A 57,671-nucleotide genomic window follows, 5' to 3' on the forward strand; every position below is an offset into this window, starting at 1 on the left:
GAACGCGACGATGAAGACGGTGTGGCCACTCGGGAACGAGGCGTCGGTCTGCACGGGCGAGAAGGCGTGCGGCATGAGCGCCGCATCGGGCCGGGGCCGGTGGACGAGGAGCTTGACGACGGCCGACGGCAGCCAGGTCACCGCGACGAGGCCACCGAACGCGATCGCGGTGCGCAGGCTCTTGCCGACCAGCCAGATCAGCGCACAGATCACCGCCGTGATGATGATCGCCGGCACGGGGCTGATGATGTGGTAGATCGCCGAGGTGAGACTGCCGAAGGCCCCGGAATGCAGGCTGTTCATTGCCTTGGCGAGTGGCAGGTCCACGGGGTGCGACTTCAGCAGGAATCCCAGACCGGTGATCAGCAGGATCGCCACCACCGCCACCAGGATGAGCGTCAGGGGATAGTCCGACCGGCGGAAGATGCCGTTCTCGTTCTCCTCCTGGAGAGCTCGCCGCGGGGTGGAGGGCAGATGATCCGGGACAGTCATGACAGGTTTCGCGCTTTCTCTCACTCGTCGGACAGGGGACGTACCGCTGTGCCGTCATCATCCAACCAGACGGGGCAACACCAGCACCGATCCCGGGCCGTTCCTGAGCGATGGATTAAAGCCTGAAGCGTCTCAGCAGTTTCTGAGAAGACCAGCGCCTAGCCTGGGCGGATCAGTCCCAGGGAGCCCCTGCCGCCCGACCAGCCAGGAGAAGCATGATCAGGTCCGACCGGGCATCCCAACTGCCCCCTGCCCGCCGCGCCGCGCCCGTCGCCGATGGCCGGCCGCGCCGCGTCTGGCGCCGCCTCGGAATCGGCGCCGTGGCCCTCGTGGTCGCCGTCGTCCTGGCCCTCGGGGTCTTCCTGTTCTCGGTCTACCAGGGGGTGCACCGGTCATCGGCCCTCGGCGCCGACGCCCAGGTGAGCATGAACGGGCCGGTCGACATGCTCATCATGGGTCTCGACAGCCGGCTCGACGAGAACGGCAAGCCGCTACCGGAAGACATCTACAACGCGTTGCATGCCGGTGAGGCCTCGACGGGCGGTCTGAACTCGAACGTCCTGATGTACGTCCATATCCCCGCCGACGGGTCAGCCGCCAGCGTCTTCTCCATCCCCCGCGACGACTATGTCGACATCCCCGGCTGCCCGGACGGTGTCTGCAAGGCGAAGATCAAGGAGGCGTACGGTCTCGCCTTCGACGCCTCCCAGCGCGCCCTGGCCCGTCAGGGCAAGACCGGTGACGACGCCTACCAGAAGTCCCGCGACGCCGGGCGTTCCGCCGAGATCGCCACGGTGAACCAGTTCCTCGGGGTCAGGATCAACCATTTCACCGAAGTGACGATGGTGGCGTTCTTCCAGATCGCCCAGGTCGTCCAGCCCGTCACGGTGTGCGTGAAGCAGGACACCCAGGACTCCTACTCCGGCGCGAACTTCCACGCCGGCAAGCAGCAGATCAACGCCCAGCAGGCAGTCGCGTTCGTCCGACAGCGGCGGGACAACGTCCATCCGCAGCTGGAGTTCACCGACCTCGACCGGTCCCGGCGCCAGCAGGCGTTCCTGGTGTCGCTGTTCAACCAGCTCAAGCAGGCCAACACCTTCCTGAACCCTGCGAAGCTCTCCGGGATCATCGGCGTGGCCAAGCAGAACCTCGTCATCGACTCCGGTCTGAACCCGCTCTCCCTGGCCCCGATCGCCGCAAACCTCTCCGGCACCAAGCTGCACTTCTACACCCTGCCGGTGGAGCGCTTCGGCACTGATCCCTCAGGCCAGTCGGTCAACATCGTGGACCCGACAGCGGTGCGCCAGACGGTGCAACGGCTGCTCAACCCTCCGCCGCCGAGCACCCCGACGCCCACGCCGACGCCCAGCCCGACCTCGTCGGCCTCCCGGACGACGACCAAGAAGCACCCCACCACCCCGACCCCTTCCGCGGTGGCGCCCACGCCCGTGGACGCCACCGGCGGCGGGACGGCGGGGCCGGCCCCGACAGCCCTGACGGATCTTTCCGGCGCCGGAGTGGCCTGCGTGAAGTAGTGGGTCACGACCCCCGGGGGCCGTGACCGTTGCCGGTACCTAGGCTCGTGGTGTGCGTACGACGACCGAGACACTGCCGGGCCTGACCCTCACCACCCTGACCCTCGACGCGCCCCTCGACCATGCGGATCCCCGGGCGGGCACCCTCGAGGTCTTCGCGCGGGTGGTGACCGGTGAGGACGGCGCCGGCAAGCCCTATCTGGTCTTCCTGCAGGGCGGGCCGGGTAACGAGGCGCCGCGCCCTACCCTGTCCCCGGCGGCACCGTCGTGGTTGCCCCGGGCGCTGGCGGATTTCCAGGTGGTCATGGTCGACCAGCGGGGGACGGGGCGCTCGACCCCCATCTCCACCACCGTGGTGACGCGTGACGGTCGGCCGGAGGCCAGTGTCACTCCCCCGCTCGCAGGCCTGAGCGTCCCAGACGCGGCCGCCTATCTGACGCATCTGCGCGCCGACGAGATCGTCAACGACTGCGAGCTGGTGCGGGAGGCCCTCGGAATCCGCACCTGGACGGTGCTCGGGCAGTCCTTCGGCGGCTTCACCACCCTGCGGTACCTCTCCGCGCATCCGGAGTCTCTGGAGGGGGCCATCCTCACTGGTGGGCTCAGCGCGGTCGGCCGTCCGATCGACGACATCTACTCGACCACGTGGCAGATCATGACCAGGAAGTCAGAGGAGCACTACCGCCGCTTCCCCGGGGACCGCGATCGGGTGCGTACGCTCAGCAGGCTGTGCGCCGAGGGCCGGATCAGCCTGCCCAACGGCGACCTCGTCTCGCCGGACCGGTTCCGCACGGTCGGCGTGCGCCTCGGCATGCAGGGAGGCCCTGAGCAGTTGCACTATCTGCTCGGCCTCGACCCCGGGTCGTCGGCTTTCGCCCATGACCTCGCCGCCGCGTTGCCCTTCGGTGGACGCAACCCGCTCTACGCCGTCCTCCATGAGTCCTGCTACGCGGATGGTGTGGCGACCCGCTGGTCGGCCGACCGGACGATGCCCGACCGGGTGCGCGAGGACGTGACGCTGCTCGGTGGGGAGCACCTGCACCGCACCCTCTTCACCGAGGACACCGAGTTGGCGCCGTTCGCCGAGGTGGCCGACCTGCTCGCCGAGCACGAGTGGAGCCCGCTCTACGACCCGAGCGGCTCGCGGCGGCCGACGTGCCGGTCGCCGCGGCCGTCTACCACCACGACGCGTACGTGCCGGTGGACTACTCGCTGGAGACGGCGGCCCTGCTCCCTGACTGCCGCACCTGGGTGACCAGTGAGTACGAGCACAACGGGCTGCGGATGGACTCCGCCGTCCTCGATCACCTGATCGGACTGCTGCGGGGACGCCGCTGGCTCTAGCCACGGGCAGTTCAGGCGTCAAGAGGATAGCCTTACTTCACCGGCGGCCCGCCCTGGCAGGAGGGCATCCCGAGGTACGAGCCAGCCCGCAGACCACCGACGAGAGGACGACTCCATGCCGCAATACCTGCTGTCCGTACACCACGGCGACGAGGACGCGATGGGCCAGGGCGCTCCGGCCGAACAGATCCTCGCCGACGTCGCCGCCTTCAACAACGCCCTCCTGGCCGACGACCGGATGGTCTTCGCCGGCGGCCTGCTGCCCGCGTCGGAGGCCAGGGTCGTCGATGCGACCGGCCCCAAGGTCGAGATGCGCCGCGGCACGTTCCTACCGGGGGCCCTGCAACTCGGCGGCTTCTGGGTCGTCCGTGCCGCCGATGCCACCGAGGCGCTCGAGCTGGCGGAGCGTGCCTCCGCCGCGTGTCGCCTGGCCGTCGAGGTGCGGCCGTTCCAGGAAGAGAGCTGAACCGGCTGGTCCTACCTGCTCACATTTCCAGCGTGACCAGCTCCACGGGGTCGATGCCCGACTCGCGCAAGGTGGTGGCGTACGGGTCGGTGGCGAAGGCGAACCCGCCACCGCCTACTTCCTCCAGGCGTCGGACACCGAGGTGTGCGCCGCCGAGGTCGAGAGTGAGCCGCCCCTCGGCACGGGACAACATCCCACTGCCATCGGGTGCCGGGATCCGACCCGGGTCACGTGGGTCGAGCGCCCCCAGGGCCAGCACGCCGTCGGCACACTCGCCGGCACGGACCGGCTCCGCGAAGGACACACCGGCGTCGGTGCTCTCGAACGGGAGGACCCACTGGCCACTGCCGCGCGCGGCGTCCGTGAGGTCGACGACGAGGACATCGGCCACCACCCCCTCCGCCGCATCGGGCCGGGTCCGATAGGCGGCGGCCGCCCCTGCTTGCCACTCCAGACCCGTGTCGGGGTCCGCTTCGACCAGGGGCATCACCGCGGCGCGCACCAGACCGACCCAGCGCGGCCCCAAGCCCTCGACGAGGGCCGGAGCGGGAACCACGCTCCAGTCTGCCGCGACCTGCAGGACGAGGCCGAAATCCTCGCGGGCCAGGACGAGCGCCTGGCCGCTCGCCTCCAGGGCGCGACGCAACACGAGCTCCTGGCAGAACGTCTCGAACCACGAATCCATGCCCCTATCCTGCCCTGTCGGCTCCTGGCACTGCCGCCGCACCGGCCGCGCGAGCCGCACGAGCCACGCTGGCCTCGCCCGACCCCGCATGAGCGACAGCGCTGAGGCTGCGCGGCATCCCAGGCACCCTCGTGGCGACCGGCCACTGGACCTCCGCGCTGATCACGTACCGATGCAGATCACCCACCTCGCGGCACCCCGTGAGCGCTGCGGGCGCCTCGGCCGCCACCTGCCGGCGTGCAGCGGGGCACGGTGGATAGCCGGAGGCGTAAGCCACAGCACCGGCCAGGGCTGCGCGATCAGCAGCGCCTCGGACGCGGTGCAGCGCGATCGCGTAGGCCCCGCCGACGGCACCGACCCAGGTGAGCACGAGCAGGATCACTCCCACACCGCAGAGCAGCAGCGTCCCCGATCCTCTCTGCTCCTTCACGACGCGCTCCCCGGCTCACGCAGCACCCGTGCTTCGGCGACGAGCACCACCCGCTCCGGACGCCCCGCGGGTCCGCTGGGCAGCTCACCACGGACGCGGACCACGCCGCTCTCCTGGGTGACGGTGAGCCGGGTGCCGGCGGGAGCGTCGGCCCGCGCATCAACGACGCCCATCCGGTCCCCACGGGCTGACTGCCGGGCTACTTCCGCGACGGTGTCCTCCAACAGGAGCTGACGCGTGAACAGGTGCAGACCCCAGCCGAAGACCAGGGTCATCAGGACGATGACGACGGTGCCGAGGGCCAACTCGGCGGTCACCATGCCACGGTCCGATCGGACCTCACGACGCTGCACGGCACAGCCTCCTCCATCGGTGGGATAGAACGCGGCCCGCACGCGGTGGTGATCCCACGGTCGGGGACCACCACCGGTACGGAGGGCCTCAGACTCCGAGGCCCTTGGAGGCCATCACGGCCCGGAAGATCGCCATCACGAGCTGGAGCAGCATGTCGAGGAACTCGGGGTTGCGGAAGACGTTAATCAGGCCGGTCACGAGGGCGACGGCGGCGACGGTGCCGACGGCGTACTCGGCGGTGGCCATGCCCCGCTCGTCGGCGTGGCGCGCGCGCCGGGGACGGCCCTGCTGGACCGTCACCGGCGCCGTCGTCCCGCACTCGCCGGAGTCGTCGGTGTCGTCGAGTTCGTCGTCCAGGTCGTCATCGAAGCGATCGTCGAGGTCGAACTCGTCGTCGTCGGCGGCGTTGATGGGCTCGGTGGTGATGATGTGGCTCATGGCTTCCCTTTCAGTGCCCGGCACCCCTGCGGCCCGGGCTCGACGGGAGCGTGGGACACGGTGGGGCTGCGGGGTCATCGGCCCGATTCCCTGTGGATCGAGCCCGGTGAGGGGGTTGCCCTGTGGACGGATCAGCCGAGGAGGTGGGGAAGAGTGCCGGCGATGACGGGAACCACCCCCACCAGTAGGAAGGCGGGCAGGTAGCAGGCCATCAATGGCAGCACACTGCGGACTCCGACCGTGCGGGCCCTCGCCAGGACGTCTGCGTGCCGCTCGTGGCGCGCCCGATCGGCGTGGGCCTGCAACAACTCGACGAGGGCGGAGCCGCTCTCCACCGACCGGGCGAGGTCACGCGCCACCATCGACCAGACCGGATCGTCGACGAGGCGACGCCAGGCCCGTGCTTCGGCGTCGCCGATGGCCACTTGGCCGAGTACACCCCCGATGTCATCGGCCAGCGGTCCTCCGAATGCTCCGGCGACGGCTGCCGCGGCTCCCCTGACCGGCAGGCCCGCCGCCAGGCAGGATGCCATCAGCTCCAGTGCCCCTGGTAGGTCGGCCGCCAGGCGTCGCCGCCGCCGGCGTTCCGCCGGGGAGACAACCCGCCCGCTGGCCACGTACGCCCCAGCAGCCACGGCCATGACGATCAGGGGCGCGAACCACCCCGCTGCGGTGGACAGGACCACCACCCCCGCGGCGCCTCCGGCGCTCATCGCCACCCGTGCCCGGGTCTCGGGATCCGGCGCCCCCGGGACCGGCCGCGCGAGCCGTTCCCACGCCCTGACCGGCCACGAAGCGGCCCGCTCGCCCAGCAACCGACGCGGGCCGCGGGGTGGAGCCGGCACGACCAGCCCCACGACACCCGCGGCCAGCGCCGCGACCACGGTCGCGAGGGCGCTCCCCGGATCCATTTCAGTCCTCCCGTCCGGGTGAACGCGCCAGGGCCCTGGTCCACAGGGCCCCGATGCTCGCCAGCACGACCGCGGCGACGCTGCAGGCCAGCCCCACCGTTGTGTGCAGCAGGAAGTCGACCGGCCGGCCCCCGATCGAGTACCCGAGGCCGATCCCGACGACGGGCAGGACCGCCATCAGCTGTCCGGTTGCCTGGGCCGAGGCGAGTTCGGCGCGGACCAGGCGGGACACTTCGGCATCCCGCTCCAGCGCACCGGCCACCTGGTCGAGGGAGGGCCCCATCGGTGCCCCGCAGGCCTGGGAGACCTCCCAGGCCCGGGCGAGGTCGAGGAGGCCGGCACAGCCAGGCTCCAACGCCTGTGCGCGCCAGGTCCGCACCACATCGTCGCCGACGAGCAAGGCCGCTGCAGCCCGGGCGAGGACGGGGCAGTCCCCCGCCACCAGGCCGACCGCCGCTTCCGCTGCCCGCCCTGCGCGCACCTCGGCCGCGACCATGCCGCAGGCTCGGGCGACCTCGGTCTCCGCCCTGGTCCGGGCAGAGCGTTTCCTCCGAGAGCGGGCGAGCGACACCACGGTCGCGACCGGCACGATCACCAGCACGATGTACGCGGCCGCCCTGGGACCCTGCACCAGCCAAGCCACGACCAGCACCAGGGCTGCCACCGGTATCCAGAGCAGGGGCCCACGGAGTCGCCGTGGCCTGCGCGCAGCGGCCGGGTGCGGGCCTGCCGCCGAGCCCTGATCCAACCGCGACACAGCTCGGCGTCGGGTGCCCCGAGGATGAGCACGACAGCGGTCGCCGCACACAGCGCCACGACAGCGGCACTCATCGCGCGACCCGTGCCAGGAACTCCTCCGCGGCAGGCCCGTGGTGCACTGTGCCGTCCGCGCCGAAACTGACTGCCTCGCGGACAGCCAGGCCTGCTGCGGCGTCCCGTCCGAACATCCCGATCTGGGCCACCCGGCGACGCCCGTCCTCGTCGCGGCGCAGGTGCACGACGACGTGCAGAGCCGCCAGTGCTTGGGCCTGCGTCGCCTCCCGTCCCATGCCACCCAGGGCGGCCAGCGCCTCGAGGCGGGCCGGGACATCGGCCGGGGAGTTCGCATGGACGGTCCCGCATCCTCCCTCGTGCCCGGTGTTCAGCGCGGCGAGGAGGTCGCACAGTTCAGCGCCGCGGACCTCCCCCACGACGACGCGGTCGGGTCGCATCCGCAGCGCCTGTCTCACGAGGGTGGCCAGACCGAGGGCACCGCTGCCCTCCGCGTTCGGGGGACGACCCTCGAGACGTATGCAATGAGGATGCGGTGGATCCAGCTCACGGGAGTCCTCCACCACGACGAGGCGCTGGTCGGTGGGCACCAGGCCGAGCAGGGTGCCGAGCACAGTGGTCTTGCCGCTGCCAGTTCCCCCGGAGACCAGGAACGCGAGCCGGCGCTCCACCAGGCCCTCGAGCAGCGGCACGCCGACCGGCGGCAGCGTGCCCCGGTCCACCAGGTCCGCGAGGGTGAATCGCTTGCGCGAGGGGATGCGCAGCGAGATACAGGTGCCCGGATCGGCAACGGACCCGAGAACGGCGTGCACCCGGGTCCCGTCCGGCAGGCGCGCATCGACATAGGGAGCGGCATCATCCAGGCGTCGACCCACGCGAGCCGCGAGGCGCAACGCCAACCGTCGCACCTCCTCGTCGCTGCCGAAGACGAGCGGCGTGCGCTCCAAACCGTGCCCCCGGTCGATCCACACCTGGTCCGGCCCGTTGACCAGGACATCGGTCACTCCCGGCAGGGTCAGCAACGGCTCGAGGACGCCTGCCCCATACGACTCGCGGTGCAGCCGCTCGACCGCGTCGTAGAGCAGGGCGTCGGTCACCACGAGTCCCTCGGCCCGCATGGCCGCCGCGATGTCCCCGGTCGTCGGTGGGTGACCAAGACCGGCGAGGGCCGGCCGGAGCCGGTCGAGGTCGACCAGACCGGTCATCGTCGCCGGTCCCGTCCCGCGCCGCCCTGTCGGGTCCCGGTGCCGGCTGTGGCCGGCATGGCATCGAGGCTGGTCAGCAGGCCGGCGCAGGCCGTCACCCACGACCGGCGGGCCACGCGCCAGGGCGGGTCGCCACGCTCGGCCGCCACGGGTAGGCGGGGATCGTGCGGCAGGACTCCGGCGACCGGGACGCCGACGGTCTCCGCCACCACGGCAGGATCGGTCCCCCGTCCTGGCTCGTGGTCGCTGCGACGCGCGGCGATCCAGGGGTCCATCCCCTCGGCGGCGCAGTGCATCGCCACCTGACGGGCCGAGGCGAGGTGTCGGACGCCCGGCCCTGCCACGACGAGGACGCTGCCGGCGCGCGCCAGGTGTCGTCCCCAAGGAGGGCTCAGGGCGACGTCCAGCACGACGAGGTCGTACGTCACGCGGGCCGCCCCGAGGACGCTCTCGACGGCCGCGTCGTCGGGGAGCAAACCCTCGGCCGAACGCCCCATCGCCAGGACGTCGACGCCGTCACCGCCGGGCAGTCGCCCGGCGAGTGATCCCAGGGCACCGCGCGCTCGCGCTAGGTCGTCCCACCGCCACCCGGGTGAACGTTCAAGGCCGACCAGCAGGTCGATCCCACCGGCCCACGGGTCCAGGTCCACCAGGACGGGATGGCGCCCGGCGAGGGCTGCCGCGCCGGCCAGTCCCGCCGCGGTCGTCGACGCCCCGGCGCCGCCGCCACCGGAGACGACGGCGAGCGTTCTGGCTCCTTCACCGGGCGGAGTACCGCCCAGTGCCCGGCCCAGCACTGCCGTGTCCCGGGGGACGACCACGAGACTGGCCCCCAGGGGCGCCGACCACCGGCACAGGTCTGCGGCGTCGGTCTCCTCACCGAGCAGGTGCACCCCGTCGCGCCGAGGCAGGCCGAGCTCGGCGACGGCCGGCGCGGCGTCGACCAGGACCAGGACGGTGCCGGCGGCGGCCCAGCGCGCCGGCAGGAGGGGTGGTTCGAGCAGGATCGGCGCCGTGGCGCCGAGTGCAGTGGTGACCGATTCCACGGCGCGGAGGAGATCGGTCCGGGTGCCGACGAGCACGGTCGTGGATCGCGGGACGGACCGCGACGGCGTGGGCAGGCGCCGGGACCCACCCAGGCCCCCGATCGACGATTCGGTGGGCAGTGCCTCGGAGCGGGCATGACGCGGCAGCACATCCATGGCCCGAGGATGGGTCGCGGGACCGGCCGACAGCCCGACACCACAAGATCTGTGGACAACCCGCACCGTCAGGCCCACCTGTGGAGAATCGGCCGGCAGCCGTGAGTCGAATCACAACGTAACCCTTTCGCGACCACCGGCACCACTGGTATGAATTGAGCAAGGGTCACACCCCGCACAGCAGCCAGGCACCCACGCAGCGATCGACCGTCTTCGAGGGCGTAGCAGCCGGCCTCACGCCGACTGGCACGACACGGCAGTGCGCCTGATCACCTGGTCTGAGGTGTCCTGAGGGACCCGCCCCTGGGCGGGTCCCTCAGCATGTCGGGGCTGCTCTGACCCGCCCCCCGTAGAGTGGGGCCCATGCCTTCCCCTCGCACCAATCACCCGGGTGCGGCCATGGCCTGGCTGCTGCCGGATGCCGGTGCCCAGGTCCTCGACCTGTGCACCGGGACGGGCGCGTTCACCGCTGATCTGGTGCGCTGCGGACACCGTGTCTTCGGTATCACCGCGGACGCCCGCGTCGCCCAGCAGGTCGCCGCACGCGCGACGGGTGCGACAGTCATCCGGGCGAGTGCCGACCGGTTGCCGTTCCGCCCGCGGTGGTTCGACGTGGTGACGATCGCCGGACAGCGGGCCCGCTCGGCGGAGGCCTTCCCCGAAGCCGTGCGGGTGCTGCGGCCCGGCGGCCATCTCGGCGTCCTCCGGACGACACGGGACGACACGGTGCCCTGGGTACGCAGATTGGCCAAGCTCTTGCAGTCGTACGACCCCACGGCGATGACGACCGCGACCTCAGGTCCGTCCCAGGAGGAGGTGCTCTCCGGCGGCTGGTTCATCGCCTCGGAGACGAAGGCCTTCCGCCATTGGGTGCCGATCGACCGCCCCGGCCTGCTGGCCATGGTGGAGGGCCGCCCGCGGATCCGCCAACTGCCCGAGGCCGACCGGCAGGACCTGATCGCGAAGGTCACCGGCCTCTTCGACGACATCGCCCGGGGACACGAGGTGATGCTGCCCTACCGGGTCGAGTGCCGGAAGGCCTGGCCCGATCCCGAGCGCCAGGCGATCGAGCCCTCGATCACGGTCGGCATTCACATGCGTTGGTGACGCCGACGCGCCGCCGCCCTCACGACCTCGGGGCCACCTCGTCGCTCTCGAGCAGGCCGCGGCGCGGCACCGGTGTCGTCTCCTCGGCTGCTGCGGGCCACGGCCGGCGCTCTCCCCGGCCGGACCGGCGTCTGCTGACCACGGCGGGCTCGAGATGCTTGGCCAGCCGCTGCTCCCGGCGTACGTCCCTGCGCTCGCCGACCCCCTCGACCAGTGTGTAGAGCACCGGGACAAGGATCAGGGTGAGAAGGGTGGAGGAGACCAGGCCGCCGATCACCACGATGGCCAGTGGCTTGGAGATGAACACCCCTCCTCCGCTCAGCCCCAAGCCCATCGGGGCCAGCGCGAGGACGGTGGCCAGGGCGGTCATGACGATGGGCCGGAGCCGGTGCCGGGCGCCTTCCTGAACGGCATCGTCGATGGACCGGCCACGGTCGCGGTACTGGTTGATCAGGTCGATCAGCACGATGGCGTTCGTGACCACGATGCCGACCAGCATGAGCGCGCCGATCATCGAGGGGACGCCCAGCGGGGTCTTCGTGAGGACCAGGGCGGCGATCGCGCCGACGCCGGCGAACGGGACGGACACCAGCAGGATCAGCGGCTGGATCAGCGACCTGAACGTCGCCACCATCACGACGTAGACGAGGGCGATGGCGACCAGCAGTGCCAACCCGAGCTGACTGAAGGCCTTCTGCTGGTCGGCGCTGACTCCGCCGACGCTGACGCTGACCCCGCGGGCGCCGGCACCGCGGCGACCTTCGCGGAGACCGCACGGGTGACCGCGCCCAGGTCGGAGCCCGCCGGAGTGACCGACACCGTCGCGCTGCGGCGTCCCTGGCTGCGAGCGATGGAGGTCGCCACGTCCGTCTGCCGGATGTCGGCGATGTCGCCCAGCCGCACCGTCGTCGACTGCGGCTTCGCTGCCTGCGCGGCCTGCGCGGCCTGCGCGGCCTGGGCGGCCGATGTCCTGGGGGCGACGGTGGGGGTCGTGGGGGTCGTGGGGGTCGCCGGCGCCTTCACCACCGTGGCGGGCACCTTGAGGTCGCGCAGCGCGTCGAGCCCGACGGGAGCGTCACCGACGCTGATCATCACGTCCTTGGTCACGCCGTCGGTCTCCACCTGCGCCACCTGTTGCGGGGCCAGCGCCGCCTTGACACTCGAGGAGACCGTACGCTCGTCGACGCCCTTCTCGGCCGCCTTCGTACGATCCAGGTCGACGACGACGGTGGGCCGGTCGGCGGTCAGTGTGTCGGTCACGCCCGCCGAACCCTCGAGGTCGGTGAGCGCCTCGTGGACGGCGGTGGTGGCGCTGCGCAGTCGGTCGGTGTCCGGCGCGGTCACGGTCACGTCGATGGTGCTGGTCCCGTAGCCCGCCTGGGCCGCGACCGCGACCTCACCGACGCCGGTGAGGGGCTTGACCGCGTCGCGGACCTGCTGCTGGACGGCCACCTGGTCGGCGCCCGGGTCGGTGGTGACGGAGAAGATCGCCTTGTCGGCCCCGCCCCCGGTGAACATCGACTCCGCGCCGCCGCCCCCGATCGTCGTCTGCACCGTCGCGACGCCGGCGACACTCCGCAACGCCTCCTCCACACTGCGGGCCTGGCGGTCCTGCTCGGCCAGGGACAGTGCGGGCCGGAACTTCTGCGTCACGGTCAGGGTGTTCTGGCCGGTGTCGCCGAGGAAGTTCGTCTGCAGTCGCGGCACGAGGGCACCCGACAGGCCGAGCAGTACGACGGCGACGACCACGGTCAGCCACGGGTGGCGTACGGCTGCGGTGAGCGAGGGCAGGTAGACCCGCTGCATCGGCGTACGGCGCGGACGCCCGGTCGCGTCGTCGAGGGCGGTGACGTGACTGCGGGACCGCTCCGGCAGGAACCAGTAGGCCAACACCGGCACGATCGTCAGCGCCACCACGAGTGAGGACAGCAGAGCCAGGGAACTGGTGATGGCGAAGGGGCGGAAGAGTTCGCCGACCTGACCGCCGACGAGCGCCAGCGGCAGGAACACCGCCACGGTGGTCAGCGTCGACGCGGTGATCGCCGTGGCGACCTCCCGAACACCGGTGAGCACCGCCTCCTGGCGGCGTTGCCCTTCCCCCAGGTGGCGCTGGATGTTCTCGATCACGACGATCGAGTCGTCCACCACGCGTCCGATCGCCATCGTCAGGGCGCCCAGGGTGAGCATGTTCAGCGAGTAGCCGGCCGTCCCCATGCCGATCAGGGCCATCAGGACCGAGACGGGGATCGACACCGCCGTGACGAGGGTGGGCCGCAGCGAGGCGAGGAAGAGCAGGATGACGACGACGGCCATCAGCAGGCCCAGTCCGCCCTCGACCAGCAGGTTGTGGATCGAGTCCGAGATGAACGGCGCCTGGTCGAAGACGACGGTGGTGTGAGCGCCGTGCCCCAGCGCGGCATCGAGGCCGGCGAGCTTGTCGCGGATCTGACCGGAGATCGCGACACTGTTGCCGTCGGGTGTCTTCGTCACGGACAGTGCGAGGCTCTCGCGGCCGTTGGTCCTGGCCAGAGAGGTGGCCGGCGCTTCGCGCTCGCTCACCCTCGCGACGTCGTCGACGCGAACGGCGGCCCCGGTGGGGCTCGTCATCGTGACGGCGGCGACGTCCGCGGCCGCGGTATAGCGCTCACCGACGGTCACGGTGAGTTCCTGGTCCCCGGACCGCAGGGCCCCGCCCGCGGCGGGTGCACCCGCGGAGCCGATCGCCTGCTGGAGTTGCGCCACCGTGACGCCCTTGTCCGACAGTCTGGCGTCGTCGACCGCAACGAGCACCTGCGGGATGGGCGCCCCGGCCACGCTCACGGTGCGGACGCCGTCGACCTTCTCGATCTCGGGGACGACGAGCGTACGGACCCGCTCGGCCAACTGTCCCGCCGAGGTGTCGTCGGCGACAGCCAGCTGGAGCACCGGGACGTCGTCGATGCTGCCGGTGAGCACCTGGGTCGTGATCCCGTCGGGCAGCACTCCCTCGACGCGGGAGATGGCCGCCTTGGCGTCCTGCTGTACCGACGACATGTTCGAGCCGTAACGCATCTGCAGGGTGACGGTGGACGAACCGGCGGCCGACACCGACGAACTGCTCTCCAGACCCTGGAGTGAGGCGACGGCCTGCTCGATCGGGATCGTCACGCGCTGCTCGACGACCGCCGGTGAGGCGCCGGGATAGGACACGTACACGACGGCCACCGGTACCGAGATCCGCGGGATCAACTCCTGGCGCAGCCGGCCGGTGCTGATCACCCCGAACAACAGCACGAAGACGGTGATCAGGGCGATCAGGGCCCTGTTACGCATGCTCAAGCCGGCAAGTCGGCCCATCTGGTCCCTCCCGAGGTCCCCGCCATTCTCCCAGAACGCGCACCGAGGGCAGCGAGGCACTAGGCTCGGGCGTGGAACGCCCCCGCTTCCCTTCCCCCGTCAGCCGCAGCACCACCCAGGAGACAACCGCCATGGCCGATCAGATCAGTGACCTCCTGAAGAACATCACCGACGACGTCAAGATCATCGTCAAGGGCGAGGTCGATCTCGCCAAGGCCGAGCTGATGCCGAAGGCGAAGAACCTCGGGATCGGTGGCGGCCTGTTCGCCGCTGCCGGCGTGATGGCGATGTTCGCGCTGACCCATCTGATGACCGCGGCCGGCTTCGGCCTGGCGGTCGCCTACTCCGGCGGTACCTTCTCCGCCGGCCCGGCCTGGGGTTTCCTCACCATCGGTGGCGCCTTCCTGATCCTCGCCGGAGTCCTCGCCGGCATCGGCTTCGGTCGCGTCAAGGCGGCCACGCGGCGGGGCATGCTGCCCGCCGAGACCATCGACCAGGCGACGACCACGGTCGACGGTGCGAGGGCCGCCATCACCCGCGGCAAGGCCGAGGCCGAGGCCGACGCGGAGGCCCGCAAGGCGGCGAAGAGCAGCGAGGCCTGGGTGGGCGCCGACCGGATCTGACCCGCCGCAGGGCGATCAGCGGGTGGGGTTGTGATCCCGCCCGAACCGGGGCGGCACCGGGCGTACGCGCTCGTGGTCCCACGGCAGCGCCCACCCGGCGAGGTCGATGATCGCGTCGACCAGATGCGCGGTGAGCCCCCAGATGAACAGGTCGTCGACGATGAACGCGGGGCCGCTGCGGCCTCCGGGATAGTGCACCGTCGCCCGGTTGGCCGGGTCGACCAGCCGGCCCACCTCGACCTGGTGCAGCGCGGCGATCTCTCCGGGGTCGTTCACCTCGACCGGGTGCGGGGTGTGCCACCAGGCCACCACGGTGCTGACGTCGAAGCCGCTCACCGCGACGTGGGCCGCCGGAAGGACGCCGAGCACCCGGAACGAGTCGGGCCGCACCGCGGCCTCCTCGCCGGCCTCGCGCTGCGCCGTCCCGATCGCCCCCTCGTCGCCCTGCGCCCAGGTGCCGCCCGGGAAGGCGATCTGGCCGGCGTGCTTGCGCAGATGCGAGGACTTCTCCACGAACAGCAGCCGCGGCGCCGGCGGGCGGGTGTCGAACAGTGCGAGGACGGCCGCACGCCGTCCGCCTTGGGCCGCGCGGTCGATCAGGATGCGCTGCTGAGTCTCGGGCCGGCCCAACTGCTGACGGAGCGTACGCAGCACCGCCGGGAGCGGCTGCTGGGCCGCCGGCCTCTCGTCGAGTTCGACGTCGCGCTCCCCGAGGTCGCGGGGGTAGCCGGTGAGCGGTCGGGGGTGCTCGGGACTGTCTGTCGCATCGTCGAGGAAATCCGGTCCCTCGACGTCGGGAATCCGCTCCACCATGCCCGCCACTCTACGCAGCGCACCCAGCGTCGACCACTCGCCGGAGCCGACCGGCTACGACGTGCCCAGGTGGTCGCGCAGCAGTCCGCGTAACTGGTCGGCCGACGTGAGCGCTCCGGCGTGGCGGTAGACGATCCGGCCGGAGGCATCGACCAGCACCGTCTGAGGGATGCCGACGACACCCAACTGGGAGGAGAACCGGCGATCGGGGTCCGCCACCTGGGCGTACGACCAGCGTTGGGCCCCCGCGAAGTCGAGAGCTGCCGCCGGATCCGGGTCGGCCACATCCACCCCGATGAACCGCACCGTCGTCGCCGACTCCTTCGACACCTCGGCGAGGAACGGAGCCTCCGTACGGCAGGGTCCGCACCAGGTCGCCCAGAGATTGACGACCATCGGCGTCCCTCGCAGGGCGGCCAGGTCGACCGGCCCCGATCCGTCGAGGCAGGCGGTGGTGACCGCCGGCAGCCCGTCCGCCGCGGCACCGGACCCGCCGGCAGCCCCAGAGGCTGGACACGGGGCGATACCGAGGGCCGCCCGCTTGGCGACCAGGGCCGGATCCGGCGAAGCGGCACCGCTCGTCGACACGGCGGTCGCCGGAGCAGCGGTCGCCGGAGCGCTGCCGAGCGGCTGGACGGGCTGGGTCGTCGCGCACCCGGCCGCCAGCACCATGACGGCCACCGCGACGAGCGCGGGCGCCGTACGCCTCCCGCTCATCCGCGGGGCTCCCGGACCAGGGCCGCCGCCTTCACGGGGTCGGTCTCCCCCTCGCCGTACGCCGGGCAGAGCGCCGCCACCGGGCAGGCCCCGCAGGCGGGCCGGCGGGCATGGCAGCGACGTCGGCCGTGCCAGATCAAGTGGTGGCACAGCATCACCCAGTCGCGCGGCGGGAACAGCGCCCCGACCTCGGCCTCCACCTTGTCCGGGTCGGTCTGGGTGGTCCAGCCGAACCGTCGGGCGAGTCGCCCGAAGTGCGTGTCCACCGTGATCCCCGGCACGCCGAAGGCATTGCCCAGCACGACGTTCGCCGTCTTGCGGCCGACCCCGGGCAGGGTGACCAGCTCCGGCAACGTCCGCGGCACCTCGCCGCCGAAGTCGTCCAGCACCCGGCGCCCCAGCCGCAGCAGTGCCTCGCTCTTGGCCCGATAGAAGCCCAGGGGCCGCAGGACCTCCTCCAGCTCCGTACGATCCGCGCCTGCCAGCGCCTCGGGATCGGGCCAACGGTCGAAGAGCACCGGCGTCGTCGCGTTCACCCGGACATCGGTGGTCTGCGCCGACAGGATGGTCGCCACCAGCAGCTCCCAGGCGGACCCGAAGTCCAGCTCCGCCCGGGCATCCGGGTAGGTCTCGGCAAGGATGCGGTCGATGCGGCGGGCTCGCCGGACCAGTGCCGTCCTCGTCTCCCTCCCGTCGAGGGCATCGCGCGCGCTCACTCCAGCAGGGTAACCGCCGCGCCCTACGGCCGGCGCGGGAAGGCGTTCCCTCGGAACATGTGACCGACCCACCCATCCCCTGCGACACGGCTCACGCTGAACGGCTAGTCTAGGCGCGTAACCACGGCCAGCGCAGGAGGAAAAGTGGATCCGGACGTGCTCAAGCAGGCACCCCTGTTCCGGGGACTGGATCGCGAGGCGACCAACGCCCTGGCCCACACCATGTCGAGCATCCGCCTGAGTCGGGGTGCGGTCCTCTTCCACGAGGGCGACACCGGTAACCAGCTGTACATCGTGGTGTCCGGAAAGATCAAGCTGGGTCGCACCGGCGCGACCGGTCGGGAGAACCTCATGGAGGTGCTCGGGCCGGGACAGATGTTCGGCGAGCTGTCGGTCTTCGACCCGGGACCCCGCTCGACCACCGCGACGGCCGTCACCGCGGCGGAACTGCGCTGCCTCGAGCACGAGGACCTGGTCCAGTGGCTCAAGGAGTACCCGCAGGTCGCCCAGGGCATCATGGCCCAGCTGGCGCGCCGCCTGCGCCACGCCAACGACTCGGTCAGCGACCTGGTCTTCTCCGATGTCCCCGGCCGGGTCGCCAAGGCACTGGTCGATCTCTCCGGCCGGTTCGGCGAGCAGCGGCCCGAGGGCATGCTGGTGCACCACGATCTGACCCAGGAGGAGCTGGCCCAGCTGGTCGGGGCCTCGCGGGAAACGGTGAACAAGGCACTGGCCGACTTCGCCGCCCGCGGCTGGATCCGCCTCGAGCCGCGTTCGGTGACCATCCTCGACATGGACCGGGTGTCCCGGCGAGCCCGCTAGTCTGACGCCATGACCAAGTGGGAGTACGTGACCGTCCCTGTCCTGACGCACGCGACCAAGCAGATCCTCGACAACTGGGGCATCGACGGCTGGGAATTGGTCCAGGTCGTCCCCGGCCCCAACCCGGAGAACCTCGTCGCCTACCTCAAGCGGCCCCTCGAGGCCGGGAAGTGAGTCCGACCTCGCGGCTCGCCGACCTCGGTCTCACCCTGCCGAGCGTGGCGGTCCCGGTGGGGGCGTACGTTCCCGCCCGGCGCCACGGTGACCTGGTCACCACCTCCGGCCAGCTGCCCTTGGTCGAGGGCACCCTGCCGCTGACCGGCAAGGTCGGCGCCGAGGTGAACGCCGAGCAGGCCCGCGAGCTGGCCCGCACCGCCGCCCTGAACGCCTTGGCGGCCGCGGCCGAGGCCGCCGGTGGGCTCGACGCCATCACTGGCGTGTCCCGGGTCTGCGTCTTCGTCGCCAGCGACCCGGCCTTCACCGCCCAGGCGGCCGTGGCCAACGGCGCCAGCGAACTGCTCGGTGACGTCTTCGGCGACGCCGGACGCCACGTCCGTAGCGCCGTCGGCGTGGCCGTCCTCCCGCTCGACTCGCCCGTCGAGGTCGAGCTGACCGTCACCCTCGGCTGAGGGCACCGGCCCACCGATCGGCCCGACCCGGAGCCGGTCACCTCCCCCAGCAGACGATCGCGTCGGCACCGCCGCGCGACGAGGAGTCATCGTGACCGAACCTGTGCGCATCCTCGTGCCCAACCCCGGGGCGATGACCCTGGAAGGAACCAACACCTGGATCCTTCCCGGTGCCGGCGGCACCCCGGCCATCGTCATCGACCCGGGACCCTCAGACTTCGGCCACCTCAACCGCGTCCGGGCCGCCTGCCCGGACGGGATCTCCGAGATCTGGATCACCCACGGGCATGCCGATCACGTCGGCGGCGCGATGCGGCTCGCCGAGTGGACGGGCAGCCCCATCCGGGCGTACGACCCCGCGATCTCGATGACCGACCCGCTGCGCGACGGCGAACGCGGGCAGGTCGGCGGGAACGCGGTCATCTGCGTCACACTCCCGGGGCACACCCGCGACTCCATCGGCTTCATCGTCTTCCTCGACGACGGACCGGTGCTGTTCTGCGGGGACACGATCCTGGGCCGGGGCACGACCCAGATCAGCTGGCCTGACGGCAATCTCGCCCAGTATCTGGCCACGCTGGACAAGATGGAGCGCCTGGTCCAGCTGTTCCGCGTCCGTCGGCTGATGCCCGGACACGGTCCGGTGATCATGGAACCGACCGCCACGATCCGCGCCTACCGCGAGCACCGCCTGCAGCGGCTCGACCAGATCCGGGCGGCCTACCAGAAGGGTCACACCTCGGTCGCCGCGCTCGTCGACGCGGTGTACGGCGACCTGGTGGGCCCCACCCAGAAGGCCGCCGAACTGACCGTCAGGGCACAGCTGGAGTACCTCGAACTGACGTGAGGTGGACCGGTCTCAGACCGCAGCGGCAGCCGCGGTCCTCTTCGCCGCCGGATGGTGCACGGCGCCCGGGACCCGCCCGTCGTGCGCCCGCAGGAGGTCCGCCCACTCGGTGACCTCGGGGTTCTCGCGCAGGATCTTGCGACGCTCGCGCTCGGTGAGCCCGCCCCACATCCCCCAGTTGATCCGGTTGTCCAGGGCTTCCGCCAGGCATTCCACCCGTACCGGGCAGCCCATGCAGATACCCCGTGCCTTGCGCTGGGCTGCTCCCTCTGCGAAGAGCTCGTCGAAACGACCTCCGCAATTCGCGTGTACTGCCCAGTCTTCACCGACAAGTGCGGTCACGATGACCCCGCCTTTCGATCCGTCGTTGGAGCGGTGCGGCTCAAGCTCGCCCGAAGATCCCCCTGATCCCCGGAGTACCCACCACTCGACCGACTGAATCCCCGGTGACGAACGGCGCCTGTTTGCCGTCCGGCCGGATGAGTGGACCAATCACCCAAGTGGTGTTACTCGGGCCATCGTAGCCCCTAGCGGTTCAGCGGTACACCGTGGCTCACCAGGCGTACTATGTCCTCCACGAGAGGCTCGTCACGTCGAGCCGGCTCCCGACCCTCCGACGCATAACCATTGGGTCGTATCCCCCCGTCACGTAGTCTCTGATATGTGTCGGACAATCCTCGCCCCGGAAGCAGCACGCAGGCGCTCCTGACGCTCCTGGTGGTGAGCGTCCTGATGGGTGTGCTCGCGGCCGGCTTCGTCATGCCAGGCGTCGGCGTCGCCTCCGCAACCCTCAAGGCGGCTGCCGCCGGGTTGCAGGACCTGCCCACGAACCTGGAGACACCACCCCAGGCGGAGCGTTCGACGCTGCTGATGTCGGACGGCACGCGACTCGCGACCTTCTACGACGAGAACCGCGTCTACGTCCCGCTCTCCGAGATCGCCCCGGTGATGCAGCACGCGCAGATCGACATCGAGGACAACCGCTTCTACCAGCACGGTGCCGTCGACGTGAAGGGCACGATCCGCGCGTTCCTGCGCAACAGCTCGGGCGGCTCCACCCAGGGCGGCTCGTCGATCACTCAGCAGTACGTGAAGCGGGTCCAGATCGAGACCGCGCTGGCCAACGGCAACGAGCAGGGCGTCCAGCAGGCGCAGGAGAAGTCGTACGGTCGCAAGGTGCAGGAGATGCGCTACGCGATCGCCCTGGAGAAGCGCCTCTCGAAGGACCAGATCCTGGAGCGTTACCTCAACATCGCCTACTACGGCGACGGAGCGTACGGGGTCGAGGCGGCGGCACGACACTTCTTCAACAAGTCGGCGAAGGAGCTGAACCTGGGCGAGGCGGCCATGCTCGCCGGCCTGGTGCAGAGCCCGGACGCCTACAACCCCCGGCTGCATCCCGAAGCCGCGACACAGCGGCGCAACGTGGTGCTGGACCGGATGGCACAGCTCGACCCCACCCTGCAGGACCAGGTGAACAAGGCCAAGGCCACCACCTTCGATCCGTCCAAGGTCAACCCGACGCGCAACGGCTGTGCCTCCAGCACGTACCCGTTCGTCTGCGAGTACGCCGTCCACCAGCTGCTGCAGTCGCCCGCACTGGGCACGACGGTCCAGGATCGCGAGCGGATGCTGAACCGCGGCGGCCTCACCATCAAGCTGACCATCGACCCGCGCGTCCAGGAGTCGGCGCAGCAGGCCGTGTCGGATGTCGTCTCGGACAAGGACCCGGCGCTCGGCACGATGGTGATGGTCAAGCCCGGCACCGGCGAGATCCAGGCGATGGCCCAGAGCCGCCCCTCGGAGGGCAACGGCGACGGTGAGACGTTCTACAACTACAACGCCACCAAGGCGATGGGCGGCGCCGAGGGCTACCAGGCGGGCTCGACCTTCAAGATCTTCACCCTGGCCGCGGCCATGGAGAAGGGCATCCCCACCAGCCAGACCTACCCGGCGGACTCCCCGATGAGCTTCCAGGGCACGACCTTCCAGTCGTGCAACGGACCGTTCGTCCTGCGCGAGCCGTGGACGGTGGCGAACTCGACCCGCTCGGCCCCGTCGATGGATCTCCAGACCGCCACCGACTGGTCGGTGAACACGTTCTACGTGCAGCTGATCCGCGACGCCGGAGTCTGCAACGCCACCAGGATGGCGCAGAAGGTCGGCGTGCAGCTGGCCAGTGGCGGCGACATCGTCAAGGACTTCAACCGCACCCCGTCCTTCGTCCTCGGTGTCGCCGAGGTCGCCCCGGTGTCGATGGCCGAGGCGATGGCGACCTTCGCCTCCGGCGGTATCCACTGCGACTCGATCATCATCGGCTCGATGACGACCGTCGACGGGAAGCCGCTCGCCACCCCCACCGCGAACTGCCAGCGGACCATCGACGCCGATGTCGCCTCCTCGGTGAACAACATTCTCAAGGGCGTGTCCGCGAACGGCACCGGCCGTCCCGCCCATGTGGACGGCTACGACGACCAAGCGGGCAAGACGGGTACGACCGACAGCAACCAGGCTGTGTGGTTCGTGGGGTACACCCCGGAACTGGCCGGCGCCTCGATGATCGCCATCGACAAGACCAACTCGTTCTGGAACTCCCACAACAAGTCGCTGAAGGGTATTCGCCTCCCCGATTCCGGCACCTACCTGACCGGCACCGGCTCCGGCGACGCCGGGCGCATCTTCAAGTCGGCGATGAGCGCGGGGCTGGAGGGCAAGCCCGCGACGCCCTTCGGGCAGACGAAGCCGGAGTTCCAGACCGGCCAGATGGTCTCGCTCCCCCAGGGAGTGGACCAGATGAAACCCGACGATGCCCGCAAGGCCCTCGAGAACGCCGGTTTCACGGTGCAGCAGACGTACCTGTACAACGCGGCACCGTACGGCACCTTCCTCGGCGTCACCCCGAAGAATCAGGCGCCGCAGTCCTCGACGGTGTACCTGAACTTCTCCGCGGGCCCCTCTCCCCAGGGCGGCGACCAGAGCCCCTCCCCCAGCCCGACCGCCACGAAGGGCAACTGAGATGGCGCCTGCCCGAATGGTGGGTCGTACGCTGCTCGGTGGCGCCGCGCTGGGGGCCGCCTGCGTGGCGTACGGGCACTTCGTCGAACTGAACGAGTTCCGGCTGCGCCGCTTCAGCCGCCGGCTCCTCCCCGCGGGCACGGCCCCGCTGCGGATCCTGCACCTGTCAGACATCCACCTGCTGCCGTCGCACGGGGCGAAGCAGTCGTGGATCTCGCTGCTCGCCGGGCTGGAGCCCGACCTGGTGGTGAGTACCGGGGACAGCCTGTCGTCCGACTCCGCGCTCGATCACCTCGAAGCCGCCCTCGGCCGGCTGCTCGACCGGCCCGGCGTCTTCGTCTTCGGATCCAACGACTACTACCGGCCGGTCCTGAAGAACCCCACCGACTATGTCGTCAAGGGCCCCAGTTCGTACGACACCGCTACGCGGGCCGAACTGGACACCGAGGCGCTGCGGGCCCTCTTCACCGATCGTGGCTGGGCCGACCTGAACAACGCGGCGACCACGTTCGACCTGCTCGACCACCGGATCGAGTTCCGCGGCACCGACGACCCGCACATCCGCCGGGACGACTATGCCTCCGTGGCGGGACCCGCCGACCCGCAGGCCGACCTGCACATCGGTGTCGTCCACGCCCCGTACGCCCGGGTCCTCAACGCCATGACGGCCGACGGGATGGACCTGCTGATGGCGGGCCACACCCACGGCGGGCAGGTCTGTGTGCCCTTCTACGGGGCGCTGGCGACCAACTGCGACCTGGACCGCAAACGGGTGAAGGGCCTGACGACCCACTCCACCGAGGGCCGGACGGCGGCGCTGCACGTGTCGGCAGGGCTGGGCACCTCACCGTTCGCTCCGTACCGGTTCGCCTGCCCGCCGGAGGCCACCCTGCTGACGCTGCTGCCGCGGGCGAGGTAGGCGTCCGGAGGCGCCGCTCGATTTTCCTCGTGGGAGCTGGTGCGCTATGGTTCTCTAGTGCTCGCGAGGGCATGACGCGCCGCCCGACAGGGCGGACGGGGTGTGGCGCAGCTTGGTAGCGCGCTTCGTTCGGGACGAAGAGGCCGCAGGTTCAAATCCTGTCACCCCGACCATGTGATGTCTCAGGACATCGGAGAGCCCGAATCCTCTTTGTGGGGATTGGGGCCTTTCTGGTTCTCCGGCAAAGCTCGGACGTCGGACGAACCTGCTGCCAGGACGCCGAGGTTTCCTCTCCGCCCTCAGCGGTCGTGGGGAGCGTTGCGGCGTTCGTCGACAGCGGGCGCACCGGCCGCAGCGCCGGGCTGTCCTTGGGTGTCGCCGTAGAGGTAGAAATAGGCACCGGCGACGAACACTCCTGCGCCGACGGCATTGCCGAGGTACGCGAAGACCAGGTTGAGCGTGGTGTCGGCGAGGGAGAGGTCTCCGGCGCCGACCATCATCGCGGCCGGCAGGAAGAACATGTTCGCGACGACGTGGTCGAAACCGAGCGCCACGAAGGCGGTGATCGGCGGGACGATGGCGAGGATCTTGCCGCCCGTACTGGTGGCGGCCAGGGCGATCCAGACGGCCAGGCACACGAGCCAGTTGCAGCCGATGGCTCGGACGAACTGCTCCCAGTGCGACTCGGTGATCGCCTTGCCGGTGGCGATCGCGGCCAGCCGGGCGAAGTTGATCGAGCCCTTCGCGAACAGCCCGGTCTGGTCGGCCAACAGCCAGGCGACGAACACCGACCCGACCAGGTTGCCGATCGTGACCCACAACCAGTTGAGGGCCAGCTTGGCGAGCGTCACACGGCGGCTCAACACCGCGAGTGGCACCAGCATCATGTTGCCGGTCAGCAGGTCGGCCCCCGCGATCACGACCAGGATGAGACCCAGGCTGAAGGTCACCCCAGTCACCAGCGTGATCAGGCCGCCCCACGACTTGGGATCCAGACCGGCGGACGTGACGGTCGCCAGCAGGCCGCCGAAGGCGATGTAGGCGCCGGCCAGGAAACCGGCGACAAGCGCCTTGGGAGGACTGGCGTTCGCCTTCGTCTCACCGGATGCAACAGCAAGCCGGGTGATCTCTGCCGGGGTGTTGAACGACATGGTCGACTCCCAAGGACATGGCGACAGCGCCTCTGCGTGGTGACAGCAGCGCCTCCCTGCACAGACGTGCGTTCGGCGCTGTGGATCTAGATACCCGCCCGGGTCGCTTTCACTCAGATGTGCGGGGACTCGCCAGGCACCGGCGGCAGGGGTGGCAGCGACGCCGGCGCCGTCGGGGCCATCAAGGCGGCCACGTTCAGCTTGGTACCCGCCATCTGCTTCAGCATGAAGTCGTGGTTGAGGTCGAGGATGGCCCGTGTCTCCGCGGCGATGACGGGGTTGCGGCTCAGGGTGAGCTCGTTGTCCTGTTGCTGCTCACCGGCCAGGGACCAGTTGGTCGATCCCTTGACGGTGTAGATGCCGTCGACGATCACGATCTTGAGGTGGGAGATCGCGTTGTGGACCGAACTGGTGCCGATGGCGATGCTGTTGCCGAAGCCGTCGTTCTGCCACTTGGCGAGGATGGCCTTCTCGTGGACGCCGGCCGCCTGAGTCCGGTCAAGGCTCATCTGGACGAAGACCTTCTCGTCGGACAACTTCTCCTGGATGATCCCGTTCAGGATGTCATCGTCGTAGCCGAACATGTTGACCACGATGGAGTGCTGGGCGGTGCCGAGCACGGCCACGAGCAGCCCATGGATGTCATCGCGCGGCGAGAAGAACGTACGTTCGTCGGCCGGGTACCCCTCGAGGAACCGGCCTTCCTTCTTGTAGATGCCGAGCCCGTCCCAGGAGAAGGGCACTGGCGCACTCGCGGTCATCCGGACCTCCTCGGACGGCGGTCGCGGACCCACGGCCTCACCGGCAATTTCAGGTTATAGCTGAGTGGGGGGCTTGCCGCAAGGCCCAGGGTCCGGCGCACAATCGGTGACCGCGACGCCACAGTTCCGCCGGTCGCCGCGTAGATCCGAGGGAGACGATGCCATGACGCCTGCTACCCCCACGACCTTCGACCTCCCTCACCGTCTCGCCGCCAAGGCCGACCCCGCCCTGATCGCCGTCGACGAGGAGCACTTCGCTCTCATCGCCCGGACCCTCGAGAGGCAGGTGGTCAACCTCTCGGAGCGCCGCGACGCGCTGCGCAAGGCCCCGGGTGGCCGCGGACGGCAGGCGATGGACCGGGACCTGGAGATCCATCGGCTGACGGCGCGGCTGCGGGTGCTGGAGCGCTTCGGCCTCGACATCTGCCTGGGACGGATGGTCGCTGCCGGGGATCCGGACCCGGTGTACGTCGGCCGGCTCGGGCTGTCCGACGCCGACGGCGAGCCCTTGGTGATCGACTGGCGGGCGCCGGCCGCCGAGCCGTTCTTCGCCGCGAGCCACGGCGACCCGATGGGTCTGGTCAGTCGTCGCCGCTACCGCTGGTCCCGGGGCCGGGTCGTCGACTACTGGGACGAGGTCTTCTCCCTGGAGGGATTGGCGGGAAGGGCCGCTCTGGACGACCAGTCCGCCTTCATCGCCAGCCTCGGCGACGCCCGCTCGCCGCGGATGCGGGACGTGCTGGCCACGATCCAGGCAGACCAGGACGCCGTCATCCGTGCCGACTCGCACGGTGCCCTCGTCGTCGACGGCGGTCCGGGAACCGGGAAGACGGTCGTCGCCCTGCACCGCGCGGCCTACCTGCTCTACGCCGACCCCCGGCTCGGCGCTCGACGTGGCGGGGTGTTGTTCGTCGGCCCCCACCAGCCCTATCTGGACTTCGTCGCCGATGTCCTGCCCAACCTCGGGGAGGACGGGGTACGTACGTGCACCCTGCGTGAACTGGTGCCGGAAGGGGCCCACGCGGGCGTCGAGGCCGACCCCCGGGTAGCCCGGCTGAAGGCTTCCGTCGCCATGGTGGACGCGGTGGAGTCGGCCGTACGTTTCTACGAGGAGCCGCCCACCGAGGACCTGACCGTCGAGACCGACTGGTCCGACATCCGGCTGCGGGCCGACGACTGGGCCGAGGCCTTCGAGGCCCCCGATCCCGGCACCCCTCACAACGAGGCGCGCGACGACGTGTGGGAGGCGTTGCTGGAGATCCTCGTCGACAACAGCGAGGACGACGAGGTGCCCGCGCAGGCGCTGCGACGCTCACTGGAACGCAACGACGACCTGCGCACCACCTTCCGGCGGGCGTGGCCGATCCTGTCGGCGACCGACCTCGTCTCCGATCTGTGGTCCGTGCCCGCCTACCTGCGCCATTGCGCGCCCTGGCTGACCGCCGACGATCGACGACTGCTGAGACGACCCGAGGGAGCGCCGTGGACGATGTCGGACCTTCCCCTCCTGGATTCACTGCGGGCACGTCTCGGTGACCCGGAGGCCTCCCAGCGGCGCCGGCAGCACGGCGCCGCCCTGGCAGCCGACCGCGCGTACATGGATCAGGTCGTCGACAACATCCTGGCGGCCGATGACGACCCGGAGAGCGGGCTGAAACTGCTGCGCCGCGACAGCATGCGGGAGTCACTGCTGCACGACGACGTGCCCGACTCGACGGGCGAGCCGCTGGCGGGCCCGTTCGCGCACGTCGTCGTCGACGAAGCCCAGGAGATCACCGACGCGGAATGGCAGATGCTGCTGCGCCGCTGCCCGTCCCGCAGCTTCACCATCGTCGGTGATCGTGCCCAGGCCCGTCACGGCTTCACCGAGTCGTGGCAGGAACGCCTCGGCCGAGTCGGCTTCGACACCGTCCGGCACGCGACGCTGACGATCAACTACCGGACCCCGGAGGAGATCATGGTTGTGGCCGCACCAGTCATCCGCGCGGCACTGCCCGGCGCGAACGTCCCGACCTCCATCCGCCGCACCGGCATCCCCGTCACGTACGGCGCCGTCGCCGAGCGGGACCCGATCATCCGGGCCTGGCTCTCCGAACACGCCGAAGGCGTCGCCTGCGTCGTCGGCGACCCGACCTTCACCGGCACCGAGCGGGTCCGTTCACTGTCGCCGGTGGAGGTCAAGGGTCTGGAGTTCGACCTCGTCGTCCTGGTCGAGCCGGCGGCGTTCGGGGCGGGCATCGAGGGAGCCGTCGACCGCTACGTCGCCATGACCCGCTCCACCCGGGAACTGGTCATCCTCACCTGAGGGCCGCAGGGACGGACAAGGGCCCCCGTCGATCGACGGGAGCCCTTGCCCTCACGGTGTGAGTGTCGACGACTCAGCGCTCGTCCGCCTCCGGGACGGAGTCGGCCCGAACGCTCAGGCGCTGCGTCCACCGGTAGAGGCCGAGCACGATCGCGGTGAAGACGATCACGCCGAGCCAGTTGGCGGCGGTGGCGAAGCTGTCGGGGACGAAACCGAGCGGCGATTCCTCGCCCGTCGCCGCGACGATACCGGCGAACACGACGCCGAACAGGCTCTCCCCGACGATCAGGCCAGTGGCCAGCAGGACGCCGAGCCGCTTGGCCCGTTCGGGCTTCGCCGTCCGGGAGGCCCAGGAATCGTAGAGCCGGCCGATGATGGCGCCGATCGGGATCATCAGGGTGAGGTCGATCGGCAGGTACATGCCCATGCCGACGGCCAGCGGTGGCAGGCGCAGGTGCTGCGTCGTGCGCCCGAGGATCTCGTCGATGACGATGACCACGACGCCGATCCCGGCACCGAGGCCGAGCAGGCCCCAGTCGAGCGAACCGCCGAAGACGCCCTGCGCGAGCGAGGAGATCAGCGAGGCCTGCGGGGCGGCCAAGGCGTCGGGGCCGGCACCGGGCGCGCCGGCGAAGCCGAAGCCGGTCTGCATCAGCTGCAACACGGGCGGGATGATGAGCGACCCGAAGACCACACCGATGATCAGGGCGACCTGCTGCTTCCAGGGGGTGGATCCGACGAGCTGGCCGGTCTTGAGGTCCTGCAGGTTGTCGTTGGAGATGGTCGCCACGCCGAAGACGACGGCGGCGGTGAACAGGGTGTAGGCGACCAGCGCCGGCACCTGGGACGGGTCGGCGCTGCCGTGCACGGCCCGGATCAGCAGCGCGATGGTCAGGATGATCAGGATGCCGACACCGGAGATCGGGCTGTTCGACGAACCGATCAGGCCGGCCATGTAGCCACAGACGGAGGCGACGGCGAGGCCGACGAGCAGCACGTAGATGATGCTGACGGTGACCAGGCCGCCCGCACTGGTGGCCAGCGGGGTCCCCCGGACGAAGAGCCACAGCATGAGGCCGATCGGGATCATCGAGGCCAGGGTGACGCCGCCGACCACGGTGATCGACAGGTCCCGCTCGGTCCGCGGCAGCCCCTCGCCGGAGCGGCGGGTGCGCAGGGTCCCGATCGCCTCGGCGATGCCGCGGAAGATCGGTCCGGAGATCTTCAGCAGCGTCCAGATGGCGGCGACGGCGATGGTGCCGGCGCCGATGAACCGGACATCGTGGGAGAACACGTGGTGGACCGCGGCGGAGAAGCTGCTGGCCGCGGACAGCTGACCAGTGGAGAACACCGGCAGCAGGACGCCGTACGAGACCAGGACGCCGACGATCATCGCGACACCGACGGTCAGCCCGACGAGATGGCCCACCCCGATCAGGGCCAGCGACAGACTCGCACCGAAGATCGAACCGCCGGAGCCGAAACGGAAGGCGGTCGTCAGGCTGTTGGCCAGGGCCTTGAAGGCTGCCAGCAACGAGAACCCGGCAGCGCTCAGGCCCCCGACCGCGATCACCCGCAGGCCGCGCTTGTTCTCCTCCGCGCCCTCACTGGTGTCGCCGACCCGCAGGACCTCGGCTCCCGCGACGCCCTCGGGGTAGGGCAGGTCGGAGCCGGTGACCAGAGCCCGCCGCAGCGGGATCGAGTACATCACGCCGAGGATGCCGCCGAGCGCGCACAGAGCGGCCGTCGTCCAGTACGGGAACCCGCTCCACCATCCGACGATGATCAGGCCGGGCAGGACGAAGATGATCGCCGAGAGGGTGCCCGCTGCTGACGCGATCGTCTGGACGATGTTGTTCTCGCGGACCGAGTGGTTGCGGAAGTAGCGCAGGATCGCCATGGAGATGACCGCCGCGGGGATCGAGGTGGCGAATGTCAGGCCGACCTTGAGGCCGAGGTAGACGTTCGCCGCCGTGAACACCAAGGTGATCAGGCCCCCGATGACGACCCCGCGCAGGGTCAGCTCTCGCACGGACGTCTCCTGCGAGGGGGTGGTGGTTGTGGTGGTGGACAAAACAGACCTGCACTTTCTGAGGACATGACGAATCAGCCGTCCGTGGTGACTGCGCTGTTCGAGGGGACCCCGGACGCACGTCCGGCCATCCCTGTCCACGGATGAGGCGGCCCCGCCTCCGCCGAGCCGGGTGCGCGGCGGTTGGGAACGGCGTCGTTGCCATTCGAAAGACGCAGAAGGTCCTGCGCTTCCGCCCGTTGAGGGGCATGGTTTCCGTCGCCCCGAGAATACGCCGCCTTGGAATCGACGATGAGACCGGTCACCCCATGTAGGTTTCGTCGTCCACCCCGAGGTAGGTCCGCCGCACCCGTTCGTCTGCGATCAGGGCCTCGCCGGTGTCGGTGAAGGCCACCGAGCCCACCTCCATCACGTAGCCACGGTCCGCCAGTGCGAGTGCGGCTCGGGCGTTCTGCTCGACCAGGAGGATGGTGGTCCCGCCCGACTTGAGCTCGGCGATGGTGTCCATGATCGTCCGGGTCATGATCGGGGACAGCCCCATCGAGGGCTCGTCCAGCATCAGCAGGCTGGGCCGACTCATCAGGGCCCGCCCGATCGCCAGCATCTGCTGTTCCCCGCCGGAGAACAGTCCGGCCGCCTGGTGGCGGCGCTCTCCCAGCACCGGGAACAGCCCGTACACCCTCTCGATGTCGGCCCGCACGCCGGCCGCGTCCCGCCGCATGTAGGCGCCGAGCATCAGATTGTCCTCGACGCTCATCCGCTGGAACAGCCGGCGTCCCTCCGGGCTGTGGGCGATGCCGCGTCGTACGACCTTGTGGGCCGGCAGTTGGTCGATCCGTTCACCCCGGAAGGTGATCGTGCCGCTGACCGGCCTGACCAGCCCGGAGATCGTCCGCAGCGTGGTGGTCTTCCCGGCCCCGTTGGTGCCGAGCAGGCAGACGACCTGCCCCTCCTCCACGGTGAACGTGATCCCCTTGACGGCCCGGACACGGCCGTACGCCACCACCAGGTCCTTGATCTCAAGCACGGTCGCCCTCCTCCGGTCCGCCGGCCACCGGGGCCCCGAGGTAGGCCTCGATCACCCGGGGGTCGCCCTGAACGGTGGCCGGGTCGCCCTCGACCAGCACCTCGCCCCGGACCAGGCAGGTCACCCGGTCGCAGAGACTGAAGATGAACCGCATGTCGTGCTCGATGACCAGGATCGCCAGGCCGAGCCAACGGATCCGGGTGATCAGGGCTTCGGCCTCGCGAGTCTCCTGCGGGTTCATCCCGGCGGTCGGCTCGTCGAGGAGCAGCAGCCGTGGGTCGGTCGCGAGTGCCCGGGCGATCTCCAGGCGCCGCTGGTCACCGTACGACAGGTTGCGGGCGAGCGCGTCCACGGCCCCCTCCAGCCCGACGAACTCCAGCCACTGCAGCCCGTGGGCGCGGGTCTCGGCCTCCTCACGCCGGTGCCGGGGCAGGCGGAGGACCGCGTCGAGCGCAGTGGTCCGGGTGCGGCAGTAGCGGCCGACCATGACGTTCTCCAGTGCCGTCATGTTATGGAAGAGCCGGATGTTCTGGAACGTACGGGCGACGCCGGCCATCGCGACACGCCGCGGCTTCGGCGGTAGCAGCGCGCCGGCGAACCGGACCTCGCCCGAGGTCGGCCGATACATCCCCGTCAGGCAGTTGAAGAACGTGGTCTTGCCGGCGCCGTTCGGGCCGATCAGGCCGACGATCTCGCCGGGGTGGACGGCGAGGTCGACCTGGTTCACCGCGGTGAGTCCGCCGAACTGCATGCTCACCCGGCGGGCCTCGAGCAGGGGCTCGGTCATCGGTGCTCCCTCCTCTGGATCCTCGGGCCGGTGACGGCCTGTGCGCCGGCCGGCGACGGGACCATGTCCTCGTCCTCGTCGTGGAATTCGAGTTGGCGGCGCTGGTCCGGCATCAGGCCCTCCGGGCGGATTCGCATCATCACCACGAGCAGGATGCCGAACATCAGCAGCCGGTAGTCCTGGAAGAAGCGCAGCTTCTCCGGCAGCAGCTTCAGGATCGAGGCGCCGACCACGACACCGCCGACGGTCCCCATGCCGCCGAGCACGATGCCGGCGACGAGGAAGGCGGACTCCATGAAGACGTACTGGTCGGGGGTGACGGAGACGTCCTGGTGCGCCTTCACCGCACCGGCGACGCCGGCGAGGAAGGCGCCGCCCGCGAAGGCGAGCAGCTTCAGCCCGAACACGTTGACGCCCATCGCCTCGGCCGCCTTTTCGTCCTCGCGGATGGCGACCCAGCCGCGGCCGATCCGGGAGTGGTTGAGGTTGCCGAAGACCAGGATGATCAGCCCGATGACCAGCAGCATCAGCCAGTAGTAGTTCGAGAAGCGGCCGATCGTCACGCCGAGGATGGCGTGCGGCTGACCGAAGTCGAAGCCGAGGACGTTGAGGTTGGGGATGCCGGGGATGCCGTTGGAGCCGTGGGTGAGGTTCGGGCCGTCCTGGCCGTCGAGGTTGTTCATCGTGATGCGGAAGATCTCTCCGAAGGCGAGGGTCACGATGGCCAGGTAGTCGCCGGAGACACGCAGCGTCGGCGAACCGATGATCAGGCCGAGGGTCGCGGAGATCGCGCCGGAGATGAGCACCACCACAAGGAACGGGGGGTGCCAGTTGATCGTCGCGAACGCGGAGGTGGACAGGGTCGCGGCGGTGAACGCGCCGGCGCCGAGGAAGGCGACGTAGCCGAGGTCGAGCAGACCGGCGAGGCCGACGACGATGTTGAGGCCCATCGCGGTGGCAGCGAAGATCAGCACCTGGGAGGCGATCGACATGTTGGCGTCCGACCCGTGCTGCGTGAACGGGAAGGCGAAGGCCACCACGAACGCGGACAGGACGAGGACCTGCCTGTTGCGGGCCGCGGCGGCGCCCAGCCAGCCGAGGAGGCCGCTCGCGTGGGTGACGTAGACCGCCGCACCGAGGAACACCGCGAAGGCGATGAAGGCTCCCCCGTCGTCCTGGCCCAGCCCGTACGCCGCGGCGAAGAGCACACCGGCCATCGCGGCGACGATGCCGAGGATCTGCAGCCACCGCGGGGAACGCACCCGCTGCAGTGTCGGGGTCGGCCCCGCGGGCAGGACGAGCGTCCCGACAAGGGCCAGGACCGCCCCGGCCAGGGCCAGCCAGCCGCCCGGGTCGACGTTGACCAGGCCGCCGAGTTCGAGGGCGATGGACGCCATGATGACGACCAGGTACGCCGTCGCCCCGATGGCAGCGGCCCGGGCGCCGCCGTTCCCGTTCACCCGCGCGCGAAACGGTGCCAGCAGCAGGACCAGCAGCACGACGCCGCCGATCAGGGAGAAGAACTGCAGCCCCGAGGGGCCGCCGGTGTACGTCATGTCGTCGAGGGCGGCCCGGCCGTACGCCCAGGAGAGGTAGGGGGTGCCGATGAGCAGCACCGCACCGACGACGGCCGTGACGCGGCCGGCGGCGGCCCGCCGGGACCGGCGCTGCCCGGATGGGAGGGTGGCGGGGGGATGCGGCGGGGCTGTCCGGGTGGTCGTGGTCATCATGCGCGGTCCACCACCTTCGCGCCGAGCAGACCCTGCGGCCGGAAGACCAGCACCAGGATCAGGATGGCGAAGGCCCAGACGTCCTTCCAGGCCGAGCCGCCGAACTGGCCCGGGATGAAGGTGGTGGCCATCGATTCCGCCACCCCGAGCACCAGGCCGCCGACGACGGCGCCGTTGATGTTGCCGATGCCGCCGAGGACCGCGGCGGTGAAGGCCTTCATCCCGGCCATGAAGCCCATCTGGAAGTCGATGGCGTTGTAGCGCAGCCCGTGAGCGACGCCGGCGACGGCCGCGAGCACCGCACCGAGGCCGAAGGCGGTGACGATGACCCGGTCGACATCGATGCCCATCAGCCTGGCCGTGTCGGGGTCCTGGCTGGTCGCCTGCATGGCGCGTCCGATCGCCGTCCGGTTCACGAAGAACCACAGGAAGGCGGTGCACAGCGCGAGGGCGACGAGGGTGAAGATGGCCGAGTTGGGCACCAGCACCTCACCGATCCTGGTCGACGCGCCGGAGATGCCGCGGACGCTCGGGAAGGCGACGTTCTGTCGCGAATCGGGAAATCCTGGCAGTCGTCCGAAGAACAGGCGCACGATCTCCTGCAGCGCGATGGAGATGCCGATCGCCGTGATCAGGGGGGCGAGGCGAGGCGCGCCGCGCAGCGGCCGGTACGCGAGCCGCTCCATCAGCAGGGCGACGGACACCGAGACCGCGACACCCCCGAGGATCATCAGCGGCAGGACCACGCCGAGAGCCTCGCCCGGCGAGAGGTCCGTCGGCCGCCCGATCACCACCCAGGTGGTGTACGCGCCGAACGCCCCGACCATGAAGATCTCACCGTGGGCGAAGTTGATCAGTTGAACGATCCCGTACACGACGGTGTAGCCGACGGCGATGAGCGCGTAGAGGGCGCCCAGGGACAGCCCGTTCACGAGTTGTTGCAGGAAGAGGTCCATCATGTGCCTTCCCGGCGGCCGCGGGTCGCCGTAGGGTGCGCCCGGCCTGCCGGGGATGTGCCCGTGGGCACGCCCCCGGCAGGCGGAGATCAGTGAGTGGTCGGCCGATCCGGCTACTTGACCTCGTCGGTCGTGTTCGCCACCCAGGCGCCGTTCTCGACCTTGTAGACGGTCAGGACGCGGGTCCTGTTGTCGCCGAACTCGTCGAACGAGACGTTTCCGCTGGCGCCCTGGAAGTTGACCTTGCCGAGGGCATCGACCGTGGCGGCGCGAGCCGACGTGGCATCACTCGCGGTGGGCAGCGAGACCTTGAGTGCGTTGATGATGGCGTTGGCGGCGTCGTACGCGTACAGGCCGTAGGTCGAGTAGCCGCTGGAGTAGCCGGCGGCCTTGTAGTCGCTGACGAACTGCTGCGCCGAAGGCAGCGACTCGGCGGGTGCGCCGACCGAGGTCACCAGGTCACCGGCGGTCGCCGAGCCGCCGTTGGTGATGTAGGCCGGGTCGTACATGCCGTCGCCGCCCATCAGCGGGATCTTCAGGCCGGCGTCCTTCATCTGCTTGGTGAGCAGCGAGCTGACCGGGTGCTCGCCGCCGTAGTAGAGCGCCTGCGGGGCGGTGGGCTTGATCTTGGCGATCACGGCCGCGAAGTCCTTGTCGTCCGGGTTGACTGTCTCGGCGGCGACGATGGTGCCGCCGCCGGCGGTGAAGGCCTTGGTGAACTCGGTGACCAGGCCCTGGCCGTACGCCTTCTTGTCATGGACCGTCGCCACCTTCTTGATGCCGGCGTTGAGCAGGTACTGAGCGGCGAACGGGCCCTGGATCGCGTCCGTCGTGCAGGTCCGGAAGTAGCTGGTGTACGTACGCTTCGGGTTGGTCGACGCCTCGGCGCCGCGGGTGAGCGTCGGGTTGGTGTTGGCCGGCGAGACGAGCGGGATCTTCGACGGGTCGAGGATCGGCTGGATCGCCTGACCGACGGACGAGTTCAGCGGGCCGACGACGGCCACGACGTCCTTGTCGCCGGCCAGCTTCGTGGCGGCGTTCTTGCCGACGTCGGGCGACGCCTGGTCGTCCTGGGCGTCGATCTGGATCGTCCATCCGGCCAGCGCGTTGCTGGCGTTCGCCTGCTTGACGGCGAGGTCGACGGAGTTCTGGATGCCGGTGCCCATCGAGGACAGGCCACCCGAGAGCGGAGCGATCACACCGATCTTGACGACTTTCTTGGCGCCCGCGTCACCGGGGGCGGAACTCGCCCGGGTGCCGCAGGCGGTGAGGCTGAGCGAGGCGATCACCAGGCTTGAGATGCCCAGCGCAAGGAAACGACGTCGTTCGGTCACAGTAGATTCCCCTCCCAATCGTGCCGATCCGCAGGCTCTGGGCCTGCAGTTGACCGGAACGCTAGGAGCCGAATCGCTCATTCGTGTTACGTCACAGGGTCGCCCCGGTTTCCGTCCGCGGGCGCAACGAGACTGTTACCCGGGCGGCACCGTACGACCCGCTCCGCCGGCAATTCCTGGCAACCCGATGCTCCATGGGACCCGCGGCAACGCACCTTCGCCGCAGTGCTATCGCACCCGCTGCAACGTCGTGCAACAGCTCTCATGGCGCTCGACCGCGATGGCACTCTCGAATCACCAAGCCCCCCGGTCCCCTGCATGGATCGGGTGGCGCAAGCAGCACTGACACAACGAGGTGAGTCATGCAGAATGCAGTCGGCGCGGCGGAGGTCCCGGGACCGTCCAACCCACCGCGAAGCGCCCCTTCAGCATGAGGGACAAGATCGGCTACATGTTCGGAGACTTCGGCAACGACTTCTCCTTCATCCTGCAGATGATGTTCTTCATGCTCTTCTACACCAACGTGGTGGGCATCAAGCCGGCACACATCGGCACGCTCTTCCTCGTCGTCCGCGTGGTCGACGCCTTCGTGGACGTGGCCGTCGGCCGGTGGGTCGACCTGTCGAAGCCCACCAAGTTCGGCAAGTTCCGCCCGTGGATCCGGCGCTACGCCATCCCGGTCGCTCTGTCCTCCGCCCTGATGTACATGTCCTTCGTCGGGGACTTCCACAGCTACGGACTCCGGCTCGCCTGGATGGTCGTGTCGTACGCGCTGTGGGGCTCGCTGTTCTACTCGCTGATCAACATCCCTTACGGCTCGATGGCCTCGGTCATCTCCAACAAGCCCGAGGACCGCGCGGCGCTCTCCGTCTTCCGCTCCACCGGCGCCACGCTCGCCATCCTGGTGATCCAGGTCGTGCTCCCGCTGGTCGTCTACGACAAGGTCGGCACCAAGGCCGTGCTGAACGGCGACAAGATGACCTGGGCCGCGATCGCCTGCGCCCTGCTGTCGGTCCTCTTCTACTTCCTCTGCTTCTCCAACGTCGAGGAGCGGGTCACGCCCCAGACCAAGGAGGTCGGTGAGCGCGAGAGCTTCGGCACGACGCTCCGCTCCCTGTTCACCAACCGCGGTCTGCTCGGCCTCGTTCTCGCCGCCCTGCTGCTCCTGGTCGCCAACCTGCTGACCAGCGCGATGACCGGCTACCTCTGGCTCGACTACTTCAACTCGAAGAGCCTGCAGTCGGCCGCTGGCTTCGCCGGCCTGGCCCCGACCCTGCTGCTGCTGGGTATCGCACCGTGGCTGTCGAACAAGTTCGGCAAGAAGGAGGTCGGCGTCGTCACGACCCTCCTCTGCGGCGTGATCAACATCGTCACCTTCTTCCTCCACCTGCAGAAGAGCCCGGTCACCTTCATCGTCCTCTTCGCCGTCGCGCAGTTCGCCCTGGCCACGTTCAACTACCTCATCTGGGCCTTCATCACCGACGTGATCGACTACCAGGAGGTCCGCACCGGCGAGCGCAACGACGGCACCGTCTACGCCATCTACTCCTGGTCCCGCAAGGTCGGTCAGGCCCTCGCCGGTGGTATCGGCGGCTGGGCACTGGGCTGGATCGGTTACCAGGTCGTCGCCAAGGGCCAGCCTGCGGTACAGCAGTCGGCCCAGACTCTGGACGGCATCTACTCGCTGTCGACGCTCGTCCCCGGCATCCTCTACCTCGCGGTCGCCGCTGCCCTGTTCTTCGTCTACCCGCTGGGCAAGAAGCTGGTCGCCAAGAACGTGGCCGAGCTGGAGCGCCGCCACGCCGCCGCGGCCGCTGCCCTCTGATCCACCCTGTCGCCACGCGCAACGGGCCGTCCCTGAAGGGGCGGCCCGTCCGTGTGCCGGCGGCGACTCAGCGGTGCCGGAACTCGGGCGGGCGCTTCTCGACGAAAGCCGCCATGCCCTCCTTCTGGTCCTCGGAGGCGAAGGCGGACTCGAAGAGCCGCCGTTCGTACCGCAGCCCCTGCTCCAGCGTCGTCTCGAAGGCGGCCTTGACTGCGTCCTTCGCCAGCAAGGTGGCGACCCGGGATTTCGAGGCGATGGTGGTGGCGACCTCGAGGGCGACGTCGAGCAGCTGGTCGGCGGACACGACACGACTGACCAGCCCGGATCGTTCGGCCTCGGCGGCGTCCATCGTCCGGCCGGTGAGCACCATGTCCATCGCCTTGGCCTTGCCGACGGCATGGGCCAGCCGCTGCGAGCCGCCCATCCCGGGCAGGACGCCGAGGTTGATCTCGGGCTGGCCGAAGATGGCGGTGTCGGCGGCGATGATGGTGTCGCACATCATCGCCAGTTCACAGCCGCCGCCGAGCGCGTAGCCGGCGACAGCCGCGACGACCGGGGTCCGGACCCGGTTCAAGCCCTCCCAGTCACCGAACCAGTCACGCAGGAACATCTCCGTCGCGGAACGCTCGGCCATCTCCTTGATGTCGGCCCCGGCCGCGAACGCACGCTCCGACCCGGTGAGGAGAATGCAGCCGATCCCCTCGTCCGCGTCGAACGTACGCAGGGCGTCGACCACCTCGTGCATCATCCCGATGCTGAGGGCATTGAGTGCCCCGGGGCGGTGCAGGGTGATCACACCCACCCGGCCCCGGGTCTCGACGAGGATGTAGTGCGGATCGGTCACGGCGGGCCCACTTCCTGACGACGTGCGGCAACGGTTCCGATCCTGCCGCATGCCGGGCCGTGACCCCAGCGATCAGTCGATCGCGAATTCGTAGAGGCGCACCTCGCCGTCGCGATCCGGATTGCGGTTGACGTAGACGATCGAGCCGACGTAGTCCTCGAACGCCGCGGCCTTGTCCCGCGGCGCGCCGATCACCAGCTGGAAGCCGAGGCTCTGCAGCGCGTGCAGGGCTCGGCCGGTGTACTCCGAGTCGGCCTTGACGAATCCCTCGTCGAGCACGATCGGTGCGAACCGTGGCGCCTGGTCGGTGCCGTCGCCCAACTGGTAGCGCAGCGCGGCGCCCAGGATGAACGCGATCAGCTCCTGGCCCTCACCACCGGACTTGCCCGAGACGCCGTCGTGGACGATCGGCTCACCGTCCGGCCGGTGCTCGACCGCCCGGAACTCGACGTGCTCGCGGGCGTCGAACACCCGTCGGCGCCACGCCTCCGCGGACGTCGACTGCTCGTCCAGCCGGGCCAGGTCGTGGCGCATCGCCAGGAACATCTGCTCGGTCACGTCCTCCTCGATCTCGGCCGTCCCTACGGCGGTGTAGCGGATGATGGTCGCCCGGAAGTCGTCCAGATCGGCGGTGGCGATCGGCCGGTCCTCGATCTGCAGCCGTGATCCGTCGCGGAACTCGACACTGGACAGGGCCCGGTTGACCGGCAGGAGGCCGTCGCGGATGGAGCGGCGATCCTCCTCGATCTGCACCAGCAGCGTCCGCAGGCTGCGCTGCATGTCCTCGCGGGTCTTGGCGAGCCACTCGGTACGGGCGCGGGGAAGGTCGTCCGACTCCAGGTCGTCCAGGATCGCCTCGACCGCCTCCAGGGACGCGATGGTCTCGTCGATCTCCGCCCGCGGATCGACCCGCAGGTACTCGCGGAAGATGCCGACCAGGGCCGTCTCGGCGAGCTCCACGGCACCGGAGTGCTCGTGCGCCAGGGCACGCAGCCGTTCGGCGCTCATCGCCAGGGTGTCGCGGGCCCGGGCGGCGTCCACCGGCTCCGGGAACCCGAGCCGGCCGAGCGTCGTACGATCCTCGGCGCTCAGCTGGCCGCGGGACAGCACGTCCGACATCTCGTCCTGCAGGTCGACCAGGGCGCCCCACTCCTCGTCCAGCCCCGCGCGCTGCTCGCGAGCCTTGGCGGCGGCGCTCGTGTGGGCGACGTAGCGGTCGCGGGCGGCGGCGCGCTCGGTCTTCAGCGAGTCGAGGGTGCGATGGCCCTGGGTGAACCGGCCGAGCAGCTCGGCGGCATGGGCCTCGGCCGCCCGGGCCGACGCGACGTCGATCGAGGCCCACGTCTGCTCGGAGAGCCAGCGCAGCTCCCCCGCGACGTCGATGCCTTCGCGCCGGCGTCGGTCGAGGTCCTCCAGTTCGGTGTCGTGCCGGGCGATCTGGGCCCGCAGGGTCTCGGCGCGCGTCTCCAGCTCGGCGATCGTGCCGGCGTTGTCGAGACCCAGCCAGGAGGGCAGCTTCCGGTCGTCCTTGATCACCCGGCCCTGCGCGGCGGTGCGCATCCCGGCGAGGGTCACGGCGCCGGTGTAGCCCGCGGCGCGGGGGGCGTCGAGTCCGGCGGCGTCCTCGACGCACAGCACCGAATAGCCGGCGACGAGGTGATCGAGGAGCCATTCGGCGTAGGGGCCGTCCTCGTCCATCCGCAGCTTGTCCGGCACCGAGCCGGGCAGCACCGCAGGTGCCGCGTTGTGCGCGGGCCGCGCGGGCACCAGCACGACGCGGCCCCGCATCCGGTTGTCATTGACGTACGCCGTCACCCGGCGCCAATCCTCCGGCGCGACGATGATGTTCTGCGCGAGCTGGCCGAGCACCCGATCGACGGCGGTGGCCCAGCGGCGCTCCTCCGGCTTCACCTCCAGCAGTTCCCCGACGTACGGCAGCCGGGTCACGTCGATGCCGCAGGCCTCGGCGATGTCGCGGCGGGTGCGGTCGGCCTCGGCCGGCACGTTGGAGCGGCGGCGCTTGAGGGAGGCGATCTCCTCGCTCACCGCGCGCAGGTCGTCGCGGGCCCGGCCGCGGGCGGAGGCGGCATCGTACGAGGCCGACTTCCACTCCGCGTCCTGGTCGGGCAGGCCACGCAGGCGCTGGTGGAGGGCCTGGACCAGGGCGGCGAAGGCCGGCTCGTCCGCCGGTTCCTCGAAGCCCTGCCACTGTGCCCGGTCCACGTACGCCTGCCGGGCCGCCGTACGCTCCGCGAGCTGGGTGGCCGCCTCCTGCCGGCGCCGGACCAGGTCCTCGGAGTCGCCGCCTCCCTTGGCGTAGTAGCGCTGGGTCAGCGCCTCCTCCTCGTCGCGGGCGGCGATCGCCTCGGCGTCGTGCTGCTTGGCGATGGCGCCGAGCTCGGTGGCGCGGGTGCGGTTGTCCTCGATGCGCGACGAGGCCCAGTCGAGCAGGTGTTCGGCGTTCCACAGTTCCAGCGGGCTGGGAGCGTCGTCGCCCTCCGCGTCCCCGAGCAGGCGCCACTCGGTGGCCGAATCGGTCATCGCCGCGCGATAGCGCGCCGCCAGCATCGGGACGTCCTTGAGCACCTCGTAGCGGGTGCGGGCGTCCTCGAAGATGTCATAGAGCTGAGCGGCCTCGCGGTAGGTGACCAGGGCGGTCTCCCAGCGCTCCACGGCCAGTGGCCGGTCGAGCACGAAGTCCTTGAACAGCGCGTTGATCGAGAAGATGCCCTTCGACGCCTGGGCGTTGCGGAGCAGTTCGAGGGCCCGGCGCGACGACTCGTCGCTGCGCCCGATGCCGAGCACCCGGCACATCTCCTTCTCGAACTCGGGCTGCGAGGCCGTCACGAGGTCACGGTTGGGGTTGAGGAGGCGCTTGAGCGAGTTGGAGTCCAGGGGCCAGGTCCGGCTGCCCCGCAGCGGCTGGTCGATCGCCTCGTTGAGCCGCGACAGGTCGAAGTGGCCGCGGACCAGCAGGTAGCGGGTGGTGGAGTTGAGGTCAGCGTTGGCGGCGGCGTCCGCGCCGACCCACACCACCCGGGCGCCGGTGACATGTTCGTCCAGCCTGTTGGTCCAGGTGATCGCTGCCGCGGACGGGAACGGCCGGTCACCCGGCGGGCGCAGGTACTGGGTACGGGTCGTCCGCCCGTCGGCGGTGAGCACGTCGTCGATCTTGCCGCGGGCGTAGGAGTAGACGGTCCGTTCCGACCTCTTGCCGCCGTCATCGCGGGCGGCGCGGTTGAAGGCAGGCGGGTTGGGCATCATCACCGCGGACATGGCGTCGAGGATGGTCGACTTGCCCATGCCCGTGGGGCCGAGGATCGCGGTGCCGTCGCGGCGCACTTGCATGATGTGGTGGCCGCCGTAGCCGCCCCAGTTGACCACCTGGACGGCGCTGATCCGCCACTGGTCAGGGCCGTCGGTGAGCAGTTCGTCGGTCATGCGTCCTCTGCCTCCTCTGCGGCGTCCGTCTGTTCGATGTCCGGGTCCGGGGCCGTCTCCGGGGCCGATCGCTCGCCCCCGGCGAGGACCTGCATCTGGTCACGGATGGCCGCCAGGCGATCGGGGGTCACCAGGGCGACCACGGCCGGGGAGACGACCCAGGTGTCAGGGACGTCGGGGTCGGGACGCAGCAGCCCGAGCCGTTCGACCCCGCGCAGGGCGGTCTCGACGTCGCGCTGGAAGCCCGCCTCGTCGGTGTCGCTGGGATCGCGGAACCGGGCCAGGAAGTCGGTGGCCTCGTTCAGAGTAATCGCCACGGCCGCGTCGGCGGCGTCGGTGAACGCGTGCAACTGGCGCAGGTGGACGAGCAGCAGGGTCGCGTCCTTGCCCAGTGGCTTCTCCCGCCGCAGCACGATCGGCGCGTCCGGGTCGTCGACCTGGCGCTTGAAGGCGACGTCGTGCTCGTGGTCGATGACCAGGTCGAGGAACATGTCGGCCAGCCGGGCGCGGATCCTCGGCTCGTTGTCGATCAGCCCCTCCCACGCCGCCGGGTGTCCGCTGCGGGTGATGTAGCGGGAGGTCAGCAGGGTCGCCAGGGCGCGGCGAGCCTGGTCGGGCAGCACCTCCGGGTCCGCGGGGGCGCCGAAGGCATCCTCCCCGTACGCCTCGGAGCGGGTGCCGAAGGCCTCGGGCTCGGTCGATCCGGATTCAGTCATTGCCACCGTCCTTGAGCGGGAGTGGTCCGTCGAAGTGCACCAGCGGGACGAGGACGTCGCGCGCCCTGCCGCTGGGGGTGATCAGGGTGACCCGTTCGGTCTCCCCCGGGTCGACCCGGCCGTGGGCCAGGCCGAGATCGAGCACGCCGAGGAGCACGACGAGTCGTCGGCAGGCCTCGGGGGTGGCGGCGAAGACCTTGGCGCCGGTGGTGGGGCCGGCGGCGACGAGGTCGTTGACCGTCGATGCGACCGCACGGGTCGAGGTGCCGGCCTGGACCATCATCAGTTCACGGTCCTCGGGCAGCATCCCGGACGGGGCGAGGGCCTCCAGCGGGTGTGCCTTGACCTCCTGGCTCGGCTGCCACAGCGCCGCCTGGGACATGTCGCGTACGTCGAGGGCGCCGACGCCGAGGACGTCCTCGATCATCGCCCGTCCCGATCGGCGGCTGAGCTCGTCTCCCGCCTCGAGGACCTGGTCGACCAGGGTCAGCAGCCGCTGGTGGCGGCCACCGGAGGAGCGGGTGAGGAAGCGGCGCAGCGAGGCGGTCCACCGCGTGTACGCCGCCTCGACCTCGTGCTCCTCCTCCAGCAGGCTGGACATCAACGTCCGCAACGAGGCGCGGTCGTTGTCGCTGAGCGTGGTGGCGGCGAACTCCTGATCGAGGATCAGGTCGATGTCGCTGCGCAATGACTCTGCCTCGCGGGAGACGAGCAGGTCGGAGAAGCCGCGGTAGGCCCGGCCCTCCGGGGTCTGGGCGAGCAGGTCGTGCTCGTGCAGGAACTCCTCCACCGCCGCCCCCTTCGGGGTGCCGGTGCTGGAGACACCTGCCGCGACGGCGTGGTGGCGGCGTTCGATCATCGTGGTGAGCTGGCGGAAGTCGGCGGGGAGCGAGGCGAGCAGTCGCCGGACCTCGTCGAACTGTCGGCGCATCTCCTCCTCGGTCGCCGGGCGTACGTCGCCCGCCAGCAGCGCCTCCCGGCGCTCCTCCAGTTCGGCGATCCGCGCGTCCAGTCGGGCGATGTGGGCGTCGAGATCGGGGCTGGCCATGTCGGCGAGCCGGCGGACCGCGTCGGAGATCGAGCCGAGCCGGCTGTCCGACACGGTGCTCGACTCCCCCGAGGTGTCGCGGACGATCCGCAGAGCGCGCAGCGCGTTGTCGGACAGCTCGTACATCAGCCGGCCGTCCTCGGGGTCACGGCTGCGGACCAGCCAGTGGTCCTGGTCGACCCATTTGCGGCAGTGCTCGGCGGGGTGGGGCTCTCCGGCAGCCCGAAGGCCTGCAGCGCCTCGGCAACCCGGCGATGGAACCACGCGGCGGAGACCGGCCCTTGGGCGGGTTCGAGGTGCTCGGAGAACAACGGCACCACCCACCACGCCGTGTGGGCGGACAGCAGCTTCAGGCTGGGGCTGTCCAGCGCGCCACGGACCCGCGCCGGGTCGAGCGGTTCATCGGTCACGTGCCCTCGGTTCGTACGACTGTTCCTGCGACGGGCCATTCTTTCAGGCCCGGAGGCCGGACCGAAATCGCTCCGCGTCCCGGATGGCGGATCAGGAGTGACCGTCTGGCCGCGCGCCCAGCCTGTGTCGTGCAGCGGCGGCCCGCTGGTGGCTCTACGCTGGGAGACGTCGTCTCTTCGCCCACCGTGAGCTTGAGGTCCTGTGTTCCGTCGCCTGTCCGTCCGGCTGCTGGCCCTGGGATCCGGCATCCTCGCCGCGGGATCGCTCGGCTTCGCGTACGCCACGAACCCGTTCTCGCGATTCACCATCGTGCGCAACACGTACACGGCGCGGTTCACGCCGGACGGGCTGGAGACGGTCGATCGCAACGACGCCCTGGTGCTGCGTCAGCACCGGATCTGGCGGGCGCTGGCCTACTACTCCTGCGGCATCAATGTGTTGCGGACGCGCTACCTCAGCAGTCCCCGCTCCGCCGCCGCGACCGTGGACGGGGTGATCCAGGACATTCACACGCTGCGGTTCGACCCGGATCGGCTGCTGTTGATCTCAGGGGACCAGTTCAGCGCGCTCTTCGTGCGCAATCTCGGGGTCTTCTTCTACCCGATGCTGGACCGGAGCATCCCCGGGGACGAAGCGGACTGGCAGGCCCGCCAACTGGTGTACCTGCAGACCGTCGGCTACGCGCTCGGCGTGTTCGCCCGCCACCCCGAGCTCACCACGACCATCGTGGCGACCGGGCGGCGGGCGGCGACCTGCGTGAACATCTACGCCTACCCTTCCGACACCCTCTACGGGATGCTCTACGCGCTGGCAGCGCTGGCGCGGATCGAGCCGGCCCGTCCGGCGGCGTACGCCCCGGATCACCACCTGCTGGCCACCCGGGAGGCGGCGGCCGATCTGCTCGCCCGCTACGGCGCTTCCCTGGCAGCCCACTACCGGACCTACCGGGAGCGGGTCCTCGATCCGGACACCGGCCTGGTGCGGAAGGACCTGCCACTGTCCGGGGCGAAGGACATCACCCGACGGTCCTCCGCCTTCTACGACAACGTGATCCTGTGGAAGACCATGCAGCTGGCCGGCAAGCTCGGGCTGGCCAGCGTGGACGACGAGGAGCTGGCCGCGTTCAAGCGGCAGATCCTCGCGGCGTTCTGGCTGCCGGAGCAGGGTCACTTCCTGGAGGACCTGTCGAGTGAAGGGGTGCGCGCCTCCTACTACTCCTCGGACTGGTTGATCACCCTGGCGACGGGGTTCCTCGATCCGGCCGATCCGGCCGAACGGGACTACTTCGTCCGATCGGTCGACCACATCCGCGCGACGGGTATCGCCGAGCCGTTCGCGGTGAAGTACCACGCCGACACCCGCGCGCACCGGCAGTACCCGGTGGTCCGGTTGGCCGTCGCGTCGTACGGGGGCGACTCGATCTGGAGCTTCTGGGGCATGGAGTACATCAAGGTCCTCCTCCTGCTGCACCGCGCCACCGGGATCGCCGAGTACCGGGACGAGGCCGACCGCCATCTCGCCTCGTACGCGGCAGCGATGGTCCGCGACGGTGGCTTCCCGGAGGTGTACGACACGGCGGGACGGATGCTCACCACACCGCTCTACCGCAGCATCCGCCAGACCGGATGGGTGATCGGCTTCGAACAGGCCCGGGAGATGGCGCGGGCCGCCCACGCGGGGTGAGGAGGCGCGCTGCGGCGGTCTTCTCACCGCCGCTCGCCGACCCAGACAGGCAGGTGCCCGAGGTTGCGTGAGCGGATTCTGGCGGCACAGGCGTCCCGGACCGCCTCTCGCCTCCCGCGACCCACGGTTTGACGCCAGTCATCCACGGAACCGGCACATCTGCCGCCAGAATCCGCTCACCACCCGGAGCTGCCTCACGTTGCCCTCATGGCTGGACAACGACAACCGGCCGTGACCCTGAGGTCACGGCCGGTCGGCAGAGTAGCGTCAGCGGCCGGTCCCCGCATAGACCACTGCCTCGCCCTCGGCGTCAAGGCCGAATGCGGTGTGGGCGGCCCGGACGGCCTTGTCGACGTCGTCCTGGTCGACGACGACCGAGATGCGGATCTCGGAGGTGGAGATCATGCCGATGTTGACGCCCGCATCGGCGAGCGCCTTGAAGAACTTGGCGGTGACGCCGGGGTGGGACCTCATGCCGACGCCGATGACCGAAACCTTGCCGATCTGGTCGTCGTAGAGCAGCTCCTGGAAACCGACCGCGTCCTGGATGGACTTGAGCGTCTGGATCGCCTTGCGGGCGTCCTTCGTCGGCAGGGTGAAGGAGATCTCCGTACGCGAGGTGTCGACGCGGGAGACGTTCTGGACGATGACATCGATGTTGATGTCGGCCTCACCCAGAGCGGTGAAGATGGCCGCCGCCCGGCCGATCTGGTCCGGGACACCAACCACGGTGACCTTGGCCTCGCCGCGCTCGTGCGCGACACCGGTGATCATCGCCTGTTCCATGCCAGGTCCTTTCTTGATGTCCTTGAGGGGCTTGACCCACGTGCCGGGCTTGTCGGTGAAGGATGAGCGGACATGCACCCGTACGTGCTCGCGGCGCGCATACTCAACGCAACGCAGGTGCAGGATCTTGGCCCCGTTGGCCGCCATCTCGAGCATCTCCTCGTACGAGATCTCGGGGATCCGACGAGCGTTCGGGACGATCCGCGGATCGGCGGTGAAGACGCCGTCGACGTCGGAGTAGATCTCGCAGAACTCGGCGTTGAGTGCCGCGGCCAGGGCCACAGCGGTGGTGTCGGAGGCGCCCCGGCCAAGGGTGGTGACGTCCTTGGTGTCCTGCGAGACGCCCTGGAAGCCGGCGACGATGACGATGTTGCCCTCCTCGAGGGCGGACTCGATGCGGCCGGGCGTGATGTCGATGATCCGGGCATCACCGTGCTTGGCGGTGGTGAGGACGCCGGCCTGAGAACCCGTGTACGACTGGGCCTCGGCCCCGAGGTCCGAGAGCGCCATCGCCAGCAGCGCGGCGGACTGACGCTCGCCGGTGGTGAGGAGCATGTCGAGCTCGCGCGCCTTCGGCATCGGCGAGACCTGCAGGGCCAGGTCCATCAGCTCATCGGTGGTGTCGCCCATGGCCGAAATGACGACGACCACGTCGTTGCCAGCCTGTTTGGCGGCCAGAACACGACGGGCCACGCGCTTGATGGCCTCGGCGTCCTCCACCGACGATCCGCCGTACTTCTGGACGATGCGGGGCATGCGGCCTCCTGTTTCACTCTGAGTCGAGCAACACGATATCGGGCCGGTCACTCAACGGGACAACGATCCGCCATGCGTAGGACGCTCAGTCCGATCCGCTCACCGCGTCGGGGTGGGTCGCGAGGAACTCATCGACCTCCGGGCTGGTGGCGACAACCGTGAGGCCGTCCTCCTTGGCCTGCTGAAGCCCGGCGCGGACCAGCGAAGCGAGCACATCCTCACTCTCGGGGTCGGCATTGGCCGTCCCCTCGGAGGGGCTCCCGGACATCTCGACGATTCCGCACTTCACCTGGTAGTCGAGGTGGCCCACCTCGTCACCGTCGAGGAGCGCCTCCCACCGCGAACGATCCGGGTTGAAGCGGACACGAAGATCGGACATCCGTGCTCCTCTCTGCCCCCTTGGTGCGATCTTCAGCGATCGTACGTCGGCCACCCATGGGCACAGGACGATTCATCGTGCGACCACGACGGAGGCGAGTTCACCGACGGTCACCACGAGCGACGCGGTGTTCGTCAGCGGGAAGGACCCGGACTGACCCATCGCGGTCCAGGAGAGATTCCAGCGGTGGGTCGCGGTGATTGTGTAGGTGCCCGGTCTCTCGTAGACGTGGCCGCAATCCGGGGACGGGGTTCCAGGCGGCTGCGCGCCGGCGACCCAAGGCGTGGAGGTGGTGCAGGTGACCCGAGTGCCGTCCCCCATGTCGTACGTGGCCGCCTGATGCTTGGCCGTCATCGTGAGGGTGACGCCCGCCAGGGACACCGTCTCAGTCGTTGAGCTGGCCCCTCGCGCCACATCCACAGCGGCTGTCCGACTGCCACCATTTTCCACTGGTTCTTCGAGGGATCCGGACCGATCCGCAGCGTCTGCCCCGGCAACCGCAGGGTCGCGGCGGCCTGGCGCGCCAGGACGGCAGGATCAACTGTGGGACCCGATCCGGCCCCGGCGGGAGCATTTCCTCCATTCAGCGGCACGAGGTTGTTCCATAGCCAGGCATTGGGGTCATTGAGCCCGTAGAAGCTGCGCTGGCGATCGAGCAACAGTTGCCGCAGTTCATCGCCGGAAATTGCTGCAGTATCGACCGCCAGTCCCCATCGCTCGCCACTCAATGGCACCCTCAATGGCCCCACATTCGAGGCGGACAAGTCACTCGTGCGCCCTGCAGCCGATCCTGCGGCACCCCCAAGAGACTGGATCGTTCCTTTCGCCGAATTAGCACCCTCAGCCGCAACACGTGCACCGATGGTGTCCGGAAGCGCGCCAGCCGCCCAAGACGGGATGCCGGCCGCCACGACCCCAACGAGCCCCACGACGATGCTCAGGATCATCCTCACGGCTCTCACAATCCGCACACATCCTCCTTGCTGGCATTTCCCTCAGAAACCCGCCAGGCGCCCTCCCCGCGATTGACCTTGATCTCAACACTCGCCATGTTTCCGGCTCCTAAAGTCTGTCCAGATTCAGACAGGAGCTTAATGTGAGAGCCGTTCTCGCATATACGCAGGACAACGGAATCCCGAGTGGCCGAAACTGGCACGATTTGCATTATCTCCAAGCCCGAAGTGCCGTGGTAGCCATGCTTTTCGAGTAGCGCTAGATCTGACGCAACATCGCCCAGATACTGCCCTGACGCATACTTCGTCATTTCTGGTGTAGGTGCGGCAGCGCCTCCCGCCACCACCAGTCGGTTCCGTTCCTTTGTGAACTCCCGATAGGCATGCACGGCCTCGTCGTAGGCTTTGGCCTCCTCGGCCTGAGCGGCGGCCAGCTCCGCGGTGCACGGCGCCCCCGAGGCATCCGGCGTGCAGGAGTACGACGGAGTAGGCACCGGAGCGGCCGCCTGGTTACTCCCGCACCCCGCCATGAGTCCGGTGATTCCGATGATCGTCAACACTGATGTGAACTTGCCCATGCGTTCCCGCAGCATCCCCTCGCCCCTCGGCCGGCTGCCCCCAGCTTTGCCCATAGGTGGTTCACCCCAGCGGCCACGCCGCGACTTATCCACAGGCGCATCGCCGTCGTTCAGTTGTCCCCAGCCTTCGCCGCACGGAGCCCTTACGCCGCGAGAGACGGCCTGCTGGCTGGAGCAGTACCCTGATCGCACGGGACCACCACTGGACCGCCAGGTGGGCGGATGGGGAGGGCAGGATGCCGGCACCGGATTCAGCGGTCCCGTCCCGGAGTACCGCACGGCTCGCATTTTCGGCCGGGATCGTGGGCCTCGTGACGTTCATCGCTCTCGCGCTGATGTACGGCGTGGAGATCCCGCAGCACGTGGAGCAGCGGGTCTTCGGACCGCTCAGCGACTGGATGAGCGGCATCGGAACGCTGCTGGTCGCCGCGGTGATCCTCACGATGCCGTGGCCGACCCGATCCCTGCCAGCGCAACCATCGGCCGTGTGCTGGTCGCGATGGCGTCCGTGGCGGGCGCACTCGGCTCGTTCCTCCTCGTCACGCACGTCATCGGGTTCGTCCCCGGGACCGCGCTCGCCATGGCGGGACTCGTCGCTCAGGCGATCTGGCTCGCTCTCGTCCCGCGGAGAATCGCCCGGGCTGGGCTCATCACCCGCCGGATGGGCAGGGTCGCGACGTGGCTCGGCTGGGCCTTCCTCGGCGGACTCGCGATCGTGTTGGCCGGGTTCGCCGACCCCGTGCCGACGCTGAGGTGGGCGCTCTTCATCGCCGGCGGGGTCGTCGGGCTCCTCGGATGGGTGGGCGCGCCGATCTGGTACCTCCTGCTCGGAGTCACCGGCCTGCGGCCCTGACCCTTTGGCTGTTGGATGCGCCGGTAGAGGGTTGCCGGCCCCGCAGCCGACGCACGACCGCCGCACGAACGGACGGTGGGCATAATGGCGACCATGACGAGCGACCCCGGCTCCGGTGACGCCCAGCGTCCGCTCCCCCGCATCGGCGATGCCGAACGACAGGCGGCGGTGGACGAGTTGTCCGAGCACTACGTCGCTGGCCGGCTCGATGACGCCGAGTTCAACGAACGCATGGACTCGGCGCTCCAGGCCCGTACGATCCCGGATCTGATCCCCCTGTTCGCGGATCTGCCGACCCTCAATCCCCTGGCTCCTTGGTCCCAGCCGACGCAGCCGCCGCCCCTGAGTGCGTACGGTCCCCCCGCGCTCCCGCGTCGCCCCGGCACCGACCTCACGGCCGCGGGCCCCACGGAGCAGGGCTGGATGAGCCTGGTACGCGGGCTGCGGCCCATCATCTGGCCGATCGCCATCGCCCTGATCATCTTCGCCCACGTTCCCGCGCCGCTGGTGATCTTCCTGGCGATCGTCCTCACCGTCGCCTCGTCGCGCATGCTCGGAAGCACCCGGCATCAGGAGCTACCCCCGGGACCCCAGGGGCCCGGCCCCGGTCCGGGCGACCGCCCGTCGGGAGATCCGCCGAACCGCTCCTGAGCCACACTTCCGGACCCGCGCGAAAAGCCGAGGGGCGTACGCAGCCGCTGCCGCGTACGCCCCTCGAACGTCTGCCGGACCGAGCCGGCGCGAGCCTCAGCCCTGCCGAGCCACCGCGAACCGAAGCCCCAGCTCCTCGATCGAGAACCCGTCCTCCGGCACCGATCCCTCGGCCATCTCCACGGCCAGCACCTCGTCGGCGATCAGGGTCGCGTGTTCACGCACGGCCTCGCCCGTGGCCGCGGCGGTCTGCCCGTCCAGCACGCTCCAGACCAGCGAGATCCGGTCGGACACCTCGAAGCCTGAGGTCTTGCGGGCCTCCTGCACCTCGCGGATCACGTCGCGCGCCACACCGGCCTTGACCAGTTCCGGCGTCAGCTCCAGGTCGAGCGCGACCGTCTCGCCCTGTTCGTTGAGCACCGACCAGCCCTCGCGGGGGCGTTCGGTGATCAGGACGTCGTCCGGGCCCACCTCGGTGCCGCCGTCGAAGTCCACCGTCGCCTTGCCGTCCCGCGCGAGCGCGTCGTGCAGGGCGGCCGCGTCGGCGGCGGCGATGGCCGCGGCGACCTTGGGGGTCTGCTTGCCGAAGCGCTTGCCGAGGTTGCGGAAGTTGCCCTTCGCCGAGTAGTCGACCAGGTCACCCGCGGACGCGAACGACGCGATCGCCTCGACGTTGAGCTCGTCGGCGATCTCCTCACGCAGGGAGGCATCCAGCCGGGCGTACGAGTCGCCGGCGATCAGCAGCCGGGACAGCGGCTGGCGGATCTTCACCTTCGCCTCGGCCCGGGCGCCGCGGCCCAGCTCGACCACCCGACGGGTCAGCGCCATCGCCTCGTCCAGGTCCTCGTCGATCACCGAGGCGTCGGCAACCGGCCACTCGGTCAGGTGCACCGACGGTGCGGCGTTGCGGTCCACCGGCACGACGATCTGCTGCCAGACGTGTTCGGTGAGGAACGGCACCATCGGCGCCATCAGGCGGGTCAGCACCTCCATCGTGTCGTGCAGCGTGATCAGTGCCGAGTCGTCGCCGCGCCAGAAACGGCGCCGCGAGCGGCGGACGTACCAGTTCGACAGGTTGTCGACGAACTCCGCCAGCAGCTGACCGGCGCGCTGCGAGTCGAAGTCCTCCAACGCCGCGGTGACGTCGCGCACCAGCACGTTCGTCTCCGAGACCAGCCAGCGGTCCAGCACCGGGCGGGCCGCCACGGGTACGGCCTTGCGGCTGCCGTCGGCGTTCTCCGGGGCCCAGCCGTTCGCGTCGGCGTAGAGGGCGAGGAACGAGGCCGAGTTCCAGTACGTCAGCAGCACCTTGCGGACGATCTCCTGCATGGCGGTGTCGCCCACCCGGCGCGCCGCCCACGGCGACCCGGAGGCGGCCATGAACCAGCGCACGGCGTCGGCACCGTGCCTGTCCATCAGCGGGATCGGCTCGAGGATGTTGCCGAGGTGCTTGGACATCTTCTTGCCGTCCTCGGCCAGGATGTGGCCGAGGCAGAGCACGTTCTTGTACGACGACCGGTCGAACACCGCGGTGCCGACCGCCATCAGGGAGTAGAACCAGCCGCGCGTCTGGTCGGTCGCCTCGCAGATGAAGTCCGCCGGGTAGGCGTGCTTGAAGGCGTCCTGCGATCCGTCGACGTACGGGTAGCCCCACTGCGCGAACGGCATGGACCCGGAGTCGTACCAGGCGTCGATGACCTCCGGCACGCGCCGGTAGGTGCCGGGCACGCCGGGCTTGGTGAAGGTCACCTCGTCGATGAACGGCCGGTGCGGGTCGAGGTCGGCCAGGTCGCGCCCGGCCAGCTCACCGAGTTCGGCCAGCGAGCCGATGCAGACCTGGTCACCGGTCTCGTCGTTGATCCAGATCGGCAGCGGCGTGCCCCAGTAGCGGGTCCGCGACAGCGCCCAGTCGACGTTGTTGTTCAGCCAGTCGCCGTAGCGACCCCACTTGATCGTCTCGGGGTACCAGGTGGTGCCCTCGTTCTCGCGGAGCAGCGCGTCCTTGATCCGCGTCGTACGGATGTACCACGACGGCGTCGCGTAGTACATCAGCGGGGTGTGGCAGCGCCAGCAGTGGGGATAGGGGTGCTCGTGGTCGAGCGTGCCGAACAACAGCCCGCGCCTGCCCAGATCCGCCAGCACCGCCTTGTCGGCGTCCTTGAAGAACAGGCCACCCACCACGTCGAGGTCGGGGTAGAAGTGTCCGTCGGGGCCGATCGGGTTGACCAACTCGATCCCGTGGCGCTTGCTCGACTGGAAGTCGTCCTCGCCGTACGCCATCGCCTGGTGCACCAGGCCGGTGCCCTCACCTGTGGCGACGTAGTCCTCGAGCACCACGAAGAACGCGTGCCCGGGCTGGTCGACGACCTCGAACGGCCGCTGGTAGGTCCAGCCCTCCATCGTCGAGCCGAGGAAGCGGTCCTGGACCGTCCACCCCTCGCCCAGCGCGTTCGCCACGTTGTCCTCGGCCACGATCACGGTCGAGGTGCCGTCGGAGGCGGTGACGTAGGTCAGGTCGGGGCCCACGGCCACGGTGGTGTTGGCCAGCAGGGTCCACGGCGTCGTGGTCCAGATGACCAGATCGGCCGTTCCGGCGTACGGCCCGGAGGTCACCGGGAAGCGGACGAACGCGGTGGTGTCGGTGACCGTCTCGTAGCCCTGGGCGACCTCGTGGTCGGACAGCGTGGTGCCGTCCTTCGGGCAGTACGGGGCGACACGTTCGTCCTGCGAGAGCATCCCGCGCTCGTACACCTCCTTGAGCGACCACCAGACCGACTCGACGTAGGAGGAGTTCATCGTCCAGTAGGCGTTGTCGAGGTCGACCCAGTAGCCCATCCGGTCGGTCAGTTCACGGAACGCGTCGACGTGGCGCCCGACCGACTCGCGGCACTTGGCGTTGAACGCCTCGATGCCGTACGTCTCGATCTCCGGCTTGCCGTTGATGCCGAGTTCCTTCTCGACGGCGAGCTCGACGGGCAGGCCGTGGCAGTCCCAGCCGGCCTTCCGCTCCACGTAGTAGCCCTGCATCGTCCGGAAACGCGGGAAGATGTCCTTGAAGACGCGCGCCTCGATGTGGTGCGTGCCGGGCATGCCGTTCGCGGTCGGCGGGCCCTCGAAGAAGGTCCAGCGCTTCCCGTTGCGGGTCCGCTGCTCCGAGCGGGCGAACACGTCGTGCGCCGCCCAGAAGTCCAGGATGCGGTGCTCCATCGCGGGGAGGTCGATCTGGGCCGGGACCGCGTGGTAGGCGCCCTCGAAGTGCGCCTGCGCGGCGGGATCGCGCGGCTCGACCTGCGCGTCCAGGGAGATCTCCTGCGTCATGTCCGTCCTCGTCCGTACGTTTCCGTCCAGCCACGGCCGGCGCCGGGCTGCAGGAAGGGACGAGGGGACCCGCGGTACCACCCTTCTTGGCGGGACGCCGCAAGGTGCCCACCCACTTCGTTCATGCCGCAGCCGGTTCTAGTGAGCCCTCCGAGGCATCGGACGGCCGTTCTTCCGGCAGCTCCGGGGTGATGGCCCCATCAATGCTGTGCGACGGCTGTCATTGTAGGCGCGGGCTCGTCTCGGCCCAAGTCCCCGGCGGAGGTTCTCCGGCGGAGCCTCCTTTTCCGGGGGTTCCCGGGGGACGGCCTCCACACCTAGCCTGGATTCCGTCAGGGCACCGTCTGGGGGGATGGTTCCGCCCTGCAGCGGATTGCTGGTGGCAGGGCCCGGGGGGACCCCTGTCACCAGCAATCAGTCGACCAGATCCCCGGGCCCGGTGCCGAGCATCCGCTCCAGATCCGCCGGGGAGGCATCCCGCAGGCAGCGCGACAGCTTGTTCGACACGGCCTCCATGTGCTCGCGCGCCACCCGCTCGGTGATGAACAGGCGTTGCGCGATCGACGCCCATCTCTCACCCCGCGCGCGGGCACTCAGCACCTGGCGCTGGCGTTCGGTGAGTTCCGGCAGCCCGCCACGACGATCCAGGAGTTCGGTGAGGCTCAACAGGGACGGCGGCAGCACCGCGCCACCGGCGGCCGCTTCCCGGAAGTCCGCCTCGGCCACGGCGCTCGGAGCGCTCTTGCGCACCAGCCCCTGGGCGCCCGCCTGGAGACACCGCGCGAGCACCAGCGGGCGGCTCTCGTCGGTGTAGAGGCAGATCCGGTAGCCGGCCGCGCTCACCGCCCCGATGGCCGCCGTCCCCTGACGTACGTCGGGGTCGTCGGCCACCAGGTGCAGGTCGAGCACGACAAGATCGGCCGAGGGACGCTGCTCGAGCAGCGGCTCGATCGTGGGCCAGGCGCCGACGACCTCGACGCCCGGGTGGACCAGGCCGAACGCCTCGCGGACGAGCGTGCTGTCGTCGATGACCACGACGCGGGGCCGGGGCGTCACCGATGCTCCCGGGCGTCCGGGACCGCCACCGGTCCCGAGAGGGTGACCGCGCAGCCTTCGCCGGGGGCCGAGTCGATCTCGACGGCGATCCCCCGCTTCGTCAGGGCAGCCAGCACCTGCGTGCGGAGGCCGAAGCCGTACGTCGCGGGGTCGGCGGTGAATCCCACCCCGTCGTCGCGGACGACGACTTCCCAGCGATCGCCCGTCGTGTCGGCGTGCACCCAGACCGTCGAGGCCCTGGCATGGCGCCGTACGTTGTGCAGCAGGGTCTCCACCGCCTGCGCGACGGCCACCGCGTCGGACGCCACCAGGAGGGCGTCGGCCCCGAGGGCCGTCGACAGTTCCAGCGGCAGGTCCGCGAAGCCGTCCACCGCCTCGCCGAGCACGTCCCCCAACCGGACTCTCCCGGAGTCCGCCTCGCCGACGCGCCCGGCTCCTCCCGTGGGAGAGGCGAGGTAGTGGCGCAACCTGTTCGCCTCGGCCAGGGCCTGCCTGCGGACGGCGGGCAACACCTCGTCTGGGGTCGCCTCATCACCGAGCAGGCGCAGGATGCCGCTGGTGTCGTGCACCGTCATCCGGTAGCGGTCGAGCTCCATCTGTCGGGTGGCCAGCAGCGCCTCCTGATGGGCGTCGTGCGTCCGCTGCGCGAGGATCCGCCAGTACTGCGACACCAGCGAGATGGCGAGGGCGAAGACCGGATAGTTGAGGGCGTTCGCCACCACCGACACCTGGCCGTAGGGGCCCCCGGCGGCGATCAGGAGCCAATAGTAGTAACCACCCACTGCCACGGAGAGCAGGAACGTCCGCGGCACGGAGTGCATCCATACCCCGGCCGCGGCGACGCTCAACTGTGCGAAACCGAAGACCGAGACGGTCCAGGAGCCGAGCAGTTCGGACCCGGGCATGATGTGCGTGAACGCGGGCATCGCTGCGAGGGAGAGGACGAGGCTCGCCCATCCCCAGGGCGCGGCCGGGACGGTCCCCCGACGCAGCGTCCCGATGCAGCCGCCGACCACCACGCCACTCAGCGTCATGGTGAGGGCGAGGTACCAGGCCCTTGCCGCGGCCAATGGAAGACCGGCAGGCATGGCGATCAGCGCTTGGGTGACGACGCCGGCGCCGAGCACGACGAAGATGACTCCCAGGGCCAGCTCGGCGTCGTCGCGTGGGTCGTGCCCATCGGTGCCGAGCGTGGCGACGCGCAGCCACCATCTCCCCTTGTCGTCCCCCACGGGACCCATTATTGGCCTGCGTGACCTGGTCCGTCAGGATCGGTCAGGACAACAGCGCCTCGAGGGTCTCGGCGAAGCCGTCCTGGTCACAGCTCGGCACGATCCGATCGGCGACGGCGAGCAGTTCGGGCTCGGCGTTGGCGACCGCCACGCCGACGCCCGCCCACTGGAGCATGTCGAGGTCGTTGAGGCCGTCACCGAACGCGACGACCTGGGTGGCGGGCACGTCGAGCAGCGCGGTCAGCCGTTGCAGGCCGTACGCCTTGCCGATGCCGGCGGCGGAGATCTCGAGGAAGGGCGCGCCGGAGGAGGTCGCCCGCAGGCCCGTCAGCCCCAGCCCCGCGAACGCGGCGAGAAGGTCCCGAGTGCTGAGCACCGGGTGACGGACGACCATCTTGAGGTTCGGGCAGTCGGCGAGGGCCGCGCGATCCACCACCTGCATCGTCCGGGGGTCACGGCTGTGATCCTCCCAGACGCTGAGTTCGGCGTAGCCGGCCTCGACGAGGAAGCCGTCGCCGCCGTCACGGATCGCGCAGAAGCGTACGTCCGGCACGGCCTCGGCCAGCCGCGCGATCAGGTCACGCTGGGCGTCGACCGTCATCGTCGCCTCGAAGAATCGCTGCCCCGTCACGAGGTCGAGGCCGAGGGCGCCGTTGGAGCACACCGCCCAGCCGCCGAAGGCCTCGGCGAGTTGGACGAACTGGGGGGCGACGGCCAGCACCCCGACCCGCTGGCGGGCGGTCACCGGCACGACCAGCACCCCGGCGTCGGCCGCAGCCCTCAGTGCCGCCTCGGTGCGGGGACTCACCGTCCGATCCGTACGCAGCAGCGTGTTGTCGAGATCCGTCGCGACGACCCGCGGCCGGGCCACGACGGCGTCAGGTGAGGGCACGGCGCCCCTCGAACGCCCGGCCGAGGGTGACCTCGTCGGCGTACTCCAGGTCGCCGCCGACCGGCAGTCCGCTGGCCAGGCGCGACACCGTGAGCCCCATCGGCAGCAGCAGCCGGCTCAGGTAGGTCGCCGTCGCCTCACCCTCGATGGTCGGGTTGGTGGCGATGATGACCTCCTGCACCGACCCGTCGGCGAGCCGGCCGACGAGCTCACGGATGTGCAGCTGGTCGGGGCCCACGCCGTTCACCGGGCTGATACAGCCCCGAGCACGTGGTAGCGGCCGCGGAACTCGCGGGTGCGCTCGATCGCCACGACGTCCTTGGCATCCTCGACGACACAGATCAGGGCCCGGTCACGGCGCTGATCGCGGCAGATCGAGCAGGTGTCACCCTCCGAGACGTTGAAGCACGTCGTGCAGAAGTGGATCCGGTCCTTGACCTGCACCAAGGCCTCCACCAGCCGCATCACGTCCTCCTTCTCGGCGGACATCACGTGGAAGGCGATGCGCTGGGCGGACTTCGGCCCGATCCCGGGCAGCTGACCGAGTTCGGTGATCAGGTCCTGGATCGGGCCGTCGTAGATGGCAGCCACTCAGAGACCGAAACCCATCCCGCCGGCGAGCGGGCCCAGCTTCTGCTGCGCGAGGGCGGCGGCCTGGTTGTTGGCGTCGCGCAGGGCAGCCACGATCAGGTCACCGAGGCTCTCGGTGTCCTCGGGGTCGCAGGCCTCGGGCTTGATGCTCACCGAGGTGACCTCACCGGAGCCGGTCATCACCACGGTGACCAGCCC

The 57,671-nt window shown here is 70.0% G+C and carries 50 protein-coding genes, 1 tRNA gene and 3 pseudogenes (2 of these 54 only partly in view); 17 read left to right on the forward strand and 37 right to left on the reverse strand.

Annotated elements, in window-relative coordinates; genetic code table 11:
• A protein-coding gene (locus Rai3103_RS03110; protein ID WP_153571352.1) for a phosphatase PAP2 family protein crosses the window boundary here: on the reverse strand, positions 1–492 show its 5' portion. 252 nt of this gene lie to the left of the window's left edge; the window shows 492 of its 744 coding nt (coding positions 1–492); it begins with the start codon at positions 490–492; its stop codon lies beyond the left edge, outside the window.
• Between the two features lie 215 nt (positions 493–707).
• Here Rai3103_RS03110 and Rai3103_RS03115 point away from each other — a divergent pair, with 215 nt between their 5' ends.
• The 3 genes and pseudogenes from Rai3103_RS03115 to Rai3103_RS03125 all read left to right on the forward strand — a co-directional run bounded on the left by Rai3103_RS03115 (position 708) and on the right by Rai3103_RS03125 (position 3,837).
• Positions 708–2,027 carry an LCP family protein gene (locus Rai3103_RS03115; protein WP_228489124.1) on the forward strand — a complete coding sequence of 440 codons (1,320 nt, stop codon included), beginning with the start codon at positions 708–710 and terminating at the stop codon, positions 2,025–2,027.
• 52 nt (positions 2,028–2,079) lie between these two features.
• Positions 2,080–3,371: pseudogene (locus Rai3103_RS03120) on the forward strand (alpha/beta fold hydrolase).
• Between the two features lie 115 nt (positions 3,372–3,486).
• Complete coding sequence (locus Rai3103_RS03125) at positions 3,487–3,837, forward strand: YciI family protein (RefSeq protein ID WP_153571353.1); 351 nt, start codon at positions 3,487–3,489, stop codon at positions 3,835–3,837.
• A 19-nt stretch (positions 3,838–3,856) separates the two neighbouring features.
• Here Rai3103_RS03125 and Rai3103_RS03130 read toward each other — a convergent pair whose 3' ends face one another.
• From Rai3103_RS03130 to ssd, 8 genes are all read right to left on the reverse strand, one after another.
• The gene (locus tag Rai3103_RS03130) at positions 3,857–4,522 is read right to left on the reverse strand and encodes a hypothetical protein (protein WP_153571354.1); all 666 of its coding nucleotides are present in this window, start codon (positions 4,520–4,522) and stop codon (positions 3,857–3,859) included.
• Positions 4,523–4,526: 4 nt separating this feature from the next.
• Positions 4,527–4,952 (reverse strand): Rv3654c family TadE-like protein, encoded by a 426-nt coding sequence (locus tag Rai3103_RS03135; protein ID WP_153571355.1) that lies wholly within the window; start codon positions 4,950–4,952, stop codon positions 4,527–4,529.
• Positions 4,949–5,305 (reverse strand): TadE family type IV pilus minor pilin, encoded by a 357-nt coding sequence (locus Rai3103_RS03140; RefSeq protein ID WP_153571356.1) that lies wholly within the window; start codon positions 5,303–5,305, stop codon positions 4,949–4,951. Before Rai3103_RS03140 ends, Rai3103_RS03135 begins: the two co-directional genes overlap by 4 nt.
• An 88-nt stretch (positions 5,306–5,393) precedes the next feature.
• Complete coding sequence (locus Rai3103_RS03145) at positions 5,394–5,744, reverse strand: DUF4244 domain-containing protein (protein WP_153571357.1); 351 nt, start codon at positions 5,742–5,744, stop codon at positions 5,394–5,396.
• A gap of 131 nt (positions 5,745–5,875) precedes the next feature.
• Positions 5,876–6,655: a type II secretion system F family protein gene (locus Rai3103_RS03150; protein WP_153571358.1), complete on the reverse strand. Its 780-nt coding sequence runs from the start codon at positions 6,653–6,655 to the stop codon at positions 5,876–5,878.
• Position 6,656: 1 nt separating this feature from the next.
• A complete protein-coding gene (locus tag Rai3103_RS03155) occupies positions 6,657–7,319 on the reverse strand; it encodes a type II secretion system F family protein (RefSeq protein ID WP_153571359.1) in 663 nt (220 codons plus the stop codon).
• Positions 7,320–7,482: 163 nt separating this feature from the next.
• A complete protein-coding gene (locus Rai3103_RS03160) occupies positions 7,483–8,631 on the reverse strand; it encodes a TadA family conjugal transfer-associated ATPase (RefSeq protein WP_153571360.1) in 1,149 nt (382 codons plus the stop codon).
• A complete protein-coding gene (gene ssd, locus Rai3103_RS03165; RefSeq protein ID WP_153571361.1) occupies positions 8,628–9,833 on the reverse strand; it encodes a septum site-determining protein Ssd in 1,206 nt (401 codons plus the stop codon). Before ssd ends, Rai3103_RS03160 begins: the two co-directional genes overlap by 4 nt.
• Before the next feature lie 363 nt (positions 9,834–10,196).
• Here ssd and Rai3103_RS03170 point away from each other — a divergent pair, with 363 nt between their 5' ends.
• Positions 10,197–10,940, forward strand: coding sequence for a class I SAM-dependent methyltransferase (locus Rai3103_RS03170; RefSeq protein WP_153571362.1), 744 nt, complete (start codon positions 10,197–10,199; stop codon positions 10,938–10,940).
• Between the two features lie 19 nt (positions 10,941–10,959).
• Here Rai3103_RS03170 and Rai3103_RS03180 read toward each other — a convergent pair.
• Positions 10,960–14,276, reverse strand: a pseudogene (locus Rai3103_RS03180) (efflux RND transporter permease subunit).
• A gap of 131 nt (positions 14,277–14,407) precedes the next feature.
• Between Rai3103_RS03180 and Rai3103_RS03185 the strand changes: the two are divergent.
• Positions 14,408–14,899 (forward strand): phage holin family protein, encoded by a 492-nt coding sequence (locus Rai3103_RS03185; RefSeq protein WP_153571365.1) that lies wholly within the window; start codon positions 14,408–14,410, stop codon positions 14,897–14,899.
• Between the two features lie 15 nt (positions 14,900–14,914).
• On the opposite strand, the gene Rai3103_RS03190 is transcribed toward Rai3103_RS03185, so the two are convergent.
• Genes Rai3103_RS03190 through nth form a run of 3 tightly spaced genes read right to left on the reverse strand, consistent with a single transcriptional unit; the run spans position 14,915 to position 17,145 of the window.
• On the reverse strand, positions 14,915–15,712 hold the full coding sequence (locus Rai3103_RS03190; protein ID WP_153571366.1) for an NUDIX hydrolase: 798 nt from the start codon (positions 15,710–15,712) through the stop codon (positions 14,915–14,917).
• Positions 15,713–15,766: 54 nt separating this feature from the next.
• Complete coding sequence (locus Rai3103_RS03195; protein ID WP_194793242.1) at positions 15,767–16,429, reverse strand: TlpA family protein disulfide reductase; 663 nt, start codon at positions 16,427–16,429, stop codon at positions 15,767–15,769.
• Positions 16,426–17,145, reverse strand: a complete 720-nt coding sequence (gene nth / locus Rai3103_RS03200) for an endonuclease III (protein WP_194793243.1) — start codon at positions 17,143–17,145, stop codon at positions 16,426–16,428. Before nth ends, Rai3103_RS03195 begins: the two co-directional genes overlap by 4 nt.
• A gap of 144 nt (positions 17,146–17,289) precedes the next feature.
• Between nth and Rai3103_RS03205 the strand changes: the two genes are divergently transcribed.
• From Rai3103_RS03205 to Rai3103_RS03215, 4 genes are all read left to right on the forward strand, one after another.
• Positions 17,290–17,967: a Crp/Fnr family transcriptional regulator gene (locus Rai3103_RS03205; protein WP_153571367.1), complete on the forward strand. Its 678-nt coding sequence runs from the start codon at positions 17,290–17,292 to the stop codon at positions 17,965–17,967.
• 9 nt (positions 17,968–17,976) lie between these two features.
• Positions 17,977–18,141 (forward strand): Sp36 family protein, encoded by a 165-nt coding sequence (locus tag Rai3103_RS16880; RefSeq protein WP_194793244.1) that lies wholly within the window; start codon positions 17,977–17,979, stop codon positions 18,139–18,141.
• Positions 18,138–18,596, forward strand: coding sequence for a RidA family protein (locus tag Rai3103_RS03210; RefSeq protein ID WP_153571368.1), 459 nt, complete (start codon positions 18,138–18,140; stop codon positions 18,594–18,596). Before Rai3103_RS16880 ends, Rai3103_RS03210 begins: the two co-directional genes overlap by 4 nt.
• A gap of 91 nt (positions 18,597–18,687) precedes the next feature.
• Positions 18,688–19,443 carry an MBL fold metallo-hydrolase gene (locus Rai3103_RS03215; RefSeq protein ID WP_153571369.1) on the forward strand — a complete coding sequence of 252 codons (756 nt, stop codon included), beginning with the start codon at positions 18,688–18,690 and terminating at the stop codon, positions 19,441–19,443.
• A gap of 12 nt (positions 19,444–19,455) precedes the next feature.
• Here the strand turns inward: Rai3103_RS03215 and Rai3103_RS03220 are convergent, their stop codons facing one another.
• Positions 19,456–19,785 carry a WhiB family transcriptional regulator gene (locus tag Rai3103_RS03220; RefSeq protein ID WP_153571370.1) on the reverse strand — a complete coding sequence of 110 codons (330 nt, stop codon included), beginning with the start codon at positions 19,783–19,785 and terminating at the stop codon, positions 19,456–19,458.
• Between the two features lie 378 nt (positions 19,786–20,163).
• Here Rai3103_RS03220 and Rai3103_RS03225 point away from each other — a divergent pair, with 378 nt between their 5' ends.
• From Rai3103_RS03225 to Rai3103_RS03235, 3 genes are all read left to right on the forward strand, one after another.
• Positions 20,164–22,458, forward strand: coding sequence for a transglycosylase domain-containing protein (locus tag Rai3103_RS03225; protein WP_153571371.1), 2,295 nt, complete (start codon positions 20,164–20,166; stop codon positions 22,456–22,458).
• Positions 22,459–22,474: 16 nt separating this feature from the next.
• Positions 22,475–23,377, forward strand: a complete 903-nt coding sequence (locus Rai3103_RS03230) for a metallophosphoesterase (RefSeq protein WP_153573585.1) — start codon at positions 22,475–22,477, stop codon at positions 23,375–23,377.
• A gap of 96 nt (positions 23,378–23,473) precedes the next feature.
• Positions 23,474–23,550 (forward strand) — tRNA-Pro (locus Rai3103_RS03235).
• Between the two features lie 126 nt (positions 23,551–23,676).
• Here Rai3103_RS03235 and Rai3103_RS03240 read toward each other — a convergent pair.
• Positions 23,677–24,528: a formate/nitrite transporter family protein gene (locus Rai3103_RS03240; RefSeq protein ID WP_153571372.1), complete on the reverse strand. Its 852-nt coding sequence runs from the start codon at positions 24,526–24,528 to the stop codon at positions 23,677–23,679.
• A gap of 113 nt (positions 24,529–24,641) precedes the next feature.
• Positions 24,642–25,289, reverse strand: coding sequence for a phospholipase D-like domain-containing protein (locus tag Rai3103_RS03245; protein WP_153571373.1), 648 nt, complete (start codon positions 25,287–25,289; stop codon positions 24,642–24,644).
• 163 nt (positions 25,290–25,452) lie between these two features.
• Between Rai3103_RS03245 and helR the strand changes: the two genes are divergently transcribed.
• On the forward strand, positions 25,453–27,594 hold the full coding sequence (helR, locus tag Rai3103_RS03250; protein ID WP_153571374.1) for an RNA polymerase recycling motor ATPase HelR: 2,142 nt from the start codon (positions 25,453–25,455) through the stop codon (positions 27,592–27,594).
• Positions 27,595–27,667: 73 nt separating this feature from the next.
• Here the strand turns inward: helR and Rai3103_RS03255 are convergent, their stop codons facing one another.
• The 6 genes from Rai3103_RS03255 to Rai3103_RS03280 form a co-directional block, all read right to left on the reverse strand.
• Positions 27,668–29,668: an OPT family oligopeptide transporter gene (locus Rai3103_RS03255; protein ID WP_194793246.1), complete on the reverse strand. Its 2,001-nt coding sequence runs from the start codon at positions 29,666–29,668 to the stop codon at positions 27,668–27,670.
• Positions 29,669–29,927: 259 nt separating this feature from the next.
• Complete coding sequence (locus Rai3103_RS03260) at positions 29,928–30,653, reverse strand: ABC transporter ATP-binding protein (protein WP_153571376.1); 726 nt, start codon at positions 30,651–30,653, stop codon at positions 29,928–29,930.
• Positions 30,646–31,440, reverse strand: a complete 795-nt coding sequence (locus Rai3103_RS03265) for an ABC transporter ATP-binding protein (protein WP_153571377.1) — start codon at positions 31,438–31,440, stop codon at positions 30,646–30,648. The genes Rai3103_RS03260 and Rai3103_RS03265 overlap by 8 nt, the downstream gene beginning before the upstream one ends.
• On the reverse strand, positions 31,437–33,170 hold the full coding sequence (locus tag Rai3103_RS03270) for a branched-chain amino acid ABC transporter permease (RefSeq protein ID WP_228489125.1): 1,734 nt from the start codon (positions 33,168–33,170) through the stop codon (positions 31,437–31,439). Before Rai3103_RS03270 ends, Rai3103_RS03265 begins: the two co-directional genes overlap by 4 nt.
• Complete coding sequence (locus Rai3103_RS03275; RefSeq protein WP_228489126.1) at positions 33,167–34,129, reverse strand: branched-chain amino acid ABC transporter permease; 963 nt, start codon at positions 34,127–34,129, stop codon at positions 33,167–33,169. Before Rai3103_RS03275 ends, Rai3103_RS03270 begins: the two co-directional genes overlap by 4 nt.
• A gap of 110 nt (positions 34,130–34,239) precedes the next feature.
• Positions 34,240–35,460 (reverse strand): branched-chain amino acid ABC transporter substrate-binding protein, encoded by a 1,221-nt coding sequence (locus tag Rai3103_RS03280; RefSeq protein ID WP_228489127.1) that lies wholly within the window; start codon positions 35,458–35,460, stop codon positions 34,240–34,242.
• Between the two features lie 430 nt (positions 35,461–35,890).
• Between Rai3103_RS03280 and Rai3103_RS03285 the strand changes: the two genes are divergently transcribed.
• The gene (locus tag Rai3103_RS03285; protein WP_153571379.1) at positions 35,891–37,285 is read left to right on the forward strand and encodes an MFS transporter; all 1,395 of its coding nucleotides are present in this window, start codon (positions 35,891–35,893) and stop codon (positions 37,283–37,285) included.
• A gap of 67 nt (positions 37,286–37,352) precedes the next feature.
• Here the strand turns inward: Rai3103_RS03285 and Rai3103_RS03290 are convergent, their stop codons facing one another.
• From Rai3103_RS03290 to Rai3103_RS17375, 5 genes are all read right to left on the reverse strand, one after another.
• A complete protein-coding gene (locus tag Rai3103_RS03290; protein ID WP_228489128.1) occupies positions 37,353–38,129 on the reverse strand; it encodes an enoyl-CoA hydratase in 777 nt (258 codons plus the stop codon).
• 72 nt (positions 38,130–38,201) lie between these two features.
• The gene (locus tag Rai3103_RS03295; RefSeq protein WP_153571381.1) at positions 38,202–41,570 is read right to left on the reverse strand and encodes an ATP-binding protein; all 3,369 of its coding nucleotides are present in this window, start codon (positions 41,568–41,570) and stop codon (positions 38,202–38,204) included.
• Positions 41,567–42,286, reverse strand: coding sequence for a DUF4194 domain-containing protein (locus Rai3103_RS03300; protein WP_153571382.1), 720 nt, complete (start codon positions 42,284–42,286; stop codon positions 41,567–41,569). The genes Rai3103_RS03295 and Rai3103_RS03300 overlap by 4 nt, the downstream gene beginning before the upstream one ends.
• Positions 42,279–43,496 (reverse strand): DUF3375 family protein, encoded by a 1,218-nt coding sequence (locus Rai3103_RS03305; RefSeq protein ID WP_228489284.1) that lies wholly within the window; start codon positions 43,494–43,496, stop codon positions 42,279–42,281. The genes Rai3103_RS03300 and Rai3103_RS03305 overlap by 8 nt, the downstream gene beginning before the upstream one ends.
• The gene (locus Rai3103_RS17375) at positions 43,460–43,744 is read right to left on the reverse strand and encodes a hypothetical protein (protein ID WP_228489376.1); all 285 of its coding nucleotides are present in this window, start codon (positions 43,742–43,744) and stop codon (positions 43,460–43,462) included. The genes Rai3103_RS03305 and Rai3103_RS17375 overlap by 37 nt, the downstream gene beginning before the upstream one ends.
• Before the next feature lie 202 nt (positions 43,745–43,946).
• Here Rai3103_RS17375 and Rai3103_RS03310 point away from each other — a divergent pair, with 202 nt between their 5' ends.
• Entirely contained in the window at positions 43,947–45,428 is a 1,482-nt protein-coding gene (locus Rai3103_RS03310; protein WP_153571384.1) for a hypothetical protein, read from the forward strand.
• A gap of 267 nt (positions 45,429–45,695) precedes the next feature.
• On the opposite strand, the gene Rai3103_RS03315 is transcribed toward Rai3103_RS03310, so the two are convergent.
• The 4 genes from Rai3103_RS03315 to Rai3103_RS03330 all read right to left on the reverse strand — a co-directional run bounded on the left by Rai3103_RS03315 (position 45,696) and on the right by Rai3103_RS03330 (position 48,895).
• Positions 45,696–46,970, reverse strand: coding sequence for an aspartate kinase (locus Rai3103_RS03315; RefSeq protein WP_153571385.1), 1,275 nt, complete (start codon positions 46,968–46,970; stop codon positions 45,696–45,698).
• Positions 46,971–47,055: 85 nt separating this feature from the next.
• A complete protein-coding gene (locus Rai3103_RS03320; protein ID WP_153571386.1) occupies positions 47,056–47,349 on the reverse strand; it encodes a GNAT family N-acetyltransferase in 294 nt (97 codons plus the stop codon).
• Positions 47,350–47,421: 72 nt separating this feature from the next.
• Positions 47,422–47,703: a hypothetical protein gene (locus tag Rai3103_RS03325; RefSeq protein WP_153571387.1), complete on the reverse strand. Its 282-nt coding sequence runs from the start codon at positions 47,701–47,703 to the stop codon at positions 47,422–47,424.
• Positions 47,704–48,307: 604 nt separating this feature from the next.
• On the reverse strand, positions 48,308–48,895 hold the full coding sequence (locus tag Rai3103_RS03330; protein WP_194793248.1) for a hypothetical protein: 588 nt from the start codon (positions 48,893–48,895) through the stop codon (positions 48,308–48,310).
• A gap of 433 nt (positions 48,896–49,328) precedes the next feature.
• Here Rai3103_RS03330 and Rai3103_RS03335 point away from each other — a divergent pair, with 433 nt between their 5' ends.
• Positions 49,329–49,733, forward strand: coding sequence for a hypothetical protein (locus tag Rai3103_RS03335; RefSeq protein ID WP_153571389.1), 405 nt, complete (start codon positions 49,329–49,331; stop codon positions 49,731–49,733).
• Positions 49,734–49,826: 93 nt separating this feature from the next.
• Complete coding sequence (locus tag Rai3103_RS03340; protein WP_153571390.1) at positions 49,827–50,384, forward strand: DUF1707 SHOCT-like domain-containing protein; 558 nt, start codon at positions 49,827–49,829, stop codon at positions 50,382–50,384.
• A gap of 96 nt (positions 50,385–50,480) precedes the next feature.
• Here Rai3103_RS03340 and ileS read toward each other — a convergent pair whose 3' ends face one another.
• From ileS to Rai3103_RS03370, 6 genes and pseudogenes are all read right to left on the reverse strand, one after another.
• Positions 50,481–53,702: an isoleucine--tRNA ligase gene (gene ileS / locus Rai3103_RS03345; protein ID WP_153571391.1), complete on the reverse strand. Its 3,222-nt coding sequence runs from the start codon at positions 53,700–53,702 to the stop codon at positions 50,481–50,483.
• Between the two features lie 414 nt (positions 53,703–54,116).
• Positions 54,117–54,758: a LuxR C-terminal-related transcriptional regulator gene (locus tag Rai3103_RS03350; RefSeq protein ID WP_153571392.1), complete on the reverse strand. Its 642-nt coding sequence runs from the start codon at positions 54,756–54,758 to the stop codon at positions 54,117–54,119.
• Positions 54,755–55,990 carry a sensor histidine kinase gene (locus tag Rai3103_RS03355; protein ID WP_153571393.1) on the reverse strand — a complete coding sequence of 412 codons (1,236 nt, stop codon included), beginning with the start codon at positions 55,988–55,990 and terminating at the stop codon, positions 54,755–54,757. The genes Rai3103_RS03350 and Rai3103_RS03355 overlap by 4 nt, the downstream gene beginning before the upstream one ends.
• Before the next feature lie 43 nt (positions 55,991–56,033).
• Positions 56,034–56,882: an HAD family hydrolase gene (locus Rai3103_RS03360; RefSeq protein WP_228489129.1), complete on the reverse strand. Its 849-nt coding sequence runs from the start codon at positions 56,880–56,882 to the stop codon at positions 56,034–56,036.
• Positions 56,869–57,464 (reverse strand): annotated as a pseudogene (recR, locus tag Rai3103_RS03365) (recombination mediator RecR). Before recR ends, Rai3103_RS03360 begins: the two are co-directional and overlap by 14 nt.
• A 9-nt stretch (positions 57,465–57,473) precedes the next feature.
• On the reverse strand, positions 57,474–57,671 hold the 3' portion of the coding sequence (locus tag Rai3103_RS03370; RefSeq protein ID WP_228489130.1) for a YbaB/EbfC family nucleoid-associated protein. 138 nt of this gene lie beyond the right edge of the window; 198 of the gene's 336 nt are visible here — the last part of the coding sequence; its start codon lies beyond the right edge, outside the window; its stop codon occupies positions 57,474–57,476.

This window comes from Raineyella fluvialis, assembly GCF_009646095.1.
Taxonomy (GTDB): domain Bacteria; phylum Actinomycetota; class Actinomycetes; order Propionibacteriales; family Propionibacteriaceae; genus Raineyella; species Raineyella fluvialis.

Bases quoted from the DNA above. Each gene is read 5' to 3' on its own strand.
- ileS (WP_153571391.1), bottom strand. From the start codon at position 53,702: ATGACGCAGGAGATCTCCCTGGACGCGCAGGTCGAGCCGCGCGATCCC.
- Rai3103_RS03240 (WP_153571372.1), bottom strand. From the start codon at position 24,528: ATGTCGTTCAACACCCCGGCAGAGATCACCCGGCTTGCTGTTGCATCC.
- helR (WP_153571374.1), top strand. From the start codon at position 25,453: ATGACGCCTGCTACCCCCACGACCTTCGACCTCCCTCACCGTCTCGCC.
- Rai3103_RS03340 (WP_153571390.1), top strand. From the start codon at position 49,827: ATGACGAGCGACCCCGGCTCCGGTGACGCCCAGCGTCCGCTCCCCCGC.
- Rai3103_RS03265 (WP_153571377.1), bottom strand. From the start codon at position 31,440: ATGACCGAGCCCCTGCTCGAGGCCCGCCGGGTGAGCATGCAGTTCGGC.
- Rai3103_RS03145 (WP_153571357.1), bottom strand. From the start codon at position 5,744: ATGAGCCACATCATCACCACCGAGCCCATCAACGCCGCCGACGACGAC.
- Rai3103_RS03195 (WP_194793242.1), bottom strand. From the start codon at position 16,429: ATGAGCGGGAGGCGTACGGCGCCCGCGCTCGTCGCGGTGGCCGTCATG.
- Rai3103_RS03190 (WP_153571366.1), bottom strand. From the start codon at position 15,712: ATGGTGGAGCGGATTCCCGACGTCGAGGGACCGGATTTCCTCGACGAT.
- Rai3103_RS03130 (WP_153571354.1), bottom strand. From the start codon at position 4,522: ATGGATTCGTGGTTCGAGACGTTCTGCCAGGAGCTCGTGTTGCGTCGC.
- Rai3103_RS03245 (WP_153571373.1), bottom strand. From the start codon at position 25,289: ATGACCGCGAGTGCGCCAGTGCCCTTCTCCTGGGACGGGCTCGGCATC.
- Rai3103_RS03270 (WP_228489125.1), bottom strand. From the start codon at position 33,170: ATGATGACCACGACCACCCGGACAGCCCCGCCGCATCCCCCCGCCACC.
- Rai3103_RS03115 (WP_228489124.1), top strand. From the start codon at position 708: ATGATCAGGTCCGACCGGGCATCCCAACTGCCCCCTGCCCGCCGCGCC.
- Rai3103_RS03325 (WP_153571387.1), bottom strand. From the start codon at position 47,703: ATGACGGCCAAGCATCAGGCGGCCACGTACGACATGGGGGACGGCACT.
- Rai3103_RS03150 (WP_153571358.1), bottom strand. From the start codon at position 6,655: ATGGATCCGGGGAGCGCCCTCGCGACCGTGGTCGCGGCGCTGGCCGCG.
- Rai3103_RS03285 (WP_153571379.1), top strand. From the start codon at position 35,891: ATGAGGGACAAGATCGGCTACATGTTCGGAGACTTCGGCAACGACTTC.
- Rai3103_RS03330 (WP_194793248.1), bottom strand. From the start codon at position 48,895: ATGCTGCGGGAACGCATGGGCAAGTTCACATCAGTGTTGACGATCATC.
- Rai3103_RS03170 (WP_153571362.1), top strand. From the start codon at position 10,197: ATGCCTTCCCCTCGCACCAATCACCCGGGTGCGGCCATGGCCTGGCTG.
- Rai3103_RS03300 (WP_153571382.1), bottom strand. From the start codon at position 42,286: ATGACTGAATCCGGATCGACCGAGCCCGAGGCCTTCGGCACCCGCTCC.
- Rai3103_RS03160 (WP_153571360.1), bottom strand. From the start codon at position 8,631: ATGACCGGTCTGGTCGACCTCGACCGGCTCCGGCCGGCCCTCGCCGGT.
- Rai3103_RS03315 (WP_153571385.1), bottom strand. From the start codon at position 46,970: ATGCCCCGCATCGTCCAGAAGTACGGCGGATCGTCGGTGGAGGACGCC.
- Rai3103_RS03275 (WP_228489126.1), bottom strand. From the start codon at position 34,129: ATGATGGACCTCTTCCTGCAACAACTCGTGAACGGGCTGTCCCTGGGC.
- Rai3103_RS03125 (WP_153571353.1), top strand. From the start codon at position 3,487: ATGCCGCAATACCTGCTGTCCGTACACCACGGCGACGAGGACGCGATG.
- Rai3103_RS03295 (WP_153571381.1), bottom strand. From the start codon at position 41,570: ATGACCGACGAACTGCTCACCGACGGCCCTGACCAGTGGCGGATCAGC.
- Rai3103_RS16880 (WP_194793244.1), top strand. From the start codon at position 17,977: ATGACCAAGTGGGAGTACGTGACCGTCCCTGTCCTGACGCACGCGACC.
- Rai3103_RS03320 (WP_153571386.1), bottom strand. From the start codon at position 47,349: ATGTCCGATCTTCGTGTCCGCTTCAACCCGGATCGTTCGCGGTGGGAG.
- Rai3103_RS03230 (WP_153573585.1), top strand. From the start codon at position 22,475: ATGGTGGGTCGTACGCTGCTCGGTGGCGCCGCGCTGGGGGCCGCCTGC.
- Rai3103_RS03185 (WP_153571365.1), top strand. From the start codon at position 14,408: ATGGCCGATCAGATCAGTGACCTCCTGAAGAACATCACCGACGACGTC.
- ssd (WP_153571361.1), bottom strand. From the start codon at position 9,833: ATGGATGTGCTGCCGCGTCATGCCCGCTCCGAGGCACTGCCCACCGAA.